57 protein-coding genes and 1 pseudogene (2 of these 58 cut by a window edge) are annotated in these 56436 nt (G+C 70.4%); 24 read left to right on the top strand and 34 right to left on the bottom strand.

What is annotated here, in order from left to right; genetic code table 11:
- The 10 genes from OG413_RS14985 to OG413_RS14940 all read right to left on the bottom strand — a co-directional run.
- A protein-coding gene (locus OG413_RS14985) for a LuxR C-terminal-related transcriptional regulator (protein WP_266805885.1) crosses the window boundary here: on the bottom strand, nucleotides 1–303 show its 5' portion. It extends 396 nt beyond the left edge of the window; 303 of the gene's 699 nt are visible here — the first part of the coding sequence; the start codon lies at nucleotides 301–303; its stop codon lies beyond the left edge, outside the window.
- Nucleotides 304–559: 256 nt separating this feature from the next.
- Nucleotides 560–2518, bottom strand: coding sequence for a PQQ-binding-like beta-propeller repeat protein (locus tag OG413_RS14980; RefSeq protein ID WP_266805884.1), 1959 nt, complete (start codon nucleotides 2516–2518; stop codon nucleotides 560–562).
- 85 nt (nucleotides 2519–2603) lie between these two features.
- A complete protein-coding gene (locus OG413_RS14975) occupies nucleotides 2604–4535 on the bottom strand; it encodes a PQQ-binding-like beta-propeller repeat protein (protein ID WP_266805883.1) in 1932 nt (643 codons plus the stop codon).
- Between the two features lie 235 nt (nucleotides 4536–4770).
- The gene (locus OG413_RS14970) at nucleotides 4771–6513 is read right to left on the bottom strand and encodes a PQQ-binding-like beta-propeller repeat protein (RefSeq protein ID WP_266805882.1); all 1743 of its coding nucleotides are present in this window, start codon (nucleotides 6511–6513) and stop codon (nucleotides 4771–4773) included.
- A 135-nt stretch (nucleotides 6514–6648) separates the two neighbouring features.
- A complete protein-coding gene (locus tag OG413_RS14965) occupies nucleotides 6649–8466 on the bottom strand; it encodes an ABC-F family ATP-binding cassette domain-containing protein (protein WP_266805880.1) in 1818 nt (605 codons plus the stop codon).
- A gap of 98 nt (nucleotides 8467–8564) precedes the next feature.
- Entirely contained in the window at nucleotides 8565–9887 is a 1323-nt protein-coding gene (locus tag OG413_RS14960; protein ID WP_266805878.1) for an acyltransferase, read from the bottom strand.
- Nucleotides 9888–10030: 143 nt separating this feature from the next.
- Complete coding sequence (locus OG413_RS14955) at nucleotides 10031–10951, bottom strand: 4-(cytidine 5'-diphospho)-2-C-methyl-D-erythritol kinase (RefSeq protein WP_266805876.1); 921 nt, start codon at nucleotides 10949–10951, stop codon at nucleotides 10031–10033.
- On the bottom strand, nucleotides 10948–11841 hold the full coding sequence (gene rsmA, locus OG413_RS14950; RefSeq protein ID WP_266805874.1) for a 16S rRNA (adenine(1518)-N(6)/adenine(1519)-N(6))-dimethyltransferase RsmA: 894 nt from the start codon (nucleotides 11839–11841) through the stop codon (nucleotides 10948–10950). Before rsmA ends, OG413_RS14955 begins: the two co-directional genes overlap by 4 nt.
- Before the next feature lie 123 nt (nucleotides 11842–11964).
- Nucleotides 11965–12831: a TatD family hydrolase gene (locus OG413_RS14945; protein ID WP_266805872.1), complete on the bottom strand. Its 867-nt coding sequence runs from the start codon at nucleotides 12829–12831 to the stop codon at nucleotides 11965–11967.
- A 134-nt stretch (nucleotides 12832–12965) separates the two neighbouring features.
- Nucleotides 12966–13352: a hypothetical protein gene (locus OG413_RS14940; protein WP_266805870.1), complete on the bottom strand. Its 387-nt coding sequence runs from the start codon at nucleotides 13350–13352 to the stop codon at nucleotides 12966–12968.
- A gap of 415 nt (nucleotides 13353–13767) precedes the next feature.
- Here OG413_RS14940 and OG413_RS14935 point away from each other — a divergent pair, with 415 nt between their 5' ends.
- Nucleotides 13768–13944: a hypothetical protein gene (locus tag OG413_RS14935; RefSeq protein ID WP_266805869.1), complete on the top strand. Its 177-nt coding sequence runs from the start codon at nucleotides 13768–13770 to the stop codon at nucleotides 13942–13944.
- A 19-nt stretch (nucleotides 13945–13963) separates the two neighbouring features.
- On the opposite strand, the gene OG413_RS14930 is transcribed toward OG413_RS14935, so the two are convergent.
- Nucleotides 13964–14188 (bottom strand): hypothetical protein, encoded by a 225-nt coding sequence (locus OG413_RS14930; protein ID WP_266810415.1) that lies wholly within the window; start codon nucleotides 14186–14188, stop codon nucleotides 13964–13966.
- On the opposite strand from OG413_RS14930, the gene OG413_RS14925 reads away from it, so the two are divergent.
- The 4 genes from OG413_RS14925 (at nucleotide 14096) to OG413_RS14910 (ending at nucleotide 17680) form a co-directional block, all read left to right on the top strand.
- A complete protein-coding gene (locus OG413_RS14925; protein WP_266810156.1) occupies nucleotides 14096–14674 on the top strand; it encodes a hypothetical protein in 579 nt (192 codons plus the stop codon). The genes OG413_RS14930 and OG413_RS14925 overlap by 93 nt on opposite strands.
- Nucleotides 14671–15696: a hypothetical protein gene (locus tag OG413_RS14920; RefSeq protein WP_266805868.1), complete on the top strand. Its 1026-nt coding sequence runs from the start codon at nucleotides 14671–14673 to the stop codon at nucleotides 15694–15696. Before OG413_RS14925 ends, OG413_RS14920 begins: the two co-directional genes overlap by 4 nt.
- Complete coding sequence (locus OG413_RS14915) at nucleotides 15693–16616, top strand: hypothetical protein (RefSeq protein WP_266805867.1); 924 nt, start codon at nucleotides 15693–15695, stop codon at nucleotides 16614–16616. The genes OG413_RS14920 and OG413_RS14915 overlap by 4 nt, the downstream gene beginning before the upstream one ends.
- Before the next feature lie 68 nt (nucleotides 16617–16684).
- Complete coding sequence (locus OG413_RS14910) at nucleotides 16685–17680, top strand: serine hydrolase (RefSeq protein WP_266810154.1); 996 nt, start codon at nucleotides 16685–16687, stop codon at nucleotides 17678–17680.
- 75 nt (nucleotides 17681–17755) lie between these two features.
- Here the strand turns inward: OG413_RS14910 and rsmI are convergent, their stop codons facing one another.
- On the bottom strand, nucleotides 17756–18634 hold the full coding sequence (gene rsmI / locus OG413_RS14905; protein ID WP_266805866.1) for a 16S rRNA (cytidine(1402)-2'-O)-methyltransferase: 879 nt from the start codon (nucleotides 18632–18634) through the stop codon (nucleotides 17756–17758).
- A 53-nt stretch (nucleotides 18635–18687) separates the two neighbouring features.
- Between rsmI and OG413_RS14900 the strand changes: the two genes are divergently transcribed.
- Together OG413_RS14900 and OG413_RS14895 are read left to right on the top strand one after the other, a co-directional pair.
- A complete protein-coding gene (locus tag OG413_RS14900; RefSeq protein ID WP_266805864.1) occupies nucleotides 18688–20457 on the top strand; it encodes a dolichyl-phosphate-mannose--protein mannosyltransferase in 1770 nt (589 codons plus the stop codon).
- 125 nt (nucleotides 20458–20582) lie between these two features.
- Nucleotides 20583–22232 (top strand): penicillin-binding transpeptidase domain-containing protein, encoded by a 1650-nt coding sequence (locus OG413_RS14895; RefSeq protein ID WP_266805862.1) that lies wholly within the window; start codon nucleotides 20583–20585, stop codon nucleotides 22230–22232.
- A gap of 36 nt (nucleotides 22233–22268) precedes the next feature.
- On the opposite strand, the gene OG413_RS14890 is transcribed toward OG413_RS14895, so the two are convergent.
- The 4 genes from OG413_RS14890 to OG413_RS14875 form a co-directional block, all read right to left on the bottom strand.
- Nucleotides 22269–22844, bottom strand: coding sequence for a 3'-5' exonuclease (locus tag OG413_RS14890; protein WP_266805861.1), 576 nt, complete (start codon nucleotides 22842–22844; stop codon nucleotides 22269–22271).
- Between the two features lie 90 nt (nucleotides 22845–22934).
- Entirely contained in the window at nucleotides 22935–23783 is an 849-nt protein-coding gene (locus tag OG413_RS14885; RefSeq protein WP_266805860.1) for a helix-turn-helix transcriptional regulator, read from the bottom strand.
- 14 nt (nucleotides 23784–23797) lie between these two features.
- Nucleotides 23798–24313 (bottom strand): DUF6879 family protein, encoded by a 516-nt coding sequence (locus OG413_RS14880; RefSeq protein ID WP_266805858.1) that lies wholly within the window; start codon nucleotides 24311–24313, stop codon nucleotides 23798–23800.
- On the bottom strand, nucleotides 24285–24539 hold the full coding sequence (locus tag OG413_RS14875) for a hypothetical protein (RefSeq protein ID WP_266805856.1): 255 nt from the start codon (nucleotides 24537–24539) through the stop codon (nucleotides 24285–24287). Before OG413_RS14875 ends, OG413_RS14880 begins: the two co-directional genes overlap by 29 nt.
- Before the next feature lie 279 nt (nucleotides 24540–24818).
- On the opposite strand from OG413_RS14875, the gene OG413_RS14870 reads away from it, so the two are divergent.
- From OG413_RS14870 to OG413_RS14835, 8 genes are all read left to right on the top strand, one after another.
- Entirely contained in the window at nucleotides 24819–24977 is a 159-nt protein-coding gene (locus tag OG413_RS14870) for a hypothetical protein (protein WP_266805854.1), read from the top strand.
- Nucleotides 24978–26159: a methyltransferase domain-containing protein gene (locus OG413_RS14865; protein ID WP_266805852.1), complete on the top strand. Its 1182-nt coding sequence runs from the start codon at nucleotides 24978–24980 to the stop codon at nucleotides 26157–26159. It abuts the gene before it with no gap.
- Between the two features lie 314 nt (nucleotides 26160–26473).
- Nucleotides 26474–27010 (top strand): YbaK/EbsC family protein, encoded by a 537-nt coding sequence (locus tag OG413_RS14860; RefSeq protein WP_266805850.1) that lies wholly within the window; start codon nucleotides 26474–26476, stop codon nucleotides 27008–27010.
- Entirely contained in the window at nucleotides 27007–27858 is an 852-nt protein-coding gene (locus tag OG413_RS14855; protein ID WP_266805848.1) for a DMT family transporter, read from the top strand. The genes OG413_RS14860 and OG413_RS14855 overlap by 4 nt, the downstream gene beginning before the upstream one ends.
- Nucleotides 27859–28021: 163 nt before the next feature.
- A complete protein-coding gene (locus OG413_RS14850) occupies nucleotides 28022–28255 on the top strand; it encodes a hypothetical protein (protein ID WP_266805846.1) in 234 nt (77 codons plus the stop codon).
- Entirely contained in the window at nucleotides 28236–28760 is a 525-nt protein-coding gene (locus OG413_RS14845) for a DUF6879 family protein (protein ID WP_266805844.1), read from the top strand. Before OG413_RS14850 ends, OG413_RS14845 begins: the two co-directional genes overlap by 20 nt.
- Before the next feature lie 17 nt (nucleotides 28761–28777).
- Complete coding sequence (locus tag OG413_RS14840; RefSeq protein WP_266805842.1) at nucleotides 28778–29626, top strand: helix-turn-helix transcriptional regulator; 849 nt, start codon at nucleotides 28778–28780, stop codon at nucleotides 29624–29626.
- A 482-nt stretch (nucleotides 29627–30108) separates the two neighbouring features.
- The gene (locus OG413_RS14835) at nucleotides 30109–30339 is read left to right on the top strand and encodes a DUF397 domain-containing protein (RefSeq protein ID WP_266805840.1); all 231 of its coding nucleotides are present in this window, start codon (nucleotides 30109–30111) and stop codon (nucleotides 30337–30339) included.
- A 691-nt stretch (nucleotides 30340–31030) separates the two neighbouring features.
- On the opposite strand, the gene OG413_RS14825 is transcribed toward OG413_RS14835, so the two are convergent.
- Both OG413_RS14825 and OG413_RS14820 read right to left on the bottom strand, forming a co-directional pair.
- Nucleotides 31031–31501, bottom strand: coding sequence for a hypothetical protein (locus tag OG413_RS14825; RefSeq protein ID WP_266805836.1), 471 nt, complete (start codon nucleotides 31499–31501; stop codon nucleotides 31031–31033).
- A complete protein-coding gene (locus tag OG413_RS14820; protein ID WP_266805834.1) occupies nucleotides 31491–31910 on the bottom strand; it encodes an ATP-binding protein in 420 nt (139 codons plus the stop codon). Before OG413_RS14820 ends, OG413_RS14825 begins: the two co-directional genes overlap by 11 nt.
- Before the next feature lie 632 nt (nucleotides 31911–32542).
- Here OG413_RS14820 and OG413_RS14815 point away from each other — a divergent pair.
- The 3 genes from OG413_RS14815 to OG413_RS14805 all read left to right on the top strand — a co-directional run bounded on the left by OG413_RS14815 (nucleotide 32543) and on the right by OG413_RS14805 (nucleotide 33911).
- Complete coding sequence (locus OG413_RS14815) at nucleotides 32543–33361, top strand: helix-turn-helix transcriptional regulator (RefSeq protein WP_266805832.1); 819 nt, start codon at nucleotides 32543–32545, stop codon at nucleotides 33359–33361.
- A gap of 15 nt (nucleotides 33362–33376) precedes the next feature.
- On the top strand, nucleotides 33377–33583 hold the full coding sequence (locus OG413_RS14810; RefSeq protein ID WP_266805830.1) for a DUF397 domain-containing protein: 207 nt from the start codon (nucleotides 33377–33379) through the stop codon (nucleotides 33581–33583).
- A gap of 124 nt (nucleotides 33584–33707) precedes the next feature.
- Nucleotides 33708–33911 (top strand): DUF397 domain-containing protein, encoded by a 204-nt coding sequence (locus tag OG413_RS14805; protein WP_266805828.1) that lies wholly within the window; start codon nucleotides 33708–33710, stop codon nucleotides 33909–33911.
- Between the two features lie 66 nt (nucleotides 33912–33977).
- Here OG413_RS14805 and OG413_RS14800 read toward each other — a convergent pair whose 3' ends face one another.
- The 7 genes and pseudogenes from OG413_RS14800 to OG413_RS14770 form a co-directional block, all read right to left on the bottom strand.
- Nucleotides 33978–34547 (bottom strand): MepB family protein, encoded by a 570-nt coding sequence (locus OG413_RS14800; protein ID WP_266805827.1) that lies wholly within the window; start codon nucleotides 34545–34547, stop codon nucleotides 33978–33980.
- Between the two features lie 44 nt (nucleotides 34548–34591).
- Nucleotides 34592–35526, bottom strand: a pseudogene (gene hemC / locus OG413_RS14795) (hydroxymethylbilane synthase).
- 52 nt (nucleotides 35527–35578) lie between these two features.
- Nucleotides 35579–36364, bottom strand: coding sequence for an SDR family NAD(P)-dependent oxidoreductase (locus tag OG413_RS14790; RefSeq protein ID WP_266805825.1), 786 nt, complete (start codon nucleotides 36362–36364; stop codon nucleotides 35579–35581).
- Nucleotides 36361–37524 (bottom strand): serine hydrolase domain-containing protein, encoded by a 1164-nt coding sequence (locus OG413_RS14785; protein WP_266810152.1) that lies wholly within the window; start codon nucleotides 37522–37524, stop codon nucleotides 36361–36363. Before OG413_RS14785 ends, OG413_RS14790 begins: the two co-directional genes overlap by 4 nt.
- A gap of 66 nt (nucleotides 37525–37590) precedes the next feature.
- Nucleotides 37591–38373, bottom strand: coding sequence for an energy-coupling factor ABC transporter ATP-binding protein (locus OG413_RS14780; protein WP_266805823.1), 783 nt, complete (start codon nucleotides 38371–38373; stop codon nucleotides 37591–37593).
- Nucleotides 38361–39122: a cobalt ECF transporter T component CbiQ gene (cbiQ, locus tag OG413_RS14775; protein WP_266805821.1), complete on the bottom strand. Its 762-nt coding sequence runs from the start codon at nucleotides 39120–39122 to the stop codon at nucleotides 38361–38363. Before cbiQ ends, OG413_RS14780 begins: the two co-directional genes overlap by 13 nt.
- A gap of 1 nt (nucleotide 39123) precedes the next feature.
- A complete protein-coding gene (locus tag OG413_RS14770; RefSeq protein WP_266805819.1) occupies nucleotides 39124–40272 on the bottom strand; it encodes an energy-coupling factor ABC transporter permease in 1149 nt (382 codons plus the stop codon).
- A 210-nt stretch (nucleotides 40273–40482) separates the two neighbouring features.
- On the opposite strand from OG413_RS14770, the gene OG413_RS14765 reads away from it, so the two are divergent.
- A complete protein-coding gene (locus OG413_RS14765; RefSeq protein WP_266805817.1) occupies nucleotides 40483–40839 on the top strand; it encodes an SsgA family sporulation/cell division regulator in 357 nt (118 codons plus the stop codon).
- A 256-nt stretch (nucleotides 40840–41095) separates the two neighbouring features.
- Here OG413_RS14765 and OG413_RS14760 read toward each other — a convergent pair whose 3' ends face one another.
- Complete coding sequence (locus OG413_RS14760) at nucleotides 41096–43333, bottom strand: MMPL family transporter (protein ID WP_266805815.1); 2238 nt, start codon at nucleotides 43331–43333, stop codon at nucleotides 41096–41098.
- Between the two features lie 120 nt (nucleotides 43334–43453).
- The gene (locus tag OG413_RS14755; RefSeq protein ID WP_266805814.1) at nucleotides 43454–44026 is read right to left on the bottom strand and encodes a TetR/AcrR family transcriptional regulator; all 573 of its coding nucleotides are present in this window, start codon (nucleotides 44024–44026) and stop codon (nucleotides 43454–43456) included.
- Between the two features lie 183 nt (nucleotides 44027–44209).
- Here OG413_RS14755 and OG413_RS14750 point away from each other — a divergent pair, with 183 nt between their 5' ends.
- Both OG413_RS14750 and OG413_RS14745 read left to right on the top strand, forming a co-directional pair.
- Nucleotides 44210–47605: a S41 family peptidase gene (locus tag OG413_RS14750; protein WP_266805812.1), complete on the top strand. Its 3396-nt coding sequence runs from the start codon at nucleotides 44210–44212 to the stop codon at nucleotides 47603–47605.
- A 346-nt stretch (nucleotides 47606–47951) separates the two neighbouring features.
- On the top strand, nucleotides 47952–49076 hold the full coding sequence (locus tag OG413_RS14745) for a MarR family transcriptional regulator (RefSeq protein ID WP_266805810.1): 1125 nt from the start codon (nucleotides 47952–47954) through the stop codon (nucleotides 49074–49076).
- Between the two features lie 101 nt (nucleotides 49077–49177).
- Here OG413_RS14745 and OG413_RS14740 read toward each other — a convergent pair whose 3' ends face one another.
- On the bottom strand, nucleotides 49178–49633 hold the full coding sequence (locus OG413_RS14740; protein ID WP_266805808.1) for an ATP-binding protein: 456 nt from the start codon (nucleotides 49631–49633) through the stop codon (nucleotides 49178–49180).
- Complete coding sequence (locus OG413_RS14735; protein ID WP_266805806.1) at nucleotides 49630–49851, bottom strand: hypothetical protein; 222 nt, start codon at nucleotides 49849–49851, stop codon at nucleotides 49630–49632. Before OG413_RS14735 ends, OG413_RS14740 begins: the two co-directional genes overlap by 4 nt.
- A 118-nt stretch (nucleotides 49852–49969) precedes the next feature.
- Between OG413_RS14735 and OG413_RS14730 the strand changes: the two genes are divergently transcribed.
- Together OG413_RS14730 and OG413_RS14725 are read left to right on the top strand one after the other, a co-directional pair.
- Nucleotides 49970–50848 (top strand): helix-turn-helix transcriptional regulator, encoded by an 879-nt coding sequence (locus OG413_RS14730; protein ID WP_266805805.1) that lies wholly within the window; start codon nucleotides 49970–49972, stop codon nucleotides 50846–50848.
- Nucleotides 50805–51008, top strand: coding sequence for a DUF397 domain-containing protein (locus OG413_RS14725; protein WP_266805803.1), 204 nt, complete (start codon nucleotides 50805–50807; stop codon nucleotides 51006–51008). Before OG413_RS14730 ends, OG413_RS14725 begins: the two co-directional genes overlap by 44 nt.
- Before the next feature lie 128 nt (nucleotides 51009–51136).
- Here OG413_RS14725 and OG413_RS14720 read toward each other — a convergent pair whose 3' ends face one another.
- From OG413_RS14720 to OG413_RS14705, 4 genes are all read right to left on the bottom strand, one after another.
- Complete coding sequence (locus OG413_RS14720) at nucleotides 51137–51334, bottom strand: hypothetical protein (protein ID WP_266805801.1); 198 nt, start codon at nucleotides 51332–51334, stop codon at nucleotides 51137–51139.
- Between the two features lie 98 nt (nucleotides 51335–51432).
- Entirely contained in the window at nucleotides 51433–52317 is an 885-nt protein-coding gene (locus OG413_RS14715) for an SDR family oxidoreductase (RefSeq protein WP_266805799.1), read from the bottom strand.
- Nucleotides 52314–53267, bottom strand: a complete 954-nt coding sequence (locus OG413_RS14710) for an alpha/beta fold hydrolase (protein WP_266805797.1) — start codon at nucleotides 53265–53267, stop codon at nucleotides 52314–52316. The genes OG413_RS14715 and OG413_RS14710 overlap by 4 nt, the downstream gene beginning before the upstream one ends.
- Nucleotides 53264–54799: an NAD(P)/FAD-dependent oxidoreductase gene (locus tag OG413_RS14705; protein WP_266805796.1), complete on the bottom strand. Its 1536-nt coding sequence runs from the start codon at nucleotides 54797–54799 to the stop codon at nucleotides 53264–53266. The genes OG413_RS14710 and OG413_RS14705 overlap by 4 nt, the downstream gene beginning before the upstream one ends.
- 168 nt (nucleotides 54800–54967) lie before the next feature.
- On the opposite strand from OG413_RS14705, the gene OG413_RS14700 reads away from it, so the two are divergent.
- Nucleotides 54968–55651 carry a MerR family transcriptional regulator gene (locus tag OG413_RS14700; protein ID WP_266810150.1) on the top strand — a complete coding sequence of 228 codons (684 nt, stop codon included), beginning with the start codon at nucleotides 54968–54970 and terminating at the stop codon, nucleotides 55649–55651.
- A 180-nt stretch (nucleotides 55652–55831) separates the two neighbouring features.
- On the opposite strand, the gene OG413_RS14695 is transcribed toward OG413_RS14700, so the two are convergent.
- Nucleotides 55832–56436, bottom strand: the 3' portion of a protein-coding gene (locus OG413_RS14695; RefSeq protein WP_266805794.1) for an exodeoxyribonuclease III. The gene runs 211 nt beyond the window's last position; only the last 605 of its 816 coding nucleotides appear in the window; its start codon lies beyond the right edge, outside the window; it ends in the stop codon at nucleotides 55832–55834.

The following is a 56436-nucleotide window of genomic DNA, read 5'->3' as shown; positions in this document are numbered from 1 at the left end:
CACGGCCCCGGCGGCGAAGGCGGCCGCGATCCCGCGCGGGCTCGGCACCGGGCCCAGGACCACCACCGCCACCTGCGGGCGCTCCCGCCCGATCCGCGCGATCGGGTCGAAGGTCCCCGGCTCGGCGGGGGACGCCGTGCCGAAGAGACAGACCTCCGGGGCTCTGCTGACCACCAGTTCCGCCGCACCGGACGTCGGCGCGGCCGCCGCGAGCACCCGGTGCCCGCGCAGTTTCAGCGCCGAGGCGAGTGCCTCGGCGAGCAGTCGGTGATCATCGACCACCATGAGCCGCACGCCGCCCATCGAACACGCCCCCAAGTCCCCCTGTGTGCCCCGGCTACCGGCCCCGGCCCGCTCGCCCCACCCCGTCTGCCCCGGCAAGCTACCCGCTTGTTCGAGGTTGCGCACCTTACCCGCCGCACGCCCCCCAGAATGCCGAATTCTGCTTTGTTCAGGGCCACTTGAGAGGCGGAAAACGATCGGCCCTGCCGGTCGGTGATCGACCGGCAGGGCCTTGGCGCGTGCCCGCGCGAACGGGTCGGCCGATGAGTGTGAGTGATCAGCTGGTGGAGAAACTGACCACCAGGTACTGCTTGTCCTCCAGCGAGCTCTCGCGGGGCTCGCTGATCATCACCTCGGACATGTACAGCCTCCCCTGGGAGTACATGATCTCGGCGTAGTCCCCGGAGAAGCTGGTCTCCGCGTCGCGGACCGCCTCCTCGCCCGGGTTCTCCATCAGCAGCGTCTGCTTGAAGGTGGAGCCGTTGATGGAGACGACCTGGCCGCCCTTGTCGTAGGGGGGCTGCTTGTACGCGATGACGTTGGAGCCGTCCATCCGCAGCGGGGTCAGCGTGTAGCGGTCGCCCGCGTCCGCCCTGCCGCCGACGATCTTGCCGGTGGTCAGGTCGAAGGCGACGATCTCGTTGGTGTCGCCGTAGTCGCCGCCGCCCTCGTGCTCCTCGGTCGGCACGTAGATCCGGTTGTTGCCGACGGCCAGGTGCTGGCACTGCTCGACCTCGGTGGAGCCGCAGCGTGCCGCGTACTTGTCGCCGTCGGCCGAGATCCGCACGATCAGCTTGCCGGTGGCCGCGTCGATCGAGAAGAAGTCCGAGATGCTGCTGCCGTCACCGGCGGTGTCGCCGACGTCGGCCGCGACGACCAGCGGCTTGGTGGAGACGATGCTCGCGTACTCGACGCCGGTGGGCATCTTGAACGAGGAGATCGGCGCGCCGGTGGCCGGGTTCAGGGCCTGGATGGTGAGCTGCGGCTCGTCGTACGTGCCGCACATGCGGACCACGGCGAGGGCCTCGCCGCCGCCGTACCCCTTGTCGTAGCAGCCGTCGGTGGTGACCTTCGGCTTCCACAGCTCGGCGCCGGTGGTGAGGTTGAAGGCGGCACCGCCGCTGGTGCCGCCCGCGGCGACCGTGGTGCCGCTGAGCGTGACCTCGTCGAATCTGATCGGCTCGTCACCGCTGGTGGCGGCGGTGACCGACTTGCTCCACAGCAGCTTGCCGGTGGCCAGGTCGAGCGCGCCGACCTGGTTGCACGGCTGGTACTTCTTCGCCTTGGTCGGCTTGCCCGCCTCGAACGTGATCGCCGTCTTGAAGTCCTTGCTCATGTGCCGGGAGGCGGCGCAGAGCTGACCGGGCAGCGGGATGGACCAGAGCTTGGTGCCCTTGGCCGAGTCGTAGCCGACGATCTCGTTCACGCCGGTCTTCACGTACGCCTTGTCGGTGAGCCAGGAGCCCGCGACCGCGGTGACGTCCGTGACCTTCGGCTGCGGAAGCTGGAATCCGACCTTGGACTTGGTGTTCGTGGGCGCCTTCTCGTCGCCGCCGACGAGTCCGTCGCCCTCGGCGCCCTTGTCCTCGCCGCCGGTGGTGCCGGTGGAGGCCGCCTCGGTGCCGCCGTCCTTGTCGTCACCGCCGCCGGAGGCGTAGATGACGCCGCCGCCGATGATCAGCACCACGGCGACGGCCGCGGCGACGATGATCTGCATCTGGGTGGTGAACTTCTTGCCGCCGTTCCCGCCCTGCTCCGGGACCAGGTACTGCGGCTGCATCGGCTGGGTCGGGTAGCCGTACCCCTGCTGCGGAGGCATGCCGGGCTGCCCGGACGACGGTCCCTGCGGGTAGCCGTAGCTGCCCTGCGGTCCGTTCGGGTAGCCGTACCCGTTGGGCTGCGGCGCGGGCGGGGGGACGTAGCCGCCCGCACCCGGGGCGGCCGGGTAGCCGTAGCCACCGGCGGGCGGGGTGGGCGGACTTCCGTAACCCCCGGCAGGCGGGGTCGGCGGACTCCCGTAACCCCCGGCAGGCGGGGTCGGCGGACTCCCGTAACCCCCGGCAGGCGGGGTGGGCGGACTTCCGTACCCACCGGCGGGCGCGGCCTGCGGCGGCTGCTTGCCGAAGGCGTCCGACGGCGGCGGGGTCGGGTCGCCGAACCCATCGGGCGGCGGGTCCTGCGGGGCGCCGAATCCGCCGGGGGACGGCTCGTTCGGCGGCTGGGGCGGCTGCGTCATGGCGTACGTACCTCGGGAGAAGGGGGTGTGTGGGGTCGAGGCCGGTGGCTTTCGGCCGTGTTCCGTCGGGTGCCGTCGTGAACCGTCACTTGCCGAACACCATCATCGTCTTCTGCTCCATCTCCTTCTTGTCATTGGTCGCGCTGATGCGCCCGCTCATGACGAAGGAACGGCCGCCCGCGTAGGCGATCTTGGACGTGAAGAAGCTGCTCTCCAAGCGGGTCGTCCCGTCCGGGTGCTGAAGCACGACGCTGGGGGTGCCCCCGGCCGGCGGGAGCGTCGCGATCGCCCCGCCCTTGTCGTACTTCGCCTCCATGTAGAGCAGCACGTTGCCGCCCTCCATGCGCAGCGGCTGAAGCACCCGCTCCGCCGGGGCGTCCGCCTTCCACTTGGTCTTGCCGGTGTTCAGGTCGAAGGCGACGACCTTGTTGGTCCGGCCGGTGCCGCTGGTGTCGGCCTCGGTCGCGATGTAGAAGGTGTTGGCGTCGGCGGCGACGCCGCTGCACCCTTCGAGCTTCTCGCCGAAGATGCTGAAGTCGTGGCCGCAGTTGGTGGAGAGCTTGTCACCCTTGTCGCTGATCAGCTGGGAACGGAGCGTGCCGTTCTCCTTGAGCGCGACGATGGACCACTGCTTCTTCTTCTCGTGGGTGAGGGAGACGACCAGCGGGCTCACCGAGTAGACCTTCTTCACCTCCCAGCCACGCGGCGGCTGGTACGTCCACTTGGCCTTGCCGGTGGTGGGGTCGAGCTCCTGGATCTGGTGCTGCGGGTTGTTCAGGTCGTCGGTGCGGCAGCTGGTCGCGGCGATCAGCTTCGGGCCGCCCGCGAACGCGAAGGGCTGGCAGTTGCCCGACGGCTTGCCGAACAGTTCCTTGCCGTCGCTGACGCGGTACGCGTTGGAGTTGCTGGTGCGCCCGACGGTGACGGTGTCGCCGCTGATCGCGAGACCGATGTCGGACATCAGGTCCCAGGTGCCGTTCTTCGTGATCGACTTCTTCCAGCCCGCCTTACCGGTGTTGAGGTCGATCATCTGGAGGTCGGAGCAGTCGGCCTTGTCCGAAGTGCCGTTCTTCACGCCGACGACGATCTTGCCGTCGGCGGTCGGCTGGTTGGGCGTCGCGCACACATCGGCGGGAAGCGGGAAGGCCCACTTCTGCTTGCCGTCGGCCACGGAGTAGGCGGCGACGCTGCGGTACATGGCCTTGACGACGGTGTCCCCGACGATCCAGGGCCCGTACACGTCGGCGCCGTTGCCCGGCAGGTCGACGTCGTTCTGCTGGAGCCAGAGCACCTTCGCCTCGCCCGGCTTGCGCCCGGCGTTGAGGTCGTCGTCCACCGCACGGCCGTCACCGTTGCCGTCGCCCTCGTCGACCGTGGGCGAACCGCTGGGCGCCTTGGGGTCGGTGCTCCCGTTGGCGATGGGCTTCTTGTCGTCGTCGCCCCCGCCCACGGCGAACCAGACACCGGCGCCGACGACCAGGACGACGGCGAGCGCCGCGGCACCGATCACGGCGGGCTTGCCCTTGAGGAAGCCGCCACCGCCGGATCCGGCCGGGCCGCCGGGCACAGGAGCGCCGGGCACGGGCGCGCCGGGGTGCTGCTGCGGATAGCCGTAACCGGCCTGGGCCTGCTGACCGTACGGGCCCGGCTGCTGGGCGTACGGTCCCGGGGCCTGCTGACCGTACGGGCCCGGCTGTTGGGCGTACGGTCCCGGGGCCTGCTGACCGTACGGGCCGGGCTGATGGGCATACGGACCCGGGGCCTGCGCGGGGGCCTGGCCGGGCGCCTGCGGATAGCCGTAGCCTCCGGGGTCCTGGCCCGGGGCCTGCGGATAGCCGTAGCCGGGCTGTCCGGGGGGCGGCGTCTGCGGTGGGCCGGCCGGGGGCTGCGCGGGCGGCGGCGTCTGCGGTGCCTGGGGCGGCTGGGCCTGGTGCGGCGGCTGAGGAGTTCCCTGCGGCGGCCCCTGCGGAGCCCCGAAGCCTCCCTGCGGCGGTTGCTGGCTGGGCGGCTGGGTCATCAGCACGTCCCCCTTCGTGCGGTCCGGTGCCCGTTCCGGTCTCCCCCGCGATTCCGCTGGGCTGAATTCCCCTCGGAAAGGAGCGAATCGGGCATGGCTCCCGCAGTGTCACGACAGTCGAGCGGGGCTTCTTTGTACCACCCGCGACACGGCCTACACCGGGTCGGCCTGTCCCCTGTTCCCAAGGGAGAACCGCCTTGTGATGCCCTCGTTATGCCCCGGCCGGACCTGATCGTCAGTCACCGAAGGCGACCATGGTCGGCATGGCCTTCTCCTCCTCGTCGGTGCCTCCGCTGACGGTGGGATGCATGAGCAGCGTCCGTCCGTCCGCGTACGCGACCAACGGGCTGAAGAAGCCCCGCTCCACGGCGGCGGCGGACGCCGGGTGCCGCAGGACCGGTTGCGGCGTGCCCCCCGTCGGCGGGAGCGACATGATGCCACCGCCCTTGCCCTTGGCCGCGCTCAGATACATCAGCACCTTGCCGCCCTCGACGCGCAACGGCATCAGGGTCTGCCCTGCGGGCGCGGCGGCCTTCCACTTCGACGCGCCGGTTTTCAGGTCGAAGGCCACGACGGCGTTGGTGATGTCCCTCGCACCGGGCTTGGGCTTCGTCGCCAGGTAGAACGTGTCGGTGGCGGCGTCGGTCGCGACACCCAGGCAGTTGTCGAGGTTCTTGCCCTGGGTACGCAGTTCCTTGGCGCAGCTCGGCCCGTAGTCGTCGCTGCCGCCGACGAGTTGGGAGCGGTAGGTGCCATCGGAGTTGAGGACGGCGACGCCCCACTGGTCCTCCCCCTTCTTCAGGGAGACCACCGGCGGACTGACCGAGTAGAACTGGTCGACCTGCCAGCCCTTCTTGACCTTGTACGTCCACTGGACCCTGCCGGTGGCCGGATCGATCCGCTGTACCTGCTGCTCCTTGTGGTCGTCGGCCTCGGTCTGGCAGCTGGTGGCGGCGAGCGGAAGGTCGCCGCTGACGAAGCCGAACGGCTGGCAGTTTCCGGGCAGTTTGCCCCACAGCACCTTGCCGTCACTGATCCGGTAGGCGTCCGTGCGGCTGGTCCGCCCCACGGTCACGACATCACCGTTGATCGCCATGGTGACGTCGGAGAGCCCGTCCCAGGCGCCGGGCCGGTCGTAGCCCTTGCGCCAGCCGGCCTTGCCGGTGGTGAGGTCGATCATCTGGAGGTGGTCGCAGTACGCGTCGCCCGCGGTGCTGTCGTTGACACCGATGACGATCTTGCCGTCGGCGGCCGCCCGGGTCGGGGCGGCACAGACGTTGGATGCGAGTCTCAGGCTCCACTTCTGCTTGCCGTCGACGACCGAATAGGCGGACACCGTGCGGTACATGGCCTTCACCACGGTGTCGCCGACGAGCCAGGGACCTTGCGCGTCGGCGCCGTTGCGGGGCAGGTCTACCCCGTTCTGCTGGACCCAGAGGACCTTGCCCTCCCCGGCCCCGCGCCCCGCGTTGAGCTGGTCGGGCCCGGGGGCCGGACTCGCCCCGGCCCCGGACGGACCGCTCGGCGCACCGGGTTCGGCGCTCTTCTCGGCGACGGGCTTCTTGGCGTCATCGCCGCCGCTGTCGCCCTTAACCACGGCGAACCAGACGCCGCCGCCGACGATCAGGACTCCGGCGAGGGCGGCGGAAACGATGCCCACGGTCCTGCGCCGGGAACGCCCGCCGGACCCGGGGGCGCCGGATTGCGGTGGCTGCGGGGGCTGTTGGGGCTGCCCGTACGGCGGGGGCTGCGGAGGCTGCCCGTACAGCGGGGGCTGTTGGTACTGCGTAGGTTGTTGGTACTGGGGAGGCTGTCCGTACGGCTGCGGCTGAGGGGGTTGTTGGGGCTGCCCGTACGGCTGCTGCGAAGGCTGCGGAGGCTGGGACGGCTGCGGCGGCTGCCCGTACAGACCGGGCGTCGGATCGAACGGCGCCCCGAATCCTCCCTGCGGCGGTTGCTGGCCGGGCGGCTGAGTCATCGGTACGTCCCCCTCGTGCGGCCCCGTTCCGCAGGGTTCACATCAACCCCGGGCGGGGCTTCTTTCTACCACCCGCCCCGCCCGCACCTTCCGTACCGCCTGCCCCGCCTTCACCACCCCGTCACACCATGGCCGTCAGGCGTCCTCGGCCAGCTCCAGCCAGCGCATCTCCAGCACATCGCGCTCCGTGACCAGTTCGCGCAGCTCGGCGTCGAGCTTGGCGACCTTCTCGAAGTCGGTGGCGTTGTCGGCGATCTGCGCGTGCAGGGTGGTTTCCCGCGTCGACATCTTGTCGAGCTGCCGCTCGACCTTCTGGAGCTCCTTCTTCGCCGCCCGCGCCTCCTGCGGCGACACGGCCGGGACCGGCGCGGACGTCCGGCCGGGCGCTGCCGGGGCGGCGGAGGGCGTGACCGTCTCCTCCATCCGCTGCCTGCGCTCCAGGTACTCGTCGATCCCGCGCGGCAGCATCCGCAGTGCGCGGTCGCCGAGCAGCGCCATCACCCGGTCCGTGGTCCGCTCGATGAAGAACCGGTCGTGGGAGATCACGATCATCGACCCGGGCCAGCCGTCGAGGAGGTCCTCCAGCTGGGTCAGGGTCTCGATGTCCAGGTCGTTGGTCGGCTCGTCGAGGAAGAGCACGTTGGGCTCGTCCATCAGCAGCCGCAGGATCTGCAGCCTGCGCCGCTCACCGCCGGACAGGTCGCCGACCGGGGTCCACTGCTTCTCCTTCGAGAAGCCGAACTGCTCGCAGAGCTGGCCCGCGGTCATCTCGCGGCCCTTGCCCAGGTCGACCCGGTCGCGCACCTGCTGGACGGCTTCCAGCACCCGCAGGTTCGGGGGCAGCTCGGTGACCTCCTGGGAGAGGTAGGCCAGCCGGACGGTCTTGCCGACGATGACCTTTCCGGCGGCCGGCTGCTCCTCGCCCTGCGTACGGCAGGCCTCCTCCAGCGCCCGCAGCAGCGAGGTCTTGCCCGCGCCGTTGACCCCGACCAGGCCGATCCGGTCGCCCGGACCGAGCTGCCAGGTGAGGTGGGTGAGCAGCGTCTTGGGCCCGGCCTGGATGGTCACGTCCTCCAGGTCGAAGACGGTCTTGCCGAGGCGGGCGTTGGCGAACTTCATCAGTTCGCTGGTGTCGCGCGGCGGCGGCACATCGGCGATCAGCTCGTTGGCGGCCTCGATGCGGTAGCGCGGCTTCGACGTACGGGCGGGGGCGCCGCGGCGCAGCCAGGCCAGCTCCTTGCGCATCAGGTTCTGCCGCTTGGACTCCTCGGTCGCGGCGATCCGCTCCCGTTCGGCGCGGGCGAAGACGTAGTCGCTGTAGCCGCCCTCGTACTCGTGGACCGTGCCGCGCTGGACGTCCCACATGCTGGTGCAGACCTGGTCGAGGAACCACCGGTCGTGCGTGACGCAGACGAGCGCCGAGCGGCGGGCCCGCAGATGTCCGGCCAGCCAGGAGATGCCCTCGACGTCGAGGTGGTTGGTGGGCTCGTCGAGGACGATCAGGTCCGGTTCGCCGATGAGCAGCTTGGCCAGCGCGATACGGCGGCGCTCACCGCCGGAGAGCGGGGCGATGACGGTGTCCAGGCCGTGCTCGAAGCCGGGCAGGGCGAGCCCGCCGAACAGCCCGGTGAGCACATCACGGATCTTGGCGCTGCCCGCCCACTCGTGGTCGGCGAGATCGCCGATGACCTCGTGGCGGATGGTCGCCGTCGGGTCGAGGGAGTCGTGCTGGGTGAGGACCCCGAGACGCAGCCCGCCGTTGTGCGTGACCCGGCCGGTGTCCGCCTCCTCCAGCTTGGCGAGCATCCGGATGAGGGTCGTCTTGCCGTCGCCGTTGCGGCCGACGACACCGATCCGGTCGCCCTCGGACACCCCGAGGGATACGCCGTCGAGCAGGGCACGGGTGCCGTACACCTTGCTGACCTGCTCGACATTGACCAGATTGACGGCCATTTCACTCCTGCCCAGGGGGACTGTTCGACTCCCCCAGGGTACGGCGCGGCGGGGCACCGACGCCCCGGCCCCGGCCCCGTCCGGGCCCGGCACCGTGCTCATCGCCCCGCGCGTTCCACCAGCAGCCAGCCGCCGAGGGTCATCGCGACGGCGGCCGGGGCGCTGACCCGTACCGCGATGAGCAGCGCGGTGTGCCCCTCCAGGAGCCCGCCGAAGCCCACCATGGACAGGCCGAGCACACCGAGCAGGCAGAGCGTCGCGCCGAGCGCCGAGACGGGGCCGGAGCCCTTGCCCGGCACGGCGGGGACCGGCCGTTCGAAGGTACGGAAGACGGCGACCAGCCCCGCGGTGACGGCGACGGCCGCCGCGAGCCGGAGCGGGACCTGGGCCCACCAGGCGCCGGTGGCCGGTTCGGGCAGCGGGACGTCGAGGGCGAGCATCGCCCCGTACACCCCGAGCATCGCGGTGAGGTGCCAGAGGAACGCGGTCATCGCCATCCCGTTGGCGGCGACGACGGTGCGCCAGACCCGGGGCCGGGCGACGAGGCGGGCGCCCGGTCCGCGCAGCAGCTCGACGGCGCCGACGAGCCAGAGGCCGTGGCAGAGCAGGGCGAGGGTGGGCGGGGCCATGTTGCTGACCTTCTCGCCGGGCATGCCGACCATGGACAGCGGATACGGGCCCAGCGCCACCAGCGCCGCGGCGGAGACCAGTCCGGCCCCGGCGAGCAGGGCTGGGCGGCGGATGCGGCCGTCGGCGCGCAGGAACCCGAGCTGGTGGACCGCGAGCCAGACGAAGGCGAAGTTCAGGAACGAGACGTACGGGACCGAGGCGGCGAACCGCAGGACGTCGACGGCGACCGCGGCACCGGCGAGCGCGGCGAAGGCACCCCATCCGTAGCGCTGGTGCAGCTTCAGCAGCGGCGGGGTGAACGCCACCATGGCGAGGTAGATCCCGATGAACCAGAGCGGCTGGGTCACCAGCCGCAGCGTGACCCCGGTCAGCCCGCCGCCCCCGCCCAGCAGCTGGACGATCAGCGCGGCCGCGCCCCAGACGAGGATGAAGACCACGGTGGGCCGCAGCAGCCGCTGGAGCCTGGCCCGCAGGAAGGCGGAGTAGACGGAGTCCGTGGAGCCCTCGGGGCGCTTGCGGAGCAGGGAGCGGTAGGACAGGGCGTGCGAGAAGCCGCCGACGAAGAAGAACACCGGCATGATCTGGAGCAGCCAGGTCAGCGGCTGGAGGCCGGGGACGACGGCGAGCAGGTTGCCGACGCCGTCGGACGTGACGGCGGCCATCAGCCAGTGGCCGAGGACGACCGTGCCGAGCGAGGCGACGCGCAGCAGGTCGATGTAGCGGTCCCGGGTGGCGGGCGTCGCCCCGGCCAGTTCACGAACACTCGATCCCGCACGAACACTTGATCCCATACGGGTACGGTCGCGCCGATCGCCCGGGGGCGGGAGCGCGACCGTACTCAATTCCCGTCTGAGTACCCGTCGTCGGGCGACGGTCGTACCGGGGGCGGACCCCCGGCGTCGGACGACAGTCGCACCGGGGGCGGACTCCGGCGTCAGACGACGGTCGCACCGGGGGCGGGCGACACCGCGATCCGCGCGTTCCGGCAGGTCCCGGAGCCGAGCAGGGCGTCGGCCACCTTGCGGGCCGACGCCTCGTCCGCCACCAGGAACGCGGTGGTCGGCCCGGAGCCGGAGACCAGCGCGGCCAGGGCGCCCGCCCCGGTGCCCGCGGCGAGGGTGTCGGCCAGCGAGGGGCGCAGGGAGAGCGCGGCGGGCTGGAGGTCGTTGCTCAGGGTCGCCGCGAGTGCGCCGGAGTCGCCGGAGCGCAGGGCGTCCAGGAGCGCTTCGGACGCGGTGGGCGCGGGGACGTCCGTACCGGCGGTGAGCCGGTCGAACTCGCCGTACACCGCCGGGGTGGAGAGCCCCCCGTCGGCGACCGCGAAGACCCAGTGGAAGGTGCCGCCGACCTCGACGGGGGTGAGCTGTTCACCGCGTCCGACGCCGAGCGCCGCTCCGCCGACCAGGCTGAAGGGGACGTCGCTGCCCAGCTCGGCGCAGATGGCGAGCAGTTCCGCACGGGTGGCGCCGGTGCCCCACAGGGCGTCGCAGGCCAGCAGGGCGGCGGCCCCGTCGGCGCTGCCCCCCGCCATGCCGCCCGCGACGGGGATGTCCTTGGTGATGTGGAGGTGCACGCCGGGGGCGATGCCGTGCCGTGCGGCGAGCGCGAGCGCGGCGCGGGCGGCGAGGTTGCTGGCGTCCAGCGGGACCTGGGCGGCGTCCGGGCCGGAGCAGGTGATCGTCAGCTCGTCGGCCGGGGTGGCGGTGACCTCGTCGTACAGGCCGACGGCGAGGAAGACATTGGCCAGGTCGTGGAACCCGTCGGGGCGCGCGGCGCCGACGGCGAGCTGCGCGTTGACCTTGGCGGGGACGCGAACGGTGACGCCCGCGGCCGTCGGACGGACGGTCCCGCTCACTCGCCGCTCCCGGGAACGTCGGCGGTCGCGGCGGGCTTGTTCTCGGCGATGGCGGCGAATTCCTCGACCGTCAGCGCCTCGCCGCGGGCCTGCGGGGAGATCCCGGCGGCGACCAGCGCGGCCTCGGCGGCGGGCGCGGAACCGGCCCATCCGGACAGCGCGGCGCGCAGCGTCTTGCGGCGCTGGGCGAAGGCGGCGTCGACGACGGCGAAGACCTCTTTCCGGCTCGCCGTGGTGTGGATGGGTTCGGTGCGCCGGACCAGGGAGACGAGCCCCGAGTCGACGTTCGGCGCGGGCCAGAAGACCGTCCGGCCGATGGACCCGGCGCGCTTGACGTCCGCGTACCAGTTGGCCTTCACCGACGGCACGCCGTAGACCTTGTTGCCGGGCCGCGCGGCGAGCCGGTCGGCCACCTCGGCCTGGACCATGACCAGGGTCCGCTCGATGCTCGGGAAGCGCTCCAGCATGGTGAGCAGGACCGGTACCGCCACGTTGTACGGCAGGTTCGCCACCAGGGCGGTCGGCTGCGGGCCGGGCAGCTCGGTCACGAGCATCGCGTCGGAGTGGACCAGGGCGAACCGGTCGGCGCGCTCCGGCATCCGGGCGGCGACCGTGGCCGGCAGGGCGGCGGCGAGGGTGTCGTCGATCTCCACGGCGACGACCCGGTCGGCCGCCTCCAGCAGTGCCAGGGTCAGCGAGCCGAGCCCCGGACCGACCTCGACGACCACGTCGTCCGGGCGGACCTCCGCGGTGCGCACGATCCTGCGGACCGTGTTGGCGTCGATGACGAAGTTCTGACCGCGCTGCTTGGTGGGGCGTACGCCCAGTTTGGCGGCCAGGTCGCGGATGTCTGCGGGGCCCAGGAGGGCGTCGGGCTCTGTGCTGCTCACCCGGTAAGCCTACGGCCGCGGCGCGGCCACGGGCTCGCCCCCCGCTGGCCGGGCGGGAGGCGGCGGGGTGCGCCCACCGTCCGGCTCTTCGTCCGGCTCTTCGGCGCGCGCTCCAGCTATACGTCAGTAGTCGAACGCCCGCGCGGTGTTGTCGTAGATCGCCGCGGCGAGCGTGTCCTCGTCGAGGCCCTTCACGGCCGCCATGGCGCGCAGGGTGACCGGGATGAGGTAGGGGGCGTTGGGGCGCCCTCGGTACGGGGCGGGCGTGAGGAAGGGGGCGTCCGTCTCGACCAGGACCAGCTCGGTCGGGGCGACGGCCAGCGCGTCGCGCAGCGGCTGGGCGTTCTTGAAGGTGACGTTGCCCGCGAAGGACATGAAGTACCCGGCGTCCGCGCAGATCCGGGCCATGTCGGCGTCGCCGGAGTAGCAGTGGAACACGGTCCGCTCGGGGGCTCCCGCGTCGGCGAGGACGCGCAGCACATCCGCGTGCGCGTCGCGGTCGTGGATGACGAGGGCCTTGCCGTGCCGTTTGGCGATCTCGATGTGGGCCCGGAAGGACTCCTCCTGGGCGGCCATGCCCTCGGGACCCGTACGGAAGTGGTCGAGGCCGGTCTCACCGACGCCGCGTACGTGGTCGAGCGCGGCCAGCGCGTCGATCTCCGCGAGCGCCTCGTCGAGCGCCGCCTTCCCGCCCGGCGCCCTGATCCCCTGCCTCGACCCGCCGTCGGGGTCACCGTGCACGATGCGCGGCGCCTCGTTCGGGTGCAGGGCGACCGAGGCGTGCACGGCAGGGTGGGCGGCCGCGGTCTCGGCGGCCCAGCGCGAGCCCGCGACGTCGCAGCCCACCTGGACGACGGTGGTGACATTGACCGCCGCGGCCCTGGCCAGGCCCTCCTCGACGGTTCCGTCCTGCATGTCCAGGTGGGTGTGCGAATCGGCGACCGGAACCCGCAGGGGCTCGGGCAGCGGCGGGGCTTCCGTACGGCTCATGCCCACGATCGTACGAGGACGTGCCTGACGCGCTCACCGCGACGTGAACCGGCCCGCCGGTCACGGGATGACCGGCGGGCCGACCGCGCGGAACGCCGCACGCCTGTCGGCGTCGCGGTGACCGGCCGGTACGTCTACCGGCGGTGGAAGGGATGCAGCAGGTCGGACAGATGCCAGTGGTGCGATGCCGCCGGAGCCGCGGCGACCGCGTCCCCCTCGGCGGGCGCTGCGGACTTCGGGGCCTTCGGGGTCTTCGGGATCTGCTGGCGCTGGAGCAGCTGCTGAACGCTGGAGACCCGGCCGGACCGCATGATCCGGACCACATGGCCACCGCAGTTCGTGCAGGTGGGGGTGGACAGCGGTGAGGGCACCCGCTCCCCGTCCGCCTTGTAGACCACGAAGGCGTTGCCGGAGCCGTCGACGTGATGCTCTATCTCGTAGGCCTGTTCCCAGCCGAATCCGCACCTCATGCAGGCGAAGGCGTACGCCTCATGCACGGTGGTTGCTGCGATCTCGCTCATACTTGCTCCTCTTGTCCGCCGGACAAGCATTCCGGGGATTGCCCGTCACCCTCCAGTGGACACCTCCGTATGGGCTGACGCACCAGCTCAGGGCCAGCATTGATGCGTTCTTGGCCTCCTTGGGCCGCCCTTTGCCCCCGCATGGCGCCGGACAGGGTCGCCCGTGACCGGCCGCGCACCGAACACTCTCGTGCGCTCCCCGCGCCGGGCTGAATGCGCCCCACGTACTACCCCCCGGCCGAGTGAGTGGAATAGGCATTCCCCCAGGCCATTGCCTTGGCGCGAGCTATAAGAATTCACATTCAATTGAATGAGTAAATTCCCTTGCGGACCGGTCCGATTTGCGGGTTTACATTTCGTGTATTTCACTCGGACCGTACGCACACCCCACTTCCCACAGGACGGGGAACAACCCATGTACACCACCGAATCCACTGCCACCGACATCGAGATCGACCTCGACGCCGCGCTCAACCCGGGCGAGGCCGAGGGCTTCTACCGGGACTCGCGCGAGTGCGCGTACCTCGCACTGATCGCAGGCGGCGGCGCTCTGCTGCTCTCGCCTCCGACCCCCCGCCCGAAGAAGGGCTAGTCGGTAGCAAATGGACCAGTCACATGCCTCGTCCCCCCTTGCGGGTGCCGTGCATGACCTGGCAACAGAGGTGGTCCTCGCTCTTCGGAGCGAGGACCACCTCGCCACGGTTTGCGGCGCTGCCGGAATCGACGAGGAAAACCGGACAGGAATTGCCGCGGTACGCGTCATCGGAGCCGATCTGCTTCTTCCCAGTGTTCTTTTCGGGCGCAATCCGCATCCCGGAGACATTGCCGTACTCCACCGTGCCGTGCGGGAATTCCCGCCCCGGCCCGACTCCTCCGACGCCACGGCCTGGAGCCACTGGGGCATGATGTCCGCCCTGCACCGGACGGCACCGGCCACCACCGCCACCGGACAGCCGTCGGCCGCCGGGCACGGCACCGGCGAACCCGACGCGGCGTGGCTCGAAGGGGCCCCCTGGCAGTCCTTCACCCATCAGCTCTCCGTACTGGCCCCGCTCGCCGTCCCGGCCGCCTCGTCGGCCGTGCACCGGGCCGCCGCCCACCGGGTCGTGGACCTGTCCCGGGGGTTCGTGCGCGCGGTGCGGCGGCGCGACTGGCTCCAGGCGGCGGGAGCGGGCCGCTGGCTGGCCGCGCTGGACGGCCGGCCCGACAGCCTGGGTCTGGAACGCGGGCTCGACTTCGTCGAGCTCATGGGCGGCCCGGACCCCCGGGTCGCGCTGCACGTACGGGCGGCCCGGCTCATGGCCGAGGGGCGGGCGCGGTGACGGCACCGGCGACCGCCGACCTCGGCGCACAGCCCGGCGGTACGACGGACGCGGCACTGTCCGTGCTGCCCCGCGTACTGCGCCAGGCCCTCGGCTGGGCCGACGCCCACCGCTCGGGCTTCGTCCTCCCCCAGGACGTGCTGGAGCCGCACACCCAGGTCAACGGCACGCTCAAACCCCTGGGCGAGCTGGCCCAGCTCTGCGCCACGATCCACCGCAGCACCGCCCCCGACACCCCGGAACACGGGACGGCCGGGGAGCTCATCGCCTTCGCGTGGGAGCAGGTGCACGACGGCGACCTGCTGCTGGAGCTGCTGCGTGGCGAACCCTTCGCCGCGTACCCGTACGAGATCTACGCCGCCTTCGCCGGACACGGGCTGCGCCACGAGGGTTTCGAGCGGCTGGCCGGAACGCTCTCCGCGACCAGGGGCTGGGCCCACACCGAGCAGCACGCCAACCGGGAGCTCGGGCTGATCAACTCGGAGCGGCGGGTCGGCGTCGCCCCGCACACCGACCCGGGTCCGGTCCTCGCGCGCACCTGGCTGGGCGGGCTGTCCGAGCCGTGGATGTTCGAAGGGCCCTCCGGCTACGCGCTGACCCACACCGTCTTCCACATCACGGACTGGTGCTGTGTCCCGGAGCGGATGCCCGCCGACATCGACGCCTATCTGCGGGCCTGGCTGCCCCCCTGGGTCGACGGCTGCCTGGAGAGCACGCAGTGGGACCTGACCGGCGAGCTGCTCGCGGTCGCCGCCGCCCTGCCGGGCCCGCCGCCCGCGGCCCTGCTGGACACGGCCTGGCCCGCGCTCGCCGCCGCGCAGGCGCCGAGCGGCGCCGTACCGGAGACGGGTCCGCCGCTCACCCGCCCGGTCCGGCCCGCGCCGGACTCCGCGGACGCAGCGGACGCCCCGGACCCGTACCCCTTCCTCGCCTGCTACCACTCCACCCTGGTGACCGCGTTCGCCGCCGCAGTGTCCCTGAAGCGGCTGGCGGACCACCGTACGAAGGGAGCTGCCGCATGAGCGGCATCCAGCAGATCCATGACGTGGGCGCGCGGGCCCTGGGATGGCTGTACGAGCACCGGGACGGCTTCCGGCTGGACGACGACCCGGCACCCGAGGCGGGCCCCCTGGACCGCTTCAAGCCGCTCGGCGAGCTGGCGCTCATCGGCAAGGTCATCTTCCGGGAAGGGGTCGCCGGGTCCCAGCAGGCCGCCCTGGCGCGCAAGCTCCTCGACCACGCCTGGCACGAGCTGCTCGGCTCCGGAGCCCGGCTGGTCGACGGCCAGCGGCGCGAGCCGCTCTCCCCCGTTCCCCTGGAGGTCTACGTACCGTTCCGGGAGCTGGGCTTCCGCGAGCCGTCCCTGGAGGCCGCCGTCCGGCTCAACCACCGGCTGAGCAGTTGGGGCGCACTGGAGGTCCTCCCGGTGCGCCGCCTCGGCATCAGCGCCATGGAGCGCCGCTTCGGGGTGGAGCCGAGCGTGCCGCTCGACGAGGCGTACCGGCGCACCTGGCTCGCCCGGATGCCCGAGCCCTGGACCGTCGAGGGCCATATCGCCTACGACATCACCCACACGGTCTTCCATCTGACCGACTGGGGCGAGAGCCCGGCCGGGCTGCCCGCCGAGGTGGCGGACTACCTCGCCCGCTGGCTGCCGGTGTGGCTGGACGACTGGCTCGACCTGGGCCGCTGGGACCTGCTGGGCGAACTGCTCGTCGTCGACGCCTGCCTGCCGCGGCCGACCCTGGACCCGGCCGCCTGGCAGGGGTTCGCCGGGGCCCAGCAGCCGGACGGGGCGATGCCGGTGATGGGCGCCATGCCGGAAGGGGACGAGGAGTCGGTCTTCGACCTCGTCTACCACCCGACGCTGGTGGCCGCGTTCGCCTCGGCACTGTCCCTGTCCCGCGCCATGTCCGACCTCTCCGCCCCGGCCCCCGCGTGACGGCGCGGCAGGACGTCCGCCGGGCCCCCACCGGCCGTCCGTCCCAGGACGGCGACGAGCGGGCCCGGCTGCTGGCCGAGGCCGCCCGGACCATCGACTCGCCCGGCCTCGTGATCGCGCTCAGCCACCGGGGCCACCGCACGGTCCGGCACGGCGTCGTGCCGCCCGGCGACGTACCCCCCGACCGGCTCCACTACGAGCTGGGTTCCGCGTCGAAGCCCTTCGCCGGGCTGCTGCTCGCCGCACTCGTCGCGGCGGGCCGGGTGCGGTACGAGGACTCGGCGGCCGGACTGCTGGCACCGGGCCACCCGGTGCACCCCGCGGTGCGCGCCATCACCCTGCGCCATCTGATCACCCACACCGCGGGCCTCCCCGGGGTGCCGGCCGACTTCTACCCGCAGGCGCTGCCCCGGTGGTCCACCGCGCCGTACAGCGGCTACCCGGCCGACCGGGTCGTCCGGGCGTTCCTCCGGGCCCGCCCGCGCCACCGGCCGGGCACCCGCTGGCACTACTCGAACTTCGCGGTCTCCGTACTCGGGCACACCCTGACCGCCGCCACCGGCACGCCCTGGGAGGCGCTGCTCCAGCAGGAGGTGCTGGGCCCGCTCGGGCTGCACGGCACCCGGCCGCGCACCGGGCCCCCGGGCAGCGACGCCGTGGGGCACCGGCGCGACGGCAGGCCGCTGCCCGCGCTCGACACCGGCGGGTTCACCGCCGCCGGAGCGATGCGGTCGACACCGTCGGACCTGCTCACGTTCCTGGAGGCGCATCTTCCGGGTGCCGTGGCGCCCACGCGTCCGCTGGCCGCCGCGTTCGCGGAGGTACGGCGTCCGCTGCTGCGGCGCGGTCTGCGGCACGCCCACACGCACACGCTGACCTGGTTCCGCCATCCGTCACCGCGCGGACCGGTGTACTTCCACGCCGGAGCCACCCTCGGGCAGCAGGCGTTCCTCGGCTTCCGCCCGGACACCGGGACCGCCGTGGCCGCCATGACCACCCGGCGGGTGAACAGGACCGACCCGTTCATCGCGACGATCCACGCCCTGCTGACGGAACGCCTCTGACGTGTGCGCGTTCCGGACCGGTCGGATACCCCACCGCTCCGGGCCGGTCATGCCTTCGGGGCCCTCGCGGGTCTGTCAGGCCTTCGGGGCCCGCGCGGCGTTCTTGGCCGCGACGACCGCGTCGAACACCTCCCGCTTGGGCAGTCCGGCCGCCGCCGCGACCGCCGCGATGGCCTCCTTGCGCCGCTCCCCCGCCTCCTCGCGCACCTGCACCCGGCGCACGAGCTCCTCGGCGTCCAGGTCCTCCTTGCCGGAGTCCGTGGCGCCCTCGACCACGACGGTGATCTCGCCGCGCACCCCCTCCGCCGCCCAGACGGCGAGGTCGCCCAGCGGGCCGCGCTTCACTTCCTCGTACGTCTTGGTCAGCTCCCGGCACACGGCGGCCCGGCGGTCCGCGCCGAACACCTCGGCCATCGCGGCCAGCGTGTCGTCCAGCCGGTGCGGGGCCTCGAAGAAGACCATCGTGCGGCGCTCGTCGGCGACCTCACGGAGCTTGCCGAGCCGTTCGCCCGCCTTGCGGGGCAGGAAGCCCTCGAAGCAGAACCGGTCCACGGGCAGCCCGGACAGGGCCAGTGCCGTCAGCACCGCCGACGGGCCCGGCACGGCGGTGACCCGGATGTCCTTCTCGACGGCGGCGGCGACGAGCCGGTAGCCGGGGTCGGAGACCGATGGCATCCCGGCGTCCGTGACCAGCAGGACCCGCGCCCCGCCGGTCAGCGCCTCGACCAGTTCGGGCGTACGCGCCGACTCGTTGCCCTCGAAGTAGGAGACGACACGCCCCGTGGTGTGGATGCCGAGCGCCTGGGTGAGGCGGCGCAGCCGCCGGGTGTCCTCGGCGGCGACGACATCGGCCCTCTCCAGCTCGGCGGCGAGCCGTGGCGGGGCGTCCGCCACGTCGCCGATGGGGGTCCCTGCGAGTACCAGCGTTCCAGTCGTTCCAGTCACAACAGTCATCCTCCCAGCCCTGGCGGCGCACCTCGCACAGATGCGTTCCCTACGATGGCGCGGTGACGAGTACCGCACCCGAAGCCCAGCAGGGCCACGACGCCGGGGATCCGCACGGCGAACAGCCGCATTCCTGGCAGCGGCGGCTGCGCCGCTTCGGCCATACGCCCCGGCCGGAGACCGGGCTGCGCGAGCGGCTGATGCCGCCGTACACCCGCCCGGGACCCCGGCTGTGGGCGGTGCTCGGGGTGCCCGCACCGCTCGCGGACCGGATCGTGCGCTGGTCCGCCTGGGGCGGTCCGCTGCTGGTGACCCTGGTCGCCGGGCTGCTGCGGTTCTGGAACCTGGGCAAGCCGGACGCGGTGATATTCGATGAGACGTATTACGCCAAGGACGCCTGGGCGCTGATCAACCAGGGGTACGAGGGGGCCTGGCCCAAGGACGTCGACAAACTGATCCTGCAGAATCCGTCCGGGGTGAAGATCCCCGTCGAGCCCGGCTATGTCGTGCATCCGCCGGTCGGCAAGTGGATCATCGGGATCGGCGAGCAGCTCTTCGGCTTCACGCCGTTCGGCTGGCGCTTCATGGTCGCGCTGCTGGGCACGGTGTCCGTCCTGCTGCTGTGCCGGATCGGCCGGCGGCTGTTCCGCTCGACGTTCCTGGGCTGTCTGGCGGGCCTGCTCCTCGCGGTGGACGGCCTGCACTTCGTGATGAGCCGCGCCGCGCTCCTCGACCTGATCCTGATGTTCTTCGTGCTGGCGGCCTTCGGGTGCCTGGTGATCGACCGCGACTGGGCCCGCCGGAAACTGGCCGCCGCGCTTCCGGTCGACGAGGAGGAGGGCGTGCTGCGCCCGGACTACCGGATCGCCGAGGACCTGCGGCTGGGGTGGCGGCCGTGGCGGATCGGCGCGGGCGTGATGCTGGGCCTGGCGTTCGCCACGAAGTGGAACGGCCTCTACATCCTGGCCGCGTTCGGCGTGATGGCGGTGCTGTGGGACGTGGCCGCGCGGCGCACGGCGGGCGCGGTGCGGCCGTACCGGGCGGTGGCGCGGCGGGATCTGCTGCCCGCGTTCATCTCCACGGTGCCGGTCGCGATCGGCACGTACGTGGTCTCGTGGACCGGCTGGATCGTCACGGACAAGGGGTACTACCGCAACTGGGCGGCGACCGAGGGCAAGGGCGGCAGCTGGACCTGGCTGCCGGACTGGCTGCGCAGCCTGTGGCACTACGAGAACCAGGTGTACGACTTTCATGTCGGCCTGACCTCCGGCCACACGTACCAGTCCAACCCCTGGAGCTGGATCATCCTGGGCCGCCCCGTCTCGTACTTCTACGAGGAGAAGAGCGGCTGCAAGGAGTCCTCGACCGGCAAGTGCGCCGCCGAGGTGCTCGCCATCGGCACCCCGCTGCTCTGGTGGGCGGCGTGCTTCGCGCTGCTGTACGTGCTGTGGCGCTGGTTCTTCCGGCGCGACTGGCGGGCGGGCGCGATCGCCTGCGGGGTGGCGGCGGGCTGGCTGCCCTGGTTCCTCTACCAGGAGCGCACGATCTTCCTGTTCTACGCGGTCGTGTTCGTACCGTTCCTGTGTCTGGCCGTGTCGATGATGATCGGCGCCCTGCTGGGCCCGGCGGCGGGGACCGGGGCCAGAGCGGAACTGGGCCTGACGAGGGACGACCCGAACGGCGAGAGACGCCGGACGCTGGGGGCGATCGCCGCGGGCGTGCTGGTCCTGCTGATCGTCTGGAACTTCATCTACTTCTGGCCGCTGTACACGGGGACCTCGATCCCGGAGGACTCCTGGCGCGACCGGATGTGGCTGGACACCTGGGTGTAACGCTCACCGGTCAGCATTCCGGTCCGGTAACGACGCCCTCACCAGCCGTCACCACCCCTTAGGGTTCTCGGCAACTCCCCCTTGAACACGTTCAAGGGGGACTCCTGGGGAGGGGGACTGCACAGATGCGCAGTGGAGCGAAGGTCGCCGTGGTCGGCGGAGTGTTCGTCCTGGTGGCCGGCGGTATCGGCTACGGGGCGTACAGCATGGTCGGGGGCGGTGACGGTGGCGACGGCGACGGCGACGGCGGTACGGACACCAAGTCCGCGTCACAGGAAGTGAAGACGGGACCGCTCAGCGGGGCGGAGATCACCGGGACGTCGAAGGACTTCTTCACCGCGTGGGCGGCCGGGGACGCGACGGGCGCCTCCGCACTCACCAACAACGAGTCGGCCGCCGAGCCGCTGCTCACCGGATTCGCCGAGGACGCCCATGCCGGCAAGGCCGTGATCACCCCGGGCCCCGCGGTCGGCACGAAGGTGCCGTTCACGGTGAAGGCGACCGTCTCGTACAAGGGGAAGTCCAAGCCCTGGTCGTACGCCTCGGAACTGACCGTGGTGCGCGGTGTGACCACCGGAAAGGCCCTGGTCGACTGGGCGCCCTCCGTCGTCCACCCGCAGCTGACGGAGGGCGCGACGCTGCGGACCGGCGAGTCCTCCACCCCGCAGATCGAGGCGGTCGACCACAACGACAAGGCGCTGACCAAGGAGAAGTACCCTTCGCTCGGGCCGATCCTGGAGACCCTGCGCACGAAGTACGGCTCCGAGGTCGGCGGCACGCCCGGCATAGAGACCTGGATCGAGAGCGCAGGCAAGAAGGCCCCGGACAAGACGCTGCTGACCCTGGCCAAGGGCAAGCCTGGCAAGCTCCGGACGACCCTGGACGCCGACGCCCAGGCGGCGGCCGAAGGGGCGGTCAAGAAGTTCGGCCAGGCATCGGTGGTCGCCGTCAAACCCTCCACCGGTGCGATACGCGCGGTGGCCAACAACCCGGTGACCGAGTTCAACGTGGCGCTCCAGGGCAAGCAGGCGCCCGGTTCGACGCTGAAGATCATGACGGCCGCGATGCTGATCGAGAAGGGCCTCGCCACCGCCAACGGCGCGACGGAGTGCCCCAAGGACGTGATGTACCAGGGCAATTCATTCCGCAACCTGGACCACTTCGACCTGCCGGACGGCAGCACGTTCACCCAGAGCTTCGCCAAGTCCTGCAACACGGCCTTCATCAAGCTGATCGACGACACGAAGGACGACGCGGCCCTCGCCAAGGAGGCCCGGGACGTCTTCGGGATCGGCCTGGACTGGAAGACCGGCGTCGTCACCACGGACGGCAGCGTCCCCGAGGAGACCGGCGGCGTGGCCGCGGCCCAGTACATCGGGCAGGGCACCGTCCAGATGAATGCCCTCAACATGGCGTCCATCACGGCGACCGCCCGGACCGGCACCTTCCGCCAGCCCGTCATCGTCCCGCAGTCCCTGGACAACCGTCAGCTCGCCACCGCGTCCCGCTCCCTGCCCGCGCATGTGTCCCAGCAGGTCACCCAGATGATGCGGGCGACGGCCGCCTGGGGCACCGGCAGGGACGCCATGGCCTCGGTCGGCGGCGACAAGGGCGCCAAGACGGGCTCGGCGGAGGTCGACGGACAGGGCACGTCCAACAGCTGGTTCACCGGCTTCAGCAACGACCTCGCGGCGGCGGCGGTCGTCCAGTCCGGCGGCCACGGCGGCGACGCGGCAGGCCCGGTGGTGGCGGACGTCCTGCGCGCGGGCAGCTGACGGCTGACCCGGCTCACCTCTGCGCGACCGCCCGGCTCACCCCTGGGGAACCGGCCAGTCGCCCCGCCCCGCGAGATCGAGCACCAGGGCGGCGATGTTCCACGCGTCGTCGTCGCCCCTGTGGTGGCGGCCCTCCAGCGGGAGGCCCGCGATCTGTAGCGCCTGGGCCATGCCGGGGCGTTTGCGCAGGCTGTACGAAGCGGTGAAGGCGACCTTGACGTTGGTGTGACGGTGGCCGAAGGGGTACCGGGTGCCCGTGTGACGGCACTGGCGGGTGAACTGGTTGCGGTCGTAGTCGCCCCAACTGGCCCACGGGAGCTCGCCGGTCCGGTGCCCGGCCGCCAGCAGACGGCATGCCTCGGCGAAGGTCAGGCCCGTGTCCACCTCGGCCTGGGTCAGCCCGGTCAGCTCCGTACAGAACGGACTGACCCGCGACCTGGCGGGCCGGACCAGCAGCCGGTGCTTGGCGACGCGTTCGCCCGCGCGGAGATCGACCACGGTGAGCCCGATCTCGATGATCTCGCTCACCTGACCGGGCGGCGGCAGCCCGTCCCAGCAGGTCGCTTCGACATCGACGACGTTCAGCAGCGTCTCACCAGGGCCAAGGCTCATGGGGGCGAGGGTAGAAAACTCCCCGCCCTTGTCGCCACACCAGGGCGACGGGTTCGGCGGCTTTGTCATGCGCCCTCTGCCGAGCACGGGCTACCCAAGGGCAGCCAGGGCAGACGTCACACGAGCACGTGCGACGGCCCCCCGCACCGCATCCTGCGAGAGGCGCCCAAAGGCCCGTGCGTACAAGTCCACTTGGCTCGGCTGCGTGAGGGTGGATGCGGCGTCCAGACTATCCGCGTGCACCCTGGCATCGTCGAACATCGTGAACGTCGGCATGGGCCATACCGCTCGTCGGGCCGAGAACGGCAGGATTCCCACGGCTACGTTCTGAAGATCCATGACCCCCAAGAGATGGCCCAGCTGCGCGGCCATGGTCTCGACCGTGCACAGCCGATGGTGCAGGACCGATTCCTCCAGAACGAACGAGAACCGGTGTGCGCCATTGGTCAGCACCGCGTTACGCCTCATGCGGACCTTGACGGCATCGGTCACGTCGTCGGGTGCCCCTCGGAACTCCGCGATGGAAGACAGAAGGGCGGTGGCGTATCCGGGCGTCTGGAGAAATCCGGGGATCACGTCGGAGACGTAGACCCGGAACAGACGGGTTCGCTGGTACAGGCTCTCGGTGGACTCCTGTACACGGCGGAGGCCGGTGCGCTGGAGTCGTCTCCACTGGACGTGGGAGTCCGCGGATTGCCTGTTCGCCGCGATCAGGTCCGGTGCCTGACTGTCGGCGTCACAGGCTCGGCACCATGCCCGGATGTCCGCGTCGGACGGTGGTGTTCTGGCATTTCCGATACGCGATGCCTTCGCATCCGACCAGCCGCACCTGACGGCCAGCTCCCGCCCGCTGATTCCGGCATCCCTACGGAGATCGCGCAGCCGGCCAGCCAGTTCTTCGCGGGCCTGCTGAACGCTCGGTGAAGGGTGCGGGGGCATGGAGCTGGCTTTCGTCAGATCGCGTACAGGTGGTGCGGAACCGCTCTCTCCCAGACGGCTTCGAAGGCCGACGAGCAGAGTTTCACGGTCTCCTCGTCCGAGGTGATCTCATCTTCGACTACCGCGCCGTCCCCTGAGAAGTGGTGCACCCGCAGGAGCTCACCGTCGAAGAGCCAGAAGTCGTTTCCAGGGAGGGGAATGTCCGTGGCCCGTCGTCGCGGCAGCCATCGGACCTCCTCCCCCGCCGTCACGTTCGCGTGGGTCACGTAATGCTCCCAGCGGATGTACTCCGTCACCGGCTCGCAGATGATGCGGGCCCGACGGATCGACACACCCCGCGCCACGGAGTCCGTGATCAACTGGTCGTACGGGTGCCACCAGGACGCGCGGTCCTCCCAGTTGAACCGCACGCCGCGCTTCCACTCGTCGAACCGGCCGGTGGTCGCGTACGAGTCACGCATCTCCAGGTGGACGGCCGACCGCTCGCACCGGCCGAGCAGCTCAGCGAAGCTGGGCGCGCTCGACGGCATCGCAGGCCCCCCTGATCACCGGAATCATGCGGGCGGGGAGCCGCACGATGGCCTCGCCCTCGGGGACCGATCCGTTCGCCGGGCTGGTCGCCTCGCACTGGGCCTGAGCCCTGGCGTCCGGCTTCCATCCTTGCAACAAGATCTCCTGAGCTTCCGTGTCCGCCCGCACCGTCGGACAGTGATCCCGATCGGTGTTCGGGTCGATGCCGACGAACTCTACGGCCATGGCTGGCTCCCTGGTCTAGGTGCTTGCTCGGGCTTGCACGAGCTTCGCTGAACAGCAGAGACAGCGTCAATACCGCCTTCGTACCTAGAAATTGGCGTGCAAACCCGTGCAAGTTCGTAGCGCCCCGGATCGGCGCACTTCTAGCGTCGACTCGCATCGCCGACCCTGACCTCCGATGAGGATCTGTCACCGGCGGTCCCGGCCGGCCCGGCGCAGCAAATCCACCCAGCGGTCCTCCGTGGAGACGGAAGACCATCGGGCGGGTCCCGCGGAAAGTCCGTGACCAACAAGAGGAGCAACGGCATGGGATGGGGAACGGGAAAGGGCGGAAGCGGTGGCAGCGGGCAGCACTCAGGGGGGAAGGACCCGGGCACGTCCAAGCCGTCGAGCGACACAGCCAAGCCGAAGGACCCGCCGAAGCACAAGAAGGACGAGTAGGTGACGACGCCGAATCTCGCAGCGTCCGAGCAGATCGCCATCCGTGATCTGCTCGGCTCAGTGAACCACGGCATGGATACGCCGTTGCGCCCTGAGTGGGAGCGAGCGGCATGGTCCGTCACTCGATCCGCTTTTGTACCTGAACGTATATATTTGGGCGACCAGTTGGAGCCATGCGACCGCGCCAACGATCCGGAAGCGTGGCTTCGGGCGGTGTACGCCGATGACTCCGTAGTGACGCAGATCAACGACGGTGAGGAGCCCACGGACGGAGATCGGTGGGCGTCGTCATCCGCTTCGGCTCCGTCCATCGTGTTCCGGATGCTGCACATGCTCGATGTGGCGCCGGAACAAAGAGTCCTGGAGATCGGCACCGGAACAGGGTGGAACGCGGGTCTCTTGGCCTACGTCGCCGGCTCGGAGAACGTGACGACCGTCGAAGTGGACCCCGTGTTGGCGTCCAAAGCCCAGGACCGTCTGCGGAAGTCGGGGCTCGGCGTGGAAGTCATCGCCGGGGACGGCGCTATGGGACACGCGGACGGCGCGCCGTATGACCGGCTCGTAGCCACGTGTTCCGTGCGGTCCGTCCCACGCCCGTGGCTCACGCAGGTGAAGCCAGGGGGTGTCATCCTCGCTCCGTGGGAGTCGCCGTGGATCTGTTACGGACTGCTGCGCATGACCGTGGACGATGAGGGGACGGCTTCGGGCCGGTTCTCTCCGCACAGTGCGTTCATGCTCATGCGGCAGCAGCGGACCAACCTGCGGATTTTCCGGGACGTGGTGCGCGACGACCACCAGCCCGACGAGTCGACCACCAACCTGCCTCCGTGGCAGGTGACCGGAGACGAACTCGCCGCACGGTTCGCCATGGGGCTGCAGCTCCGTGACGTGTGGTGGACGTGGCACGACAACCCGTATGCGGAAAGGGTGGTATCCCGCCTTTGGCTCGCCACGACCGATACCACGTCGTGGGCCGCCGTGGACTGGGACGGGAAGTCCGACACCCGGTGGACGGTGTGGCAGCACGGCCGCCGTCGGCTCTGGCGCGAGGTGGAAGCGGCTCACGACTGGTGGGCGCTGCATGACCGTCCCGGCCCGGAACGATTCGGTCTGACGGTCACAGCCTCAGGTGGGACTCCGTGGCTGGACACCCCTGAAAAGCGCGTCCCCACGAGCGGCTGATCAGCAGGACCGCCCCGTCCGTGGCTTCAGCCCGAGGCGTCGGACGGGGCTTCCACCTGAGTTCTACGGTCTTGTTGGGAGTACCCAATGTTCGGACACACCATCAAGGACCAGCTCTTCTCGTCCACCCTGATATCGGGGAGGGCAGCCTGCTGACCGGCGCGGTGGCCGCCCTGTGGAGCGCCTCGCCATCCCGGGCCGGCACGGGCACCTATCCGGCCAAAGTTTGACCGGAAGTCACCGAAATGAACCGGAGTGCGTTACTCCGGAATCCGTCTGGTGTCCGCCAGGTCCGGTTCAGTAGCGTGCAGCGCATGAGCACTCCCGACACCGCGCCCGACACCGCGCCTGCGACCTCCGCCTCCCCCTTCTCCTCCTCCGACGCCCACCCCCGATTCGCCGAGGCCCTGCGTGAGCTGGGTCTCCAGGTCGAGGTACGCCGCTTCCCGGACGCCACGCGCACCGCCGCCGAGGCCGCGGCGGCGGTGGGCTGCGAGCTCAGCGAGATCGTCAAGTCGCTGATCTTCGAGGCGGACGGGGTGCCGGTCCTGGTCCTGATGGACGGGTCCTCGCGGGTCGACGTGGAACGCGTACGCGGCGAACTGGGCGCGGGGAAGGTCAAGCGTGCCGGGGCCGGCCTGGTCCGTGAGACGACGGGGTACGCGATCGGGGGCGTACCCCCCTTCGGCCATGCGACCAGGACCCGGGTGCTGGCGGACCGCGGGCTGCTGAACCACGCGGTGGTGTGGGCGGCGGCGGGCACTCCGCACACGGTGTTCCCGCTCGACCCCAAGACCCTGATCGGCCACGCGGGCGCCACCGTGGTGGATGTGCGCGAGCAGACGGCGTGACCCCGCTGGTCGCCTTGGCGGTCCTCATAGCCGCGGTCACGCACGCCTCGTGGAACGCCATCGCGCACGCCGTCAAGGATCAGCTGGTCTCCTTCACGTTGATCTCCGGGGGCGGCCTGCTGATCGGGGCGGTGGCCGCCCTGTTCGTCCCGTTCCCGGCGGCGGAGGCCTGGCCGTACCTCTTCGTCTCGGCCGCCCTGCATGTGGCGTACATGCTGCTGCTGATGCGGTCGTTCACGCTGGGCGACTTCGGCCAGATGTATCCGATCGCCCGGGGCACGGCCCCGCTCGTGGTGACGGTCCTGGCCGCCGTCTTCGTCGGTGAACGCCCCGACGGCTGGGCCGCGGCGGGCGTCGCGGTCGCCTCGGCCGGCCTGGTCGGGCTCGCCCTGTGGGGCATCCGCGGCTCCGGGAAACGCCCCCACTGGCCGGCGATCCTGGCGGCCCTCGCGACGGGTCTGGCGATCGCCGGGTACACCACGGTGGACGGTGTCGGGGTACGCGCCTCGGGCACCCCGCTCGGCTACATCGCGTGGCTGATGATCCTGGAGGGCTTGGCCATCCCGGCGTACGCGTTCTGGCGCCGCCGCACCGAACTCGTCCCCCAGCTGAAGCCCTACGCGGCACGGGGACTGCTCGGCGCGGCCCTGTCGGTCATCGCGTACGGCCTGGTCCTGTGGGCCCAGACCAGGGCCCCGCTCGCCCCGATCGCGGCCCTGCGGGAGTCCTCGATCATCGTCGGCGCGGCGATAGGCACCCTGTTCTTCAAGGAACGCTTCGGCGCCCCGCGCATCGCCGCCGCCGGTCTGATGGTGGTCGGCATCGGCCTGATGCTGCATACGAGTTGAGCACTTCGGTTCGGGTCGGCGGAGGGCCGGATCAGTCCGAGACGGCGCGCCCGGACTGATCGCGGTGCTCCCACACGCCGCTCGTGACACCTTGACCACCGTCACTCCGCATAAGGAGGCTCATGCAGACAGGCGGACAACAGTCTCGGCAGCGGAGGTTGTCATGGCACTACGGTTCATCGGTAAAGATCCGGAGTCGGGGGATCACGGGTCTCCGGCCCTGTGGATCGACGAAGAGACAAGGGATCTTCTCGTCCAGGGGCTGACGGCAGACGAGCAGACCCGGGCCGAAAGCTCACAGGATGTGGCGATCCCCCGCCACGAATCGGTGGTCCGGGTACCGAAGCGGATGATCCCGCTTCTGAAGGAGGCACTTCGTGTCGCAGAGTCTGACTGACTTCTCGGACCTGATCAGGTCCGTCAGGAAGTCGGCTGTTCATCTGGAGATGCGGGACGGATATGGCGTGGAGAACGAGGCCGAAGGCTTCGCAGCATGGAAGCAGGGCCACCGGCTCGACCCCGGGCACCGCGCATCCTGGTGGCGGCCGTGGCTCGACCTCGTACAGGAGGTCACAGCCAAGGGAGTCGTCATCCGACGTGCCCGTGTGGTCTCGGAGCCAGTGAGCGACTACATCGCCTACGAACACTCCGGCACCTTCACGAACGTGGCAGCCGGAGAGCAGATCCGGTGGCTTTCCCGACGGAATGCGTCAGACCTTGCACTGCCGGGAAATGACTACTGGCTCTTTGACGGCCGTCTCGTTCAGTTCAATATCTTCGACGGCGACGGCAGATGGGTGCACACGGACCAGACAGACGATCCCGACGTGGCGGAGCGATGCACCTCGGCGTTCGAATCGGTGTGGGAACGAGCTGTCCCCCACGACAAATACACCGTCTGACCCTGGTCGGCCAGTTCATGTCTTCATCTCCCCTCTCCAGCGCCCAGGCGGCAAGGGCAGCCGTCGCCACACGCCTGTACGACCTGATGAAGGATGCTGGCTTCTCGGGCCAGGAACTGGCCGTCCGGTGCGGCTGGCACAAGGCCAAGTCGTCCAGGATCGCGAGAGGCAAAACCCCGCCGTCGGATGCCGACATCCGCGCGTGGTGCTCGGCCTGCGGCGCCGACGACCAGGCGGCCGACCTGATCGCGGCTTCGCGGAACGCGGAGTTGATGTACGTCGAATGGAGGCAGATCCACTGCGGCGGTATGCGCCGCATCCACGAGCGGACAGTCCCGCTCTATCAGCGGACACGCTCATTTCGCGTCTACGCGTCGAACGTTTTCCCGGGCATGCTCCAGACCGCTGGATACGCAACGGGACTTCTGCAAGCGATCACAGATTTCCAAGGCACGCCGGATGATGTGACCGCCGCGGTGCAGGCCCGCCTCGACCGCTCCCGCGTCATTCGCGAGGGTCATCACCGGTTCGCTCTGCTGCTCGAAGAGACCGTTCTCTACTACCGCGTCAGCGATGACGCGGCCATGGCCGAGCAGCTTGAGCACCTCCTCTCCGTCATGGCGCGGCCGAACATCTCCCTGGGCGTCATTCCCATGACAGCCCGCAGAAACGTCTGGCCCCTCGAAGCGTTCTACGCGTTCGATGACGCACAGGTAGCCGTCGAGACTCTGACGGCAGAAATCAACCTGACCGCCCCCAGTGAAATCGACGCCTACCTGCGGGCCTTCGCCCAGCTGTCCCGATCGGCCGTTCGAGGAACCGCGTCGGGCGCCCTCATCGAGAAAGCCCTCGCCGCGCTCGGGTGAACCTGTGCAACCGTGTGCAACAACATGGATTTGCCACTCGCCCGCTCTCTACGGTCGTTCCAACGACAGTCGATTGAGCTGGGGAGGCCAGGCATGGCGACGACGGACGCCGAGACGGGCTCATGCGTGTGGGAGTACGTGACCTATGCGCCGGGAAACCAGCAATGCCATGCCTGCTTACGGCCGGTCGGGCCTCTCGACCCCGTACGTCGAGGGTGCGTCGAAGGCGGTTCCGGGGAGTATGCCGTGGTCTATCGACACATCGACCAATGTCCGTTGCACACGGCCGGCTGATGGGCGTGTGGAGATGGCGAGACGACGAGCATCCGGCCGACGGACACCACCCCATGCGGCCCGCCCTGACTCCTTCTGAAGCAGCTTGCCCACGGCTGAAGGAGAGCCGCCGCGGGCCGATGAAGACTCCCGTTCCTTGTGGGGCGGGCCTGCCGAAGACCAACGTCCACATCTCAGGAAGGTGAACCATGCGCGATGACGACCTCTACGGGCTCCCCGCTGAAGGCGCCCAGTTCAACAAGGCATGCGGCGGCAACACCCACCCCGACGGCGAGTCGTGCGTAACGCTGGCGAAGATCGGCCCCGGTGTATGGGCGGTGGGCGACAGCAAGCGACCGACCGCCGAGCCGCTGCGCTTCACGACGGCAGAACTGAATGCGGCCGGTATCGACCCCGCGAAGTTCGGGCTCTCCGCCTGACCTGAAAACAACATGGCTGACGGCCCTGCCCATGACCGACGGGCGGGGCCGTCGGCATCCCTCGGAACGGAGCAGCAGTGCACCACCACGGCTATGCATGGCTGGGTGCGAAGCAGACCTTCGACAAAGAGAGTGTCCGTCGGCCGCCCGGCCCGCCGCCCGCAGCTTCCAGCCCACCTGATGTGCTCGAACGGTATCGGCAGGCGGTGATCGAGTTCCCCACCACGGATGTCCCACCGATTCAAACGGCTCACTGGCTGATGAAACCGGCCTCGATGGTGCGGGGCACATGGGAGGAACCAAATGAGGCCGGGGAATGGCTCGGACACCAACTGACTTCACTCGCCGACCGGTTCACGTATGAGAGCGACCGACGTGTAACCGAGTCGGTAACCCTCGTGAATGCGGCTGTGGAACGACTTTCGTGGGGTGGTGACGTTTCGCTCGGGCACTACCTCACCGGCATGGCCTTCCACTCGGTCGCTCTGGTCACGTGTTCCTCGAACCTCGCAGCGCCTGAAGTGAACTGCCCACTCCAATAGTCCGGCGCACATTCGTGTGCGCCGGACGGCAGAATCACCTACCTGGCGAGGTCTCCATATGATCCGGCCTCGGCTTGTCCGCCAGGAGTAGGAGCAGACAGGCCAAGGCCGGATCATGAGGCACGGGCTACCTCGACTGCGGGATACGGCTACACCCCTTCGTGGCGCACCGCCCTCTCCTCATGGTGGGCAGATACCCGGACAAGGTCCGTGACGATCCGCCGGAACCCTGTGTGCCCCGTCCGCGCCGCGTGATCGACACACCACTCAGGCTGGGCGGACATCGATGGGGTCGGCTCGCATGACTCGCCGCACAACGTGCACTCGGCCGCGAAGGCCGGCGGCGGGCCGGATGCGTCCGCGCACACCACCCAACCTGTCTTGTACAGTGCCGACTTCGGCTGTGCCACGGACTCCGCTTCCGCCTCGGCGGCCACCAGCACCGTGGATGCTGCCGGAACCCGGAGCGGGTAGGACGCCAGGAAGACCAGCACCACGGCCATTCCACCGGTCGCATAGCGTTCGAGGCGATTCGCCACGACCTCCTGCCACTGACCCCACACGCACACCAGGTCACCGCGCCGCACCCGCACGGCGGGCACCTGACGCTCACCGCGCACGGCCCGCCTCCTCAGCCATCACATGGGCCCATACGAACTTCCCCGGCCCCTTCCGCTCCTCGGAGCCCCAACTCTGCGCCAGCGCCGCCACAATGAGCAGCCCACGCCCGTCCGTGGCGCCCGGGGAGGGTTGGCGCGTGACGGGCGGCACCTCCGACGCGTCGTGCACCTCGATACGAACCCCGCCCGAGACCGGGATGAAGCGCGTCTCGATCTCCCTCCCCGGCGACACCCGGGCATGGCGCCCGGCATTCGTCAGCAGCTCGGAGAGGACGAGTTCGGCAGAATCCCGCACGGACGACAGCCCCCAGGCGGCCAGCGACGCTCGCAGTGCCTCACGGGCGCGGGCCACTTGACGGGGGTGACGGCTCCAGCGCAACACCACCGGTGACTCCTTGACCTCGCTCATCAGCCCACCACCACGCGGTGGACAAAGCGCGGCCCCGCGTCGACGCCCTGTAGCGCGAGCCAGAGGACCGTACGGTGCGCTCGCCGATGCCGGTTCTCGGCCCGCTCCCAACGGTCGTACGCTGCCTGGGAGTACGGGCCGTCGGACGGGCGGGGGCCTGGGGTCACCTCCACGGCGCGATGGCTGATGATCAGTCGACGTCCAGGGCTGGCTGACGACGTCGGTTCATGAGCGGGCGCCGCTCCCTCGGCGCCTTGATGACGCCCGGACCTGGGGCGTAAGCGACGCGATAGCCGCTCGCCGAGGTCAGCGATAGTCTTCAGCATGTTGACGCTCCTTGCAGCGTTGACCATGCCCCGGGACGGCCACCACCGTCGCCGGGGCCCTTCGTTGAGGCGGGCGAAACGACAGCCCGAGATCACTCAGCCGATACCGACAGGCACCGTGAGTAGTCGCACGCTCAGCATGCCTTGACCCATCACCAGAACGCAAGGATTGCGAAATACATGTAGTCGTTCGAGGTCGGTTGAGAGAGTTGGCACTCAGCACTCACACTCGCGCGTACCACCGCGACAGGAAGGGTCACCTTGTCGGACAAGCGGCAACATCCACCTACGGTCAGACTTCGGCGATTGGCCGCTGAACTCCGACGCCTTCGTGCGGCGGCTGGGCTCACGCGCGAGGAAGTAACCGAGAGCACCGGCATCAACGGCGCCACCCTCTACCGCATCGAGAAGGCACGTGCGCGCCCGCAGAAGAGAACACTGTTGGCACTGCTGCAGGTATACGGGGCGAGTGAGACGCAGCGGGTCGACCTGCTCGCGGTGCAAAGCGGGTCTCACGATCAGGGTTGGTTGCGGCCGTACCACTCGGAGTTGCCCGAGGAATACACTGCCTACATCGGCTTCGAGTCCGAAGCGCGCACAGTACGGAACTACGAGTCACTCTTCATTCCGGGACTTGCCCAGACTGACGCCTACGCCCGCGCGGTGATCAAAGGCGTGCTGCCGACAGCCAGTCATACGGAAGTGGAACAGCGCGTCCAGGCACGTATCGAACGGCAAGAACTGCTCGCCAAGAACGGCCCGCTGCAGCTCTGGGCCATCATGGATGAGGCCGCGATCCGACGCACGGTCGGCGGGCGCGACGTGATGCGTACGCAGATCCGCCATCTGCTCACGCTCATGGAAGAACCGCACATCACACTGCAAGTGATCCCTTTCGGCACAGGCGCGCACGCAGGCATGACGGGAAGCTTCGTCCATATGGACTTTCCGGATGTACAAGACCCGGAGTTGGTCTACCTGGACACTCCGGCCGGAGACCTTTTCCTTGAGTCGGAGGCCGAGATCCGCCGGTACAAGTCCATGTTTGAGCACCTTCAGGCAGTGGCGCTGGGACCAAGTGACACCGCCGGCCTGCTCGCTAGTGTTGTTGGGACAAGCGACTGAGAGAAGGTGTTCGGAGTGCATGACGACCCCACAGAGCTGGTGTGGCGGACGAGCAGTTACAGCAGCGGAAACGGCCAGTGCGTCGAGGTTGCGATAGCCCCGGGCGCGGTGCCGGTGCGCGACAGCAAGCACCGGGGTGGACCGATCCTGGCCTTTGATGCCCACACCTGGTCCGCGTTCGTAGCCGCAGTGAAGTCAGGCCCGTTCGCCATCACGGGCTGACCGACTCGCGGTCTCATCAGCAGCTCCGGCCATATGTCCAACCGGAGCTGCTGAGCCATCCCCAGAGAAGGTAAGGCGCATGGCACGTGCTGTGAGTAGCGGAGCCGAAGAGGGAAAGAGACATATGACTTTCAAGATCGTCATCCCGTTCCGCAAGTCCTCCTACTCCGACCAGCAGGGCAACTGCCTCGAAGTGGCGCATACGGACGACGAGGGATGTGCCGTACGAGACAGCAAGTTCCGCGACCAGGGCACCCAGTTCTACGCAGCCTCGGCGTGGAGCGCCTTCATGTCGGCGGTCACACGTGGTGTCCTCTCCGTCGGCTGACGGGCAACATCCGCACCGGCGCCCCCGAACGGCCAGAGGGCTCGATCCGTCTGTCCGCCCACGGGCTCAGGGGCGATACAGCACCCGAGCGCGCCCGATGTCGAGCGGGCCGTCCTCACCGACCGGGAGAAAGTGGTCGAGCTGCCAGGTCTGCGTCCTGCCCGCCTGGCGGTTCGTCGTCGTCGCCCACGGCGGGTAGACGCGGAACCCTCGCTTCCCGCCCCTACCGTCCCTCGACATGATGTCCCGCTCGCAGAGCACCTCTCGCGGGAAGACGAACTGGCCGAAGTGCCCGCCCTCACGGGTGCTGATGACAACGAGGTCGACGCCGTCCTCAACGTCGAAGGGCCGGATCGGGCCCTCCCCGGACCTCTTCCACAGAGTGACGAACTGACCGGCCTTCTTCGGGGTCGTCCTGGCCGCGCGGAACCTGACGGAGGCACCGTCCAGGGTGAATCCGTACGCCCCGTACTCAGCGCTCTCCGCCTCCGCCACCGGCCGTGAGCAGCGGAATCCGCACGGGTCGTACACGCGCTCCTTCGCCGCGAGGAGATCGTCGTGGAGCGGGGTCCCGGAGGACCAGGGCGCAGGGTCCGGGGCGGGGATTTCCAGGGGTTCCTCGTGGTTCGTCGTCATTGCTCCATGCTGTCATCGCCCCGTCCCCGGAGTCGTACGGGCGGTCAGTGCGCGATGCCGTCGATCAGCTCCCGGGCGCCCTGACGCAGCAGGGTGACAGCGACGGATGTGCCGAGGGTCGCCGGGTCGAGCGGGCCGGCCCACTCGTGGGCATTGAGGACGGTCTTGCCGTCGGGCGTGAAGACCTTGGCCCGCAGCGACAGGTCACCGTTGCGCTCGACCTGCGCGTAACCCGCGATGGGACTGTTGCAGTGCCCTTGCAGAACGTGGAGGAACATCCGCTCGGCCGTTGTCTCACGGTGTGCCGCGAGGTCACCGAGCGCGCTCACGGCGTCGATCAGGGCGGTGTCGTCCTCGCGGCACTGCACGGCGAGGACTCCGGCGCCGATCGGCGGGCACATCACGTCGGAGGACAGGATCTCGGTATGATCACATCGCTACGGCCGATGCGCTCCAGTCCGGAGACAGCCAGAAGCAGCGCGTCGGCTTCCCTCGCGGCGAGCTTCTCCAGGCGTCGGTTCGCGTTGCCGCGCATCGGTACGCAGGCGAGGTGCGGGTGTGACGCGGCGAGTTGGGCGACGCGCCGCACGGACGACGTTCCGATGCGGGTCCCGGCGGGGAGCTGGTCGAGGCGCACGCCACCCGGGTGGACGAGCGCGTCGCGGATGTCGTCGCGCTTGAGGAACGCGGCGAAGGCCGTCCCGGCGGGCAGTGGCCGGTCCGCCGGGATGTCCTTGACGCAGTGCACCGCCAGGTCCGCTTCCCCGGCCAGGAGGGCGGCATCCACTTCCTTGGTGAACGCTCCCTTTCCCTCGACCGCGCTGAGGTCGCCCATCCACTTGTCTCCGGTCGTCCTGACGGGGACGACCTCGGTGCGGGTGGCAGGGTGGAGCGCGGCCAGCTCGGCGCGGACGCGTTCGACCTGGGCGAGCGCCATAGGCGAGTCGCGGGACACGATGCGGATCAGATCAACGGACATGCAATTCACGATAGGCCGCCGCATACGCGGGTTCCCCGCGTACCGCCGCCCCCTACCCCTCCGAGACCGCCTTCCGGAAGCCCGTGTTCACGGCGAGCACTCCGCCGTCGACGCGCAGGGTCGTGCCCGTGATCCAGGACGCCTCGTGGGAGGCGAGGAAGGCGACGGCGGACGCGATGTCGTCGGGTTCGCCGATGCGGCCGAGGGGGTAGAGGGCGCTGATCCGGTCCAGTTCGGCGTCGCGGCCCGCCCAGGCGGCGGTGCGGATCGTGCCGGGGGCGACCAGGTTGACGCGGACGCCTCGCGGGCCCGCGTGGCCCGCCAGGGTGCGGGTCAGGCTGGCGAGGCCCGCCTTGGCGGCGCTGTAGGCGTGGCCGCCGAAGTCCTGTTCGCCGTTGACCGAGCCGATGTTGACGATCGCGCCCCGGCCCGAGGCCACCAGGTGGGGCAGGGCGGCGCGGGAGCTGCGGTACGGACCGGTCAGGGTGATGTCGAGGTCGCGCTCCCAGACCTCGTCCGTCTCGTCCTCGAAGAGCGGGGTGTCCGTACCGGCCGAGTAGGCGTTGTTGACCAGCACGTCCAGGCGGCCGAAGGCGGTGACCGCGTGGGCGACGGCCGCCTCGACCGCCCGGCGGTCACCCACGTCGCAGGCCAGCGACTCGGCGGTGCCGCCCGCCTCGCGTATCTCCGCGGCCGTGTCGCCCGCGCGGGCGGCGTCCAGGTCGGTGACGAGTACGGCCGCGCCTTCGGCGGCCAGGCGGCGGGCGGTCGCCGCGCCGATGCCCTGGCCGGCGCCGGTGATGAGAACACTGTGACCATCGAAACGTGCAGGAGTCATAGGGCTGACCGTACTGCTCTGACCAGTGCCTGGGCACGGGGGTCGGCGGTGACTCCTTTCTGCAGACCGTTCGTCACATAGCCGAGGGCGATGCCCGATTCGGGGTCGGCGAACCCGAGCGAGCCGCCCCGGCCGGGGTGTCCGAAGGAGCCGGGTGCCAGCAGCGGGGCGGCCGGGCCGTGCAGCATGTAGCCGAGGCCGAAACGGGTGTTCACGACCAGGACCCGGTCCGGTCCCGCCGATTCCTCGGTGCGGGCGAGGGTGAGCGTGGCCGGGGCGAACAGCCGGTGGCCGTCGACCTCGCCGATCATCGCGGCGTAGCAGCGGGCCAGTGCACGGGCGGTGGCGATGCCGTTGGAGGCGGGGAGTTCGGCGGCACGGTAGCCGGGGTCGTTCTCGTCGGGGAACGGGTCGATGGCCCCGAACGCCCGGCGAGTGAGGGAGTCCGGGTCGCGGTAGGCGTCGGCGACGGAACGCTTGGGGCGCACGCGCAGGGTGCCGCCGTTGACCTCGACGGGCGGGGGCTCGACCGGTCCGAGACGGCCGATGCGGTGGGCCTCGTCGGCGGGGAGCCCGAACCAGAAGTCCAGGCCGAGCGGGCGGGCGATCTCCTCGGCGATCCAGCGGCCGATGGTCCGGCCGGTGGCCCTGCGCACCAGTTCGCCGATGAGCCAGCTGTAGGTCTGGGCGTGATAGCCGTGGTCGGTGCCGGGCTCCCACTGCGGGCGCTGGGCGGCGACGGCACGCGGCCCGGACGTCCCGTCGGCGGCCTCCTCGGGGGTCAGCGCGCGGTCCAGGGCGGGCACTCCGGCCCGGTGGGCGAGGAGGTGGCGGACGAGGACGCGTTCCTTGCCGTTCGCCTTGAACTCCGGCCAGTACGTGCCGACCGGGGCGTCCAGGTCGACCTGCCCGCGCTGGTGGAGCAGCAGCGGTACGGCGGCGGCGATGCCCTTCCCGGCCGAGCGGACGACCTGCACGGTGTCGACGGCCCACGGTTCGGTGCCGTCGACATCCCGCGTACCGGCCCACAGATCGACGACCTTGCGCCCGGCGCGGTACACCGTGACGGCCGCACCGCGCTCCCCGCGCTGTTCGAAGTTACGGACGAAAGCGTCCCCAACCGGTTCGAATCCGGGTGCGACCATGCCCCGTACGTCCACGCCTGCTCCTGCGCTCCCGCTCATCCCCCCATGGTGCATCGCGTGGCGGGCCGGACGCGTGGCGGGTCACCCCCTGTTCACGGACACGGAACGCGGATCGAACCCGAACGGCAGCTCCAGCCGGTGCGCGCGCATCAGTTGATCGTCGCAGAGCAGATCCTGCGTACGGTCGTCGGCGGCGATGACGCCCTCGCTGAGGATGACGGCGCGCGGGCAGAGTTCGAGGGCGTACGGCAGGTCGTGGGTGACCATGAGCACGGTGACGTCCAAGGAGCGCAGGATGTCGGCGAGTTCGCGGCGCGAGGCCGGGTCGAGGTTGGAGGAGGGCTCGTCCAGCACGAGGATCTCCGGCCGCATCGCGAGGACGGTGGCCACGGCGACGCGGCGGCGCTGCCCGAAGGACAGGTGGTGCGGCGGCCGGCCCGCGTACTCCTCCATGCCCACCTGCCGGAGCGCGAAGCGGACCCGCTCCTCCAGTTCGGGGCCCCGCAGCCCCGCGGCGGCGGGCCCGAAGGCGACGTCCTCGCGGACGGTCGGCATGAACAGCTGGTCGTCGGGGTCCTGGAAGACGATGCCGACGCGGCGGCGGATCTCGGCGAGGTTCCGCTTCGCGACGGGGAGCCCGGCGACGTGCACGGTGCCCGCGCCCGCGTCGAGGATGCCGTTGAGGTGGAGGACGAGGGTGGTCTTGCCCGCTCCGTTGGGGCCGAGGAGGGCGACCCGTTCGCCGCGGGCGACGGTGAGGTCGACGCCGAAGAGGGCCTGGTGGCCGTCGGGGTAGGCGTAGGCGAGTCCGCTGACTTGGAGGGACGGCGCGGGGGCGGTGGACGGGCTGCTCATAGGGACCATCCCAGCAGACAGATGACGAGGGCGAACGCGGGCAGCACCGAGGCGTACGCCCACTGGGTCCGGGAGGCCGTCACCTCGTCGATGACCGGCATGGTGCCGGTGTAGCCGCGGCTGACCATCGCGAGGTGGACGCGCTCGCCGCGCTCGTAGGACCGGATGAACAGGGCACCCGCGGACTTGGCGAGGACACTCCAATGGCGTACGCCGCGTGCCTCGAAGCCCCGGGAGCGGCGCGCGATCGACATGCGCCGCATCTCGCCGGTGACGACGTCCCCGTACCGGATCATGAAGGACGCGATCTGGACGAGCAGCGGCGGCATCCTCAGCCGCTGGAGGCCGAGCAGCAGGGACCGCAGCTCGGTGGTGGAGGCGAGGATCACGGAGGCGGCGACGCCGAGGGTGCCCTTGGCGAGGACGTTCCAGGCGCCCCAGAGGCCGGGGACGCTGACGGAGACGCCGAGGAGTTCGGTCTGCTCGCCGGGCACCACGAAGGGCATGAGCAGCGCGAACGCGACGAACGGCACCTCGATGAGCAGCCGCTTCAGCAGGAAACCGGCCGGGATACGGGCCACCGCGGCGACGACGGCGAGCAGGCCCGCGTACAGCGCGAAGGCCCAGACCGCCTCGCGCGGCGTGGAGACGACCACGACGACGAAGCAGAAGACGGCGGCGAGTTTGCAGTGCGGGGGCAGGCCGTGGACGGGCGAGTGCCCGTGCCGGTAGAGCTTGTGCGCGTGGCCGGCGCCCATGTCAGGCGTTCTCCCCGGTGCGGCGGGCAGCGGCGGCGGGGGTGTCGGAGCTTTCGTTACGGCGGCGGCGTACGGCCCAGAAGACGCCGCTGCCGACGACGACCGTGGCGCTCACGCCGATCACTCCGGCGAGGCCCCCGGAGATCCGGGCGTCGGTGACGTCCCTGACGCCGTAGTCGGCGAGCGGGGAGTCCGAGGCGGCGTGCTCCTCGGCCTTCTTGTCGATGCCCTTGTCGGCGGCGACCTTCTCCAGGCCGTCGGGGCTGGCGGAGGCGTAGAAGGAGACGAAGCCCGCGAGGACGAGGGCGGTGACCAGGCCGGTGGCCCAGACCTTGCGCGTGGACCGGGCGGCGGCCGGGGTAGCGGAGCCGGACGGGGACAGGACGCCGGACGGGGACAGTGCGTCGGACGGGGACAGTGCGTCGGACGGGGCGGCGGACGGTGACGGGGCCGCGGACGGGGCGTCGATCAGCTCGCCGTCGACGCGGAGCTTGAGCGGGGCGGCGAGCCCGCGGGCGGCGTGCACGAGGTCGGGGCGTACGGCGATGACGGCCCCCACCGTCAGCGCGGTGATCACGGCCTCACCGATACCGATCAGCACATGCACCCCGACCATCGCGGTGAGCACCTTGCCGATCGGGATGTCGGTGGTGCCGCCGATCCAGTAGATGAGCGTGAAGGCGCAGGCCGCGGCGGGTACGGAGACCAGGGCGGCGACGAAGGCGGAGACGGTGGCCGAGCGGCGGGTGCGCGGCAGGATCCCGGTCAGGCCGCGGAACAGGGCGTACGCGACGATCACGGTGACCACACCCATCACCGTGATGTTCACCCCGAGCGCGGTGAGCCCGCCGTCCGCGAAGAGGATGCCCTGCATCAGCAGGACGACGGCGATACAGAGCACTCCGGTGTACGGCCCGACCAGGATCGCGGCCAGCGCCCCGCCCAGCAGATGGCCGCTGGTACCCGCCGCGACCGGGAAGTTCAGCATCTGTACGGCGAAGATGAAGGCGGCCACCAGGCCCGCGAGGGGGGCGGTGCGCTCGTCCAGCTCGCGGCGGGCACCTCGGAGGCTGACGGCGACGGCGCCCGCGGCGACGACTCCCGCGGCCACGGAGACGGGTGCGTTGATGAATCCGTCGGGTACATGCATGAGGTGGCTCCGCTTCCTGCGGTTTCCGCGTTCCTGCGGGCGGGGTCATGAACCCATCAATGATAGGACCCTGTTGCGAACACCATGCAAGAGCGAACAGGTCACAACTGCTCACCGCACCCAGGCCCGTCCCTCGCGCACTCGGCGTGCCTCTGGTCCAAAATATGGGACATTAGAGTGCAAAGTTCTATAAATAGGAGGAGCCGGCTCATGTCCCCCGTGATTGAAGAACATGCCCGCGCCCGGCTCATCACCGACGGCCCCCTCACCCGCCCCGTCCCCGTCTCGCTGCGCTACGACGCGTCCGTCGACCCGCGCACCGTCCATGTCACCCTGCCCGGCGGCAGCGACTGGGCATTCGGCCGCGACCTGCTGGAACGGGGCCTCCGGTCCCCCGCCGAGCGCGGCGCCGTCCGTGTCTGGCCGTGCGGCCGGGCCCAGCTGATCGTGGAACTGCACTCGGCGGACGGCGTCGAGGTGTTCCAGTTCGACAACGCGACGCTGATCCGCTTCCTCGACCGGACCCACAGCGAGACCGCGCCCCCACAGCCGGCCGCCCGCGGCTGACGGTCCCTGCCCGACTCGCCCCGGCCACCCGCGGCTGACACCGGCTGGTACCGGCCGCCAGGCACCACGCCCGCCGCCGGGCATGACGAAAGCCCCCGCGCCGCTCGCACGGGGGCTTTCGTCTTCGCCCCGGCCCCCGTCCCCACAGGTAACCGGCGCTTCCGGGCCGCGCTCCGCTCGGACGCGGACCCGGGGTTCATGGGATCCGGGCCCCGGGTCCGCCTGAGCGGACCCGGGACACCGGGTCTGACACCGCTCAGACGCGGGTCAGCTCACGCTGCCCGTCGCCGTCGCCGCCCGACCCGCCCCGCGAGGACTCCGGAGCGTCGGAGAGCTGCTTGCGCAGGCCCTCGCCCTCCACGTCCACGTTGGGCAGCGCGCGGTCCAGCCAGCGCGGCAGCCACCAGGCGCGCTTGCCGAGCAGCGCCAGCACCGCGGGCACGATCGCCATCCGCACCACGAAGGCGTCGAAGAAGACGGCGATGGCGAGCGAGAAGCCGATCATCTTGATCATCTGTTCGCTGGCGCCGATGAAGCCGGCGAAGACCGCCATCATGATCACGGCCGCGGCCGTGACCACCCGTGCGCCGTGCTTGAAGCCGGTCACGATGGCCTGGCCGGGGCTCTCCCCGTGGACGTACGCCTCCCGCATCCGGGTGACGAGGAAGACCTCGTAGTCCATGGCGAGACCGAAGACCACACCGACCATGAAGATCGGCATCATCGACATGATCGGGCCGGTCTGCTCGACGCCGAAGAGCGAACCGAGCCAGCCCCACTGGAAGACCGCGACGACCGCGCCGAGTGCCGCGACGACCGAGAGCAGGAAGCCGAGGGCCGCCTTCAGCGGCACGAGGACCGAGCGGAACACCAGCATCAGGAGCAGGAAGGCCAGACCCACGACGAGCGCCAGGTAGGGCAGCAGCGCGTCGTTCATCTTCTGCGAGAAGTCGATGTTCATCGCGGTGGCACCGGTGACCAGCACCTCGGCACCGGAGTCGCTCTTGATGTCGGCACCCGCGTCACGGATGGCGTGGACCACGTTCTCCGTCTCGACGGAGCTGGGCCGGTCCTGTGCGATGACGGTGATGGTCGCGGTGTCGCCCGCCTTGTTGAAGGCGGCCGGGCTGACGGCGACGACGTGCGGCATGGACTCGATCTCCTGGGAGACCTGGTTGACCGCTGTCTTGCCGTCCGAGCTGTTCTTCGTGTCGACGACGACCATCAGCGGCCCGTTGAACCCGGGACCGAAGCCGTCGGAGAGCGCGTCGTACGCCTGACGCTGCGTGGTGCTCTTCGGCTGGGAGCCGTCGTCCGGCAGGCCCATCTCCAGCGACGCGGCCGGTACGGCGATGACGCCGAGGCCGATGACACCGGCCAGCAGCACCCACACCGGCCTGCGCAGCACGAACCGCGCCCACCGGGTGCCCATGTTCGGCTTGGCCTCGGGACGGTTCTCCGCCTCGGCGGCCTTGCGCGCCTTGCGTCCCATGACCCGCTTGCCCGCGAAGCCCAGCATCGCCGGGACCAGGGTGAGCGCGATGAGGACGGCGATGGCGACCGTACCGGCGGCGGCGAAGCCCATCTTCGACAGCATCGGGATGTTCACGACGGCCAGGCCCACCAGGGCGATGACCACGGTCAGGCCCGCGAAGACGACCGCGGAACCGGCCGTGCCGACGGCCCGCCCGGCGGCTTCCTCGCGCTCCCTGCCCTCGGCCAGTTCGGCGCGGTAGCGGGAGACGATGAAGAGCGCGTAGTCGATGCCGACCGCGAGGCCGATCATCATCGCGAGCGTCGAGGTGGTGGAGCCCAGGTCCAGTACGTTCGCCAGCGCCGTGATCGTCGAGACCCCGATGCCGACGCCGATGAGCGCGGTGAGCAGCGGCAGCCCGGCGGCGATCAGCGAGCCGAACGTGATGACCAGCACCACCGCGGCGATGGCGACCCCGATGATCTCGGTGGCGCCGGTCTCCGGCATCACCTGGAGCGCGTCACCGCCGATCGCCACGGTCATCCCGCTCTTCTCGGCGGCCGCCCCCGCGTCCTCCAGGGCCTCGCGGGTCGGGTCGGTCAGCTCCATCGAGCTGACCTTGTAGGAGACCGAGATGTACGCCGTGGAGCCGTCCTTGCTGACGGCGTTGGCGGTGTACGGGTCGGCGACCGAGGCGATCTGGTCCGAGCCGGACTTCAGCTCGCCGACGATGTCCTTGACCTCGGCCTTGTTGGCGGCGTCGGTCACCTTCTGCCCGTCGGGTGCGGTGAAGACGACACGGGCTGTCGCGCCGTCGGCGCTGCTGCCCGGGAAGCGCTGTTCCAGCAGGTCGAAGGCCTTCTGGGCCTCCGTACCCGGAATCGAGAAGGAGCTGGAGGTGGCGGTGGAAGCGGAGGCGGCACCGAACCCGGCGAGTGCCAGCAGTGCCACCCAGACGAGGGCGACATAGCGGCGGCGCCGGAAGGCGAGCCGTCCGAGCTTGTAGAGGAATGTGGCCACGGGGGCGTACTCCCGGTCAGGTCGTGTGAGTGGAAATGGGCGTGAGGAACCAGCCCGACGACGAGAGCGGCGTGTCAGGTGGAGCGTCGGGGAGAGGGCCGTGCGGGCGGGGCGGGGACGTCAGACGCCGAGGGCGGGGAGGACCACGGAGTCGACATAATCGATGAGAAACGCCTGGTCGACGGCGCGGTCCTCGACCAGCTGCCGAGCGGCGAGCGCGCCGATCAGCATGTGCGGGATGTACTTCAGCGCCGGATTGTCCGAGCGCAGTTCGCCCCGGTCCACGGCCCGTCGCAGCAGCAGGTCGAGACCGGTCATCTCCGGCTCGATCAGCAGCTCGCGCAGCGCCTTGTGCAGATCGGGATTGTCATGGACGGCTTGACTCAGGCCCCGCATCAGCGCGGAGTCCTTCTCCATCTGACAGTCGTCGTTGCGGCTCAGCGCGACATGGAAGTCGCCGCGCAGCGAACCGGTGTCGATCTCGCCGAGGCTCACCGGCTTGTTGTGCCGCAGTGCCTTCACGACCAGTTCGGGCTTGCTGCCCCACTGGCGGTAGAGGGTGGCCTTGCTGGACCGGGTACGGGCGGCGACGGCGTCCATGGTCAGGGCGTCGTAACCGACCTCGCGGAGCAGGTCGAGGACGGCGGCGTAGAGCTCACTCTCACGCTCAGGTGTGAGCCTGGTGCGTGCCATGTGTGCCGACCTCCCTCGCGCTTCGTTCCGCTGGATTCGCTGGATTCGCTGGATTCGCTCACCATCGAACGAAACCGTTTCGTACACCTGACCGTACTCCCACCACCCAGCGAAACGAAAACGTTTCGCTTGTGTGCTGCACCACAAGTTGCTTGGGGCCGTTCGCGCGGAAAGCATTGGAGGGTGAGTGACGACGTCGCGTATCTCCGTTTCCCGCACCTCCACCAGGACTTGCTCTGCTTCGCGGCCGAGGACGACCTCTGGGTCTCCCCCCTCGCCCCGGCAGGACACCGGCCCGACCGGGCCTGGCGGATCACCGTCGACCGCACCAGGGTCAGCCATCCGCGCTTCTCGCCCGACGGCACCCGCATCGCCTACACCACCTGGCGCACGCTGGACCCCGAGATCCATGTCGCCCCCGTCGAGGGCGGCCCCGCCCGCCGGCTCACCTACTGGGGCTCGACCGACGCCCGGGTCTGCGGCTGGAGCCCCGACCCGGGCGACGCCTCCCAGATCCTCGCCGTGTCCTCGCACAACCAGCCGTTCTCGTACTTCTCCTGGGCCTACAGCGTCCCCACCGACGGCAGCCCCGGCGGCCGGCTCCCCTGGGGACCGGTCTCCGACATCGCGGTCGCGGACATCGACGGCGAACGGCGCTCACTCCTGCTCACCGGCAGGCCGCCGCACGAACCGGCCGCCTGGAAGCGCTACCGGGGCGGCGCGACCGGGCGCCTGTGGCTGCACGGCGAACGGCTGCTGCCGGACATCGGCGGTCAGCTGGACTCGCCCATGTTCGTCGGCCGCCGGATCGCGTTCCTCTCCGACCACGAGGGCGTCGGCAATCTGTACTCCTGCCTGATGGACGGCAGCGATCTGCGGCGCCACACGGACCACGACGCCTTCTACGCCCGGCACGCCTCCAGCGACGGGCACCGGGTGGTCTACCAGTGCGGCGGCGATGTGTGGCTGGTCGAGGACCTCCAGTCACCGGACGCCCGGCCCCGGAAGCTGGAGGTACGGCTCGGCGGCCCCCGGACCGGACGGCGTACGTACCAGGTGCCCGCCGCCAGCAACGTCGACTCGCTCTCGGTCGACGAGACGGGCCGGGCGAGCGCCGTCTCCGTACGCGGCAGCCTGTACTGGCTCACCCACCGCGACGGCCCCGCCCGCACGATCACCGACACCCCGGGGGTCCGGGTCCGGCTGCCGGAGATGCTGGGCAGCGTCGGTCAGGTGGCGTACGTGACGGACGCGGACGGCGAGGACGCGATCGAGATCGCCTACCTCCCCCGGGCCAGCGGCGACCGCGAACCGCGCAGGCTGGCCTCCGGGAGGCTGGGCCGGGTGCAGGAGCTGATCTCCGACCCGGCGGGCGAACGGCTGGCGGTCGCGTCGAACGACGGGCGGCTGCTGCTCCTGGACACGACGGAGGAACGGGAGGCGGAGGAACGGGCGGCGGATACGGATACGGAGACACACGCCGCACCGGACACCACCCACGGGGTCGGTGGAGGGGCGGACACCACCGACGGGGCCGGAGCGGACGCCACCACCGGCGACGTCACCGAACTCATCCGCTCCCTCAACGGCCCGGTCCGCGACCTGGCCTTCTCGCCCGACGGCGCCTGGCTGACCTGGTCGCACCCCGGGGTCGGCCGCTCCCTGCGCCAGATCAAACTGGCCCGGATCTCCGGGCCGGGCGCACCGGTGATCGTCGATGTCACCAATGGCCGCTTCGAGGACGAGAACCCGGTCTTCACGGGCGACGGCCGCTATCTCGCGTTCCTGTCCTGGCGGGGCTTCGACCCGGTGTACGACGTCCACACCGGCGACCTCTCCTTCCCGCTGGGCTGCCGCCCGTATCTGGTCCCGCTCTCCTCGGCCACCCCGTCGCCGTTCGCGCTCTCCCCGGACGGGCGCCCGGCGGCGGGCGGCCTGGACCCGGTGGACATTCCCGACGGTGGTACGGGGGAGGGGGCGACGGTCACCGTCGAGTTCGAGGGCCTGGAGAGCCGGGTGACGCCGTTCCCGGTCTCCGCGTCGAAGTACTCGGCGCTGCGCCCGGTCAGCGGCGGCGGGCTCGTCTGGCTGCGCTGGCCGATCTCGGGCGCGCTGGGCGAGACCTTCGCCAACCCGGCCGACATGTCGGGGCGCCCCACCCTGGAGCACTTCAACATCGCCAAGGCCCGCAGGACCGAACTGGTCGGCCACCTCGACTGGTTCGCGGTCAGCGGCGACGCGAGCCGGCTCGTCGTCATGGACGACGGTGAACTGCGCGCCGTACCGTCCAACGAGCCCGGCGACAACGACTCCACGGTCTATCTCGACCTGCGCCGCATCCTGCACGACGTCGACCCGGCGGCGGAGTGGCGCCAGGCGTACGACGAGGCGGGCCGGATCATCCGCTCCTACTTCTGGGAGCCCGACATGTGCGGCATCGACTGGGGCGGGGTGCTCGACCAGTACCGCCCGTTGGTCGAACGGGTCTCCTCCCCCGACGAGTTCGCGGACCTGCTGCGCGAGGTGCTCGGCGAACTGGGCACCTCGCACGCGTACGTGGCCCCCGCCCGCCGCAACGAGGGCCCGCCGCACTACCAGCGGGCGATCGGGCTGCTCGGCGCGAACCTGGTGTGCCGCGACGGGGCGTGGCTGGTCCAGCGCATCCTGCCCGGCGACTCCTCGGACTCCAAGGCGCGTTCACCGCTGGCGGGTACGGGGATCAGGGAGGACGCCGCCCTCACCCATGTCGACGGCCGCCCGGTGGACCCGGTGACGGGGCCGTACCCGCTGCTGACGGCGGCGGGCGGCACGACGGTGGAGCTGACGTTCCGCCCGGCGGGCGACGAAGGCCGCTCACGCCGCATCGCGATCGTTCCGCTGATCGACGAACGGCCGCTGCGCTACCAGGACTGGGTGGCCAAACGCCGGGAGGTCGTACGGGAGTTGAGCGGCGGCAAGTGCGGCTACCTGCACATCCCCGACATGGGCGGCTCGGGCTGGGCCCAGTTCAACCGGGACCTGCGACTGGAGGTGTCACGCCCGGCGCTGATCGTGGACGTACGGGGCAACGCGGGCGGCCACATCAGCGAACTGGTCGTCGAGAAGCTCACCCGCAGGATCCTCGGCTGGGACCTGACGCGCAACGCCCAGGCGGTCAGTTACGCGTCGAACGCGCCGCGGGGCCCGGTGGTCGCCCTGGCCGACGAGGCGACGTCCTCCGACGGCGACATGATCACGGCCGCGTTCCGGCTGCTGAAGCTGGGGCCGGTCGTGGGCCAGCGCACCTGGGGCGGCGTGGTCGGCATGACCGGGCGCCACCGGCTGGGCGACGGCACGGTGATCACGGTGCCGATGAACGCGGCGTGGTTCGACACGTACGGCTGGTCGGTGGAGAACCACGGCGTCGAGCCCGACCTGGAGGCGCTGCGCACCCCGCTCGACTGGGCGGAGGGCCGGCACGCGGTGCTGGACGACGCGGTGCGCGTGGCACTGGACCTGCTGGCGAAGCACCCGCCGGCGACCCCGCCGACGTACACCACGGCCCCGGACCTACGCCGCCCGCCGTTGCCCCCGAGGTAGGAAAGCCCCGGGCTTCGGGCTTCGGGCTTCGGGCTTCGGGAGGGGCTGTTCACCTTTTCGGGTATACGTGAGGAGGGCGCGGGCCCGAGGCTTGAGCTTCGGGCTTCGGGCGTCGGGACACGAGCTTCAAGGTTCGAGCTTTTCCTTTACCGGTAGGGAAGAGAAGGGAAGTTGGGAAAGCCTCCCTCCCCTCCCTTCCCTGTCACGGCCAGCAAGTATGACTAATCAGGGCAGCTTGCGGCGCGATCACGCGGCTGCTTACGGTGCCCTCAACGAAACGACCCCGACGCGGTGTGTAGGAGCACCAAGCCGGGGTCTCACCTCAAGATCGAAAGCAGTCGATCCCGTGGCTACTCAGAACCTTAGCCCTGCCCTCCGTACACCCGCACGCTCGCACCCGTACCCGAAGGCCAAGCCCGGCTACGGCAAGCGCTCGACGCCCGGCCAACACACGCACACCGGCTCTGAGTTCGCTCTGCTGCCCGAGCGCGAGCGCTATGTCGCCGGATTTGTCGAGCGTCTTCCCGACGGCTCGGCGATGGATGTCAAGACCCTGGCCAAACAGCTCCCGCTCTACGGCCAACAAGCCGTGGCATCGGCCCTGACCGCCCTGTCGGTTGCCGGGCACCTGCGCCGGGTACGCCGCCCGGCGGGCGAGGGCGACCAGGTCCGCTGGGTCTCCCGGACCTTCTGGTCACGTACCGCCCGCGACAACGAGTGGTGGAACGCCTTCCTGGCGACGGAGACCATCGGGGCACCCCTGGCAGCAACGGCCCCCGCGACCGCACCCCCGCCCTGGGTACCCACTGAAGAACCCGTGCACGTGCCACCACAGAGTCCGGGGCCGAAGCGGGAGCAGATGCCGGAGCCGGAGCCGGAGCCGGGCCCCCAGAGGGAAGCGGAAGAAGAGGCCGTACCGCAGCCTGAACAGCAGGAAGCACCGGCACCGGCACCGGACACAAGCCCGTCACCGACCTCGCCCACGGCACTGGGCGCACCGCCGCAGTCGCCCCTTGTGGGCGCCTCCCCCGCCTACCTGGCCCTGGCACAACTCGGGCGTCGCGAACCCCGCTTGGCGCTCTCCGCCGCCGACTGCGAGACCTTGCAGGACCTGGCGCAGTGCTGGTTCGACCGAGGAGTGGACGCGGACTACCTCCTCCAGGCCCTCTCCTGCGGGCTCCCGACCGGCGTCGACTCCCCCGTGGGCCTCGTCCGCGACCGGCTCATCAGGAAGCTCCCGCCCCTCCTGCCAGCCACGCCCGCACCTCCCGCACCGGGCACCACCCCACACCGCCTGCTGGTCGAGTGCACCGAATGCGGGGCCCCGGGTCGCCCCGAATCCCTCCCCGACGGCCTCTGCGGCCCCTGCCGCCGGTCCGGCCAGGGAGCCGTCGCCACCCCGGCCTCGTCCCCAAGGCCCGACGCCCGGCTGCTCGCCGGGCACATTAGAGGGCTCCTGAAGACCGTCTGAAGAGTCCGAAGAAACGGCGCCGGACCGGCGACCGCCCCGGCGAGGGACGTTCTCCGGTCCGGCGACGAGCGTACGAACGGCACGGGGCGGCCCGCCCACCGTCAGCCGGTGCCGGGAGCGACACCCGCTGCGGATCTGCTGTCGGGACCGGCTGATTCGCGATCCGGCCCGCCCCACCGGGCGGGCGCCCCCAGCTCGCACCAGACCGTCTTCCCGTACGGCCGCCGCTCGACGCCCCACCGCAACGCCAGCGCGTCCACGAGCGTCAGCCCCCGCCCCGACTCCTCACCGTCCGCCGCAGCCCGCAGGGCGGGCCAGACACCCGGCTCGGGGTCGCTCAACTCCACCCGGACCCGGCCGGAGCGGGTACCGCCGACCCGGAGCGTGACCGGTGTGCCCTCGCCGAGATGCACGATCACGTTGGCCAGCAACTCACTGACGCAGAGCAGCAGATCGGGCGAATCCGCGCCCCCGCACCACTCCCGCAGGGTGCGCCGGACCTCCGGTACGGCCTTCGGCACGGCGAGCAGATGCACCGTGAACGGCAGCGGGGTCATCCACCGGCCGCCGACCGCAGCACCTCGGCCATCCGGCGCGCGGTCGCCACATTGCAGTTGCCGAGCGCGACCAGTTGCGGCCGGGTGGCGCACCCGGCGAGGGTCAGCGGATCGACGCCGAGCGACGGCAGGGTGATGCCGTGGACCGCGAGCGCGGCGCGCAGCGCGTCGACGTCCGCGCCGATGTCGTAGCCGGGGGTGTCCTGAGTGTCGTCCATGGGGGGAGCATCCACCTTTCGTTGCACACTGTGACGAACGCCTCACACGTTGCCGTACGGTCCCCTACCTTGAAAGGGTTTCCCGCTCCACAACGCACAGCGCGAAAGGTGGTCAAAGGTGGCTACGCGCAAGGAGATCGACGGCTCGGCCGGGGTCCCGCAGTTCTACGGCAAGGAGCTCCGCTTCAAACGAGAGCAGGCGGGCCTGACCTTGGAGAAGCTGGTGGACGGCAGCTTCTACGGGATCACGTACCTGAGCGAGATCGAGCACGGCCATCGTCGGATGCCGGTGGATCTGGCGCAGCACGTGGACCGGGTACTGGGGACGGACGGGTTCTTCCAGCGGCGGTGCGAGGACGTGCGGCAGGCCCGGCGCAAGGGGCACGCAGAGTATTTCGAGCGCGTGCTGGAGGCAGAAAGGCGCGCCGAGACCATCGAGCAGTGGTCACCGACAGTCTTCCCTGGGCTGCTCCAGACCGGTCCGTACGCACGGGCCGTAATCTGTGCCGAGCGCATGCCGGAACTCCAGGAGGAGACCACCGAGAAGGTCAATGCACGGCTGGAACGCGCACAGCTCTTCGAGAAAGACCACCGGACCCCGCAGTACTGGAACATCCTGAGCGAGTCCCTGCTGCGCCTGCCGATCGTGCCGTCGCAGCAGATGGCCGAGCAGCTCGACCACATCGCCGAGCTCACCAGGCGCGGCCGGATCTTTACGCAGATCATCCCGTGGAACGCGGGAGCGCACACCCTCATGCAGGGCAACGCCTTGGTTCTGGACTTCGCGGACGCCCCTCCGTTCGCCTACACAGAGGGCCAGCACCACGGAGTTACGGTCGATGATCCGAGCCTCGTGAAGCAGTATCAGAGGTCGTACGATCTGCTGAGGGCCACCGCCTTGCCGCCGGAGGTGTCCCTCGCAATGATCGAGAAAGCGGCAGAGGACTACCGAAATGGCGCGCAACCCCGTCGACTTGAGCACCGCGATCTGGCGTAGGAGCAGCCACAGCAACTCTTCCGGAGGCGACTGCCTCGAAGTCGCGGATGGCCACCAAGACCTCGTCCCCGTCCGCGACTCCAAGCGCCCCGAGGGACCGGCGCTCGTCGTCCACGCGTCCGCCTGGTCACCGTTCATCGAGTCCGTCAAGGCGTCCTGACACCGCTGCGGACTTCCTGAAGTACCTTCCGGGCGCCCGCGATTCACCCAGGCGCGCGCACCAACCGCACCCGGGAACCCGGATGCGGTTGGTGAAATCACGGACAGCGCGCGAAGGCGCGCACCGGGTCAGCGGTCGCGGCGCTCACGGAGGTCGTCCGCCGCACCCTCGGCCCGGTCCCGCAGGCCGCCGGACGACGAGTCCGCGCCCCGGTCCGAGGCATCGGCGGACCGTTCCGTCGCCTGGTCCTTGCCCTCGTCCATCTTCCGCTTGGCCTCGTCGGCGAGCTTCTGCGCCTTGTCCTTGAACTGGTCTGCGATGCCCATGCCGTTCACTCCTGTGGGGTGCGTGGGGTACGTGGGGGGGGAGGCCCCCTGAAGGGCCCCGCCCAGCCTCGCACGGCACGACATTCACCGCATTTCGATCACCTACGCAACGTGCGCGCGTCCTGGTCCGCCGCTCCCCCGGCCCCCACCAGCCCCTTGGAGACACCTTCCAGCCGCGGCCCGAACCTCTTCATCTCGCGCTGCCCGACCACCCCGATGAGCGACGGCAGATAGCCGCGCACCGACTGCATCCCGCGCAGCCACCACTGGGCGTACACATGTGGGGAACGCCGTTCGATGCCCGCCACGATCCGGTCCACGGCCGGGCCCAGCGGGTACGTACGGTTCGACGGCCAGGGCAGCCGCTGGCGCAGCTCCCGCATCACGTCGTCCTCGTCGGCGCCCCGCACCATGTCGGTGTCCGTCCAGGACAGATAGCCGACCCCGACCCGGACGCCCCGGTAGCCGACCTCGGCACGCAGGCTGTGCGCGAACGCCTCCACGCCCGACTTGGACGCGCAGTAGGCCGTCATCATCGGCGCCGGGGTGATCGCGGCCAGTGACGCTATCTGGAGGAAGTACCCGCGGCTCTCCATCAACACCGGCAGGAACGCCCGCGCGGTCACCGCGCCACCGATCAGGTTGACCTCGATGACCCGCCGCCACGCCTCCGGGTCGGAGTCGACGAACGGCCCGCCCGAGGCGACGCCCGCGTTGGCGACGACGACGTCGATCTTGCCGAAGCGTGCCTTGATCTCCTCGGCGACCCGCGCCATCGCCACGTGGTCGGTGACATCGGCGAACCAGTGGTCGCTCTCCCCGTGCAGCCGCTCGGAGACCTTCTTCAGCTCGTCCGGTTCCAGGCCGACCAGCGCCAGCGTCGCGCCCCGCGCCGAGAGTTTGCGGGCCAGCAGTTCGCCCACGCCCCGCGCCGCGCCCGTGACGACGACGACCTGTCCTTCGAGACTCCGCCTGCCGCTCATGCGACCTCCTCCTTCTCGGCCGTACCGGCCCCGTCCACCGCGACGTACCGCACGACAAGTTCCCGGATCCGGGCCGTGACCGCTTCCGGGGCCTCGACCGGAGTCATGTGCCCCATGCCGGTGAGCTCGGTCAGGCCGAGGCACTGGGGCAGCGCGGCGGCGATGGCGCGCGCGTGGACCGGCGGGGTCAGCCGGTCGGCCGTGCCCGCGATCACCGCGGTCGGTACCCGCAGCCCCCGCACGCCCGCGTCCAGGTCCAGCTCCGCGAGCACGTGCCCCCAGGCCACCCGGGCCTTTCTCGGACACGCATGCACGATGCGGGCGCATGCCTCGACCCGTTCCGGGGCCGAACCAGGACCCATCGTGCCGTATTTCAGGACCTTCCTGGAGACCGGCGTGACGGGTCCGAGCGGCGCCCTTGCTCCCAGGATCGCGCGGGTCGTCCGGGTTCGGAGACCTCCGGCCCGGATCGGTACGACGAGCGCGTCGGAGACCAGCCGCGAGCTGCCGGTGCTGCACAGCAGTACGGCGGCTGCGTGCTCACGCAGCCCCGGTCGCCGGGAGGCCGCCATCAGCGTCATCCCGCCCATGGAGTGCCCGGCGAGCACCGCTCCGCGCCCCGGTGCGAGGGTGGCCGCCAGTACCGCTTCGAGGTCGTCGGCCAGCGCGTGCGTGCTGTATCCGCCGGGCCCCACCGCGGGGGTCAGGCCGTGACCGCGCTGGTCGTAGGCGATGACCCGGTGGTCGACGGCCAGGTCCCGGATCTGGGCGGCCCAGAAGTGGGTGCTGCACGTCCAGCCGTGCGCGAGCACCACCGCGGGGGCGTCCTCGGGGCCGTGCAGTTCGACATGGATGCGGGAGCCGTCGGCCGAGACGGCGGTCAGCACCCGTTCGGGTGCCGGGGCGGCGGGCACCTGACGTGCCGCCTCACGGCGCAACAGCCGGCTCATCCCGCGATCTCCTCGGCGACGGGCGCCGCGGCGCGGGCCTGGGCGGGGACGGTACGCCGCGGAATCCGGATGACCTCGTACTCCGCCAGGTCCACGGCCCGGGTCTCCTTGCGGAACTCGCTCGTCGTGCCCGGCCAGACCGTCGTATTGCGTCCTTCGGCGTCCAGGTACCAGCTGGTGCAGCCGCCGGTGTTCCACACGGTCCGCTTCATCCGCTCCTGGACCCGGTGGTTCCACGCCGTGACGGCCGAGGTGCGCGCACCGAGTGCCGCCCGGCCGCCCAGGACGTCCAGCTGACGCAGATAGTCGGCCATGTAGTTCAGCTGGGACTCGATCATGAGGATCATGGAGGAGTTTCCGAGCCCGGTGTTCGGCCCGACGATCGTCATCCAGTTGGGGAAACCTGCCGCGGTCGCGCCGCGCAGCGACTTCATGCCGTTCTTCCAGTGCTCGGCGAGCGTGATGCCCTCCGCGCCGACGACCCGGTCGGCGATCGGCATGTCCGTGACGTGGAAGCCGGTGCCGAAGATGATCGCGTCGACCTCGGTCTCCGTACCGTCGGCCGCGACGACCGTGGAGCCGCGCACCTCGGTGAGTCCGGAGGCGACCACATCCACATTGGGCTGGGCGAGCGCCGGGTAGTAGGCGCTGGAGAGCAGGATGCGCTTGCAGCCGATGCGGTACGAGGGGGTCAGCTTGGCCCGCAGGGCGGGGTCCTTGATGGACCGGGCGATGTTGGACTTGGCTATCTTCTCCACCAGGCCCAGCTGGTCCGGGTGCTTGGTGAAGGCGCTGACCTGCAACTCCCTTATGCCCCACAGCAGTCCACGGCGGGCTGCGCCGGTGACGGGGACCGTGCGGTGCAGCCAGCGTTCGGCGCCGGTTATGGTCCGGTCCACGCGCGGCATGACCCAGGGCGGGGTGCGCTGGAAAAGGGTCACCCGGCCGGCCTTCGGCTGGATCGCCGGGACTATCTGTATGGCGGAGGCGCCGGTGCCGATCATCGCGACCCGCTTGCCGGTCAGGTCGTAGTCGTGGTCCCACCGCGCGGAGTGGAAGACCTTGCCGGGGAATTCGGCGAGCCCGGGGATGTCCGGCATCTTCGGGTCGGAGAGCGCACCGGTCGCGGAGACGACGGTATCGGCGACGATCGTGGTCCCGTCGGCGGACTCGATCACCCAGTGCAGTTCGTCGTTGTCCCAACGCATCATGGTCACTTCATGGTTGAGCCGGAGATGCGGGCGGAGCCCGAAGGTGTCGGCGACATGCTCCAGGTACGCCCGGATGTGCCGCTGCCCGGAGAAGGTGCGCGGCCAGTCGGGGTTGGGCGCGAACGAGAACGAGTAGAGGTGGGACGGCACATCGCAGGCGCAGCCCGGATAGCTGTTGTCGCGCCAGGTGCCTCCGACGGAGCCGGCCCGTTCCAGGACGACGAAATCGGTGATGCCCTCGCGGCGCAGCCGGACCGCGGCCCCGAGGCCCCCGAATCCGGATCCGATCACCGCCACGCGTACATGCTCGTGCTGGGCCATGGTGCCGCCTCCCGCGTTACGTCACACGACTCCGCCAGCAATCACTGGCACTGTTGGGAGAGTAGAGCAGCCCCGTACTGATGGGTAGGGGGCGAACCAAGGAAAGTTACCGACGGTACGACATAGGGTGCCCCTGTGGCCGAAGGACTTGAGCACCGTGAATACCGCATGGAGGAGCTGGCCAAGGAGGCCGGCATCACCGTGCGGACCCTGCGCTTCTACCGGGAACGCGGCCTGATCCCGCCACCCCGGCGCGAAGGCCGTATCGCCTGGTACGACGACCACCATCTGGCCCGGCTGCGCACCATCACGGGTCTGCTGGAGCGCGGGCACACCCTCAACGGCATCGCGGATCTCGCCGCGACCTTCGAGAGCGGGCGCGATGTGGCCGAAGTGCTGGGCCTGGGCGAACCGACCGAGGAGACCCCGGTCCGGCTCACTCCGGAACAGCTCGCCGACTACTTCGAGAGCGAGGTCACCCCGGAGAACCTCGCCACCGCCCTCGACCTGGGCTATCTCGCCACCGACGGCGACGAGATCGTCCACATCAGCCGGCGTCTGCTGGAGGTGTCGGCGGAGTTGGTACGGGAAGGGGTGCCGCTTTCCACGGTGCTCTCCTCGGGCCGCCGCGTCCGCGAACACGCGGACGCTCTCGCCGAAATCTTCGTCCGGGTACTGCATGCCCACACCGCGGAGACCGAACCGGCCCAACTCCGCCCTCTGGCCCGCGCGGTGGTGGACGCGGAACTGTCCATGGCCCTGGACCGCCGACTGCGCCGCGAGGACGGAACCCAGCCCCCGAGGGCGGCAGCGGAGGACGGACCGGCCGAGTCCGGCCCTCCGGGGCACTGAGAGGCAGCCCCCGGCGGGCCGGAACTCACCTACTGGTCAAGGGAGTTCCCTACGCCGGGAATGCGGGGGAATGCGGCGTGAACACGCCAGAACCACATCGGGGCCACGCCGGGAACCCCCTGGGAACGCGCCAGGAACACGCCGGGAGTACGCCGGAACGCACCGGGAACACCCCGCGCCTCACCTCTCGTACACGACGGCCACCGGCGCGTGGTCGCTCCACCGCTCCCCGTGCGTGGCGGCCCGCTCGACCCACGCCTTCACCGCGCGAGCGGCGAGGCCCGGGGTGGCGATCTGGTAGTCGATGCGCCACCCGGCGTCGTTGTCGAAGGCCCGCCCGCGGTAGGACCACCAGCTGTACGGCCCCTCGACGTCCGGGTGCAGTGCCCGCACCACGTCCACGTAGGCGGCCTCGTCGAGGACCCGCGTCAGCCATTCCCGCTCCTCGGGGAGGAAGCCGGAGTTCTTCTTGTTGGACTTCCAGTTCTTGAGGTCCGCCTCCTGGTGGGCGATGTTCCAGTCGCCGCAGACGACCACGTCCCGCCCCTCGGCGGCGGCCCGCCCCTTGAGCCCCTTCAGATACGGCAGGAAGGCGGCCATGAAGCGCTCCTTCTCGTCCTGCCGCTCGGTGCCGACCTCGCCGGAGGGCAGATAGAGGCTCGCGACCGTGATGCCGGGCAGGTCGATCTCGGCGTACCGCCCGCTCGTGTCGAACTCCTCGCTCCCGGCCACCCCGAAGCCGCCGAAGCCGATCTGCACCCGCTCCGGCGCCTGCCGCGTGTAGA

This window comes from Streptomyces sp. NBC_01433, from assembly GCF_026340105.1.
In the GTDB taxonomy this organism is placed as follows: domain Bacteria; phylum Actinomycetota; class Actinomycetes; order Streptomycetales; family Streptomycetaceae; genus Streptomyces.
Note: the sequence above shows the minus strand (reverse complement) of the source record. Positions and strands in the feature narration are given on the sequence as shown.

Coding starts and splice junctions, on each gene's coding strand:
- OG413_RS14970 (WP_266805882.1), bottom strand. CDS start 6,513: ATGACTCAGCCGCCCGGCCAGCAACCGCCGCAGGGAGGATTCGGGGCG.
- OG413_RS14710 (WP_266805797.1), bottom strand. CDS start 53,267: ATGAGCCGGCTGTTGCGCCGTGAGGCGGCACGTCAGGTGCCCGCCGCC.
- OG413_RS14835 (WP_266805840.1), top strand. CDS start 30,109: ATGCGCGATGACGACCTCTACGGGCTCCCCGCTGAAGGCGCCCAGTTC.
- OG413_RS14720 (WP_266805801.1), bottom strand. CDS start 51,334: ATGGGCATCGCAGACCAGTTCAAGGACAAGGCGCAGAAGCTCGCCGAC.
- OG413_RS14935 (WP_266805869.1), top strand. CDS start 13,768: ATGTACACCACCGAATCCACTGCCACCGACATCGAGATCGACCTCGAC.
- OG413_RS14800 (WP_266805827.1), bottom strand. CDS start 34,547: ATGACGACGAACCACGAGGAACCCCTGGAAATCCCCGCCCCGGACCCT.
- OG413_RS14875 (WP_266805856.1), bottom strand. CDS start 24,539: ATGGCCGTAGAGTTCGTCGGCATCGACCCGAACACCGATCGGGATCAC.
- OG413_RS14770 (WP_266805819.1), bottom strand. CDS start 40,272: ATGCATGTACCCGACGGATTCATCAACGCACCCGTCTCCGTGGCCGCG.
- OG413_RS14755 (WP_266805814.1), bottom strand. CDS start 44,026: ATGGCACGCACCAGGCTCACACCTGAGCGTGAGAGTGAGCTCTACGCC.
- OG413_RS14980 (WP_266805884.1), bottom strand. CDS start 2,518: ATGACGCAGCCGCCCCAGCCGCCGAACGAGCCGTCCCCCGGCGGATTC.
- OG413_RS14860 (WP_266805850.1), top strand. CDS start 26,474: ATGAGCACTCCCGACACCGCGCCCGACACCGCGCCTGCGACCTCCGCC.
- OG413_RS14880 (WP_266805858.1), bottom strand. CDS start 24,313: ATGCCGTCGAGCGCGCCCAGCTTCGCTGAGCTGCTCGGCCGGTGCGAG.
- cbiQ (WP_266805821.1), bottom strand. CDS start 39,122: ATGGGCGCCGGCCACGCGCACAAGCTCTACCGGCACGGGCACTCGCCC.
- rsmI (WP_266805866.1), bottom strand. CDS start 18,634: ATGACTGTTGTGACTGGAACGACTGGAACGCTGGTACTCGCAGGGACC.
- OG413_RS14945 (WP_266805872.1), bottom strand. CDS start 12,831: ATGAGCCGTACGGAAGCCCCGCCGCTGCCCGAGCCCCTGCGGGTTCCG.
- OG413_RS14895 (WP_266805862.1), top strand. CDS start 20,583: ATGCGCAGTGGAGCGAAGGTCGCCGTGGTCGGCGGAGTGTTCGTCCTG.
- OG413_RS14975 (WP_266805883.1), bottom strand. CDS start 4,535: ATGACCCAGCCGCCCAGCCAGCAACCGCCGCAGGGAGGCTTCGGGGCT.
- OG413_RS14805 (WP_266805828.1), top strand. CDS start 33,708: ATGACTTTCAAGATCGTCATCCCGTTCCGCAAGTCCTCCTACTCCGAC.
- OG413_RS14850 (WP_266805846.1), top strand. CDS start 28,022: ATGGCACTACGGTTCATCGGTAAAGATCCGGAGTCGGGGGATCACGGG.
- OG413_RS14705 (WP_266805796.1), bottom strand. CDS start 54,799: ATGGCCCAGCACGAGCATGTACGCGTGGCGGTGATCGGATCCGGATTC.
- OG413_RS14740 (WP_266805808.1), bottom strand. CDS start 49,633: ATGACCCCGCTGCCGTTCACGGTGCATCTGCTCGCCGTGCCGAAGGCC.
- OG413_RS14780 (WP_266805823.1), bottom strand. CDS start 38,373: ATGGTCCCTATGAGCAGCCCGTCCACCGCCCCCGCGCCGTCCCTCCAA.
- OG413_RS14725 (WP_266805803.1), top strand. CDS start 50,805: ATGGCGCGCAACCCCGTCGACTTGAGCACCGCGATCTGGCGTAGGAGC.
- OG413_RS14700 (WP_266810150.1), top strand. CDS start 54,968: ATGGAGGAGCTGGCCAAGGAGGCCGGCATCACCGTGCGGACCCTGCGC.
- OG413_RS14715 (WP_266805799.1), bottom strand. CDS start 52,317: ATGAGCGGCAGGCGGAGTCTCGAAGGACAGGTCGTCGTCGTCACGGGC.
- OG413_RS14890 (WP_266805861.1), bottom strand. CDS start 22,844: ATGAGCCTTGGCCCTGGTGAGACGCTGCTGAACGTCGTCGATGTCGAA.
- OG413_RS14840 (WP_266805842.1), top strand. CDS start 28,778: ATGTCTTCATCTCCCCTCTCCAGCGCCCAGGCGGCAAGGGCAGCCGTC.
- OG413_RS14965 (WP_266805880.1), bottom strand. CDS start 8,466: ATGGCCGTCAATCTGGTCAATGTCGAGCAGGTCAGCAAGGTGTACGGC.
- OG413_RS14820 (WP_266805834.1), bottom strand. CDS start 31,910: ATGAGCGAGGTCAAGGAGTCACCGGTGGTGTTGCGCTGGAGCCGTCAC.
- OG413_RS14790 (WP_266805825.1), bottom strand. CDS start 36,364: ATGACTCCTGCACGTTTCGATGGTCACAGTGTTCTCATCACCGGCGCC.
- OG413_RS14960 (WP_266805878.1), bottom strand. CDS start 9,887: ATGGGATCAAGTGTTCGTGCGGGATCGAGTGTTCGTGAACTGGCCGGG.
- OG413_RS14765 (WP_266805817.1), top strand. CDS start 40,483: ATGTCCCCCGTGATTGAAGAACATGCCCGCGCCCGGCTCATCACCGAC.
- OG413_RS14885 (WP_266805860.1), bottom strand. CDS start 23,783: ATGCCCCCGCACCCTTCACCGAGCGTTCAGCAGGCCCGCGAAGAACTG.
- OG413_RS14915 (WP_266805867.1), top strand. CDS start 15,693: ATGAGCGGCATCCAGCAGATCCATGACGTGGGCGCGCGGGCCCTGGGA.
- OG413_RS14735 (WP_266805806.1), bottom strand. CDS start 49,851: ATGGACGACACTCAGGACACCCCCGGCTACGACATCGGCGCGGACGTC.
- OG413_RS14940 (WP_266805870.1), bottom strand. CDS start 13,352: ATGAGCGAGATCGCAGCAACCACCGTGCATGAGGCGTACGCCTTCGCC.